Source organism: Nannocystis sp. RBIL2 (assembly GCF_026626745.1).
Lineage (GTDB): Bacteria > Myxococcota_A > Polyangia > Nannocystales > Nannocystaceae > Nannocystis.
In genome coordinates this window covers 6,154,224-6,211,894 of the sequence record NZ_JAPNJW010000001.1, presented here as the reverse complement: position 1 = coordinate 6,211,894, position 57,671 = coordinate 6,154,224, and the positions used below count along the sequence as shown (strand labels likewise).

Genomic DNA, 57,671 nt, shown 5'->3' with positions numbered 1-57,671 from the left:
GCAGCGCCGACCCCGACGACGTCGGCCTCTACCGCTCGTTCCGCCCGGCCCCGCAGGTCGAGGTGTTCATGCTCGACGTCCGCAGCTTCCGCGACCTGCCCGGCCCCGGCAAGACCATGCTCGGCGAGGCGCAGAAGGAGTGGCTCGTCACCTCGCTGAAGACGTCGACCGCGCGCACCAAGCTGGTGGTCTCCAGCGTGCCGATGTTCGTCCCGTTCGGCAAGGACAGCTGGCACGCCTACCCCGAAGAGCGCGACGAGCTGCGCACCGTGTTCGCCAGCGAACCCCCGGGCACGGTGATCGTCCTGTCCGGCGACTACCACCTCGCGTGGCACATCGTCGACCGCGAGACGGGGATCCACGAGCTCGTCGCCGGCCCGCTCGACGCCTGGGTGTTCGAGGACATGCTGCCCCAGCACGTGCCCGACGTGGCCAAGCACGGCGGCTTCGCCATCATCGACGGCCCCAACTACGGGGTGCTGGAGGTCAAGCAGGACGGCTCGGTCGTGGCCCGCTACCACGACGACAAGGGCAAGCAGAAGTACCGCACGGTCCTGACCGACCCGGCGGAGGTGCCCGGGCCCAACGCGGCGAAGCAGCCCTCCGCCGCGCCCGAGCCGACCGTCACCGGGTCTTCTTCAGCTTCGGCAAGCACTGCCCCGCGACGCTGACGAGGCCCTCGGCGCAGCGCGAGGCCTTGGCCGCCACCGCGGTCGCCGGCTTGATCAGCTTGCGCAGCGCGTTGCTGCGCTGCATCGTCGGCTTGATGAGCGGCGTCAGCTTCTTGACGTCGGTCTGCTTGGGCGCGACCCAGTTGTCGGCGACGACGTCCTGGCGGTTGACGAGGTCGAGCTGGATCGATCGCAGGTCGATCGACTGGCAGCCGATCATCGGCGTGTCGTTGCCGGAGCTCGAGTCGACCGTGCACTTCATCGAGGTCAGCACGCCGCGCGAGTTCTTGTTGAACGTCTCGGTGCGCGGGTCCTCGCCGGTCTTGCCGCTGAGCATGCCGTGGTACTTGATGTTCTGGAGCCCCGCGACGCAGTCGTCGTAGGCCTTCTTGTTGAGCACCTTCAGCGGCGCGCAGACCGCCGCGACGTCGGGGGAGACGAAGGCCGCCTTCACGCCGGTGCCCGCGTACGAGCACTGGGCCAGCGTCTCACCCGGCGTCGGCGCCGCCAGGTCGAACACCGGCGTCTTCAGCGTGGTCTCGAAGGTGGTGTGGTCGGCCTTCGACTCCTCCATCCGGATCTTCAGCGTCGACAGCAGCTTGCGCACGTCGAGCGGGTCGCCGCCCGTGTGGTCGGACTTGAACGTCAGGTTGGCGCTGAAGTTGACCGGCCCGCCGCCCATCTCGCGGTCGCCCTTGGTGTTGCTGAACTGGCCCGTGGTGGTCGCCAGCGCCTGGCTCAGCTTGCTGCGGATCCCGTCGCTGGCGTCGCGCGCCGCGTAGCACTCCGACACGTAGCGCATCGGGAATTGATCGTACTCGGCGACCACGAAGTCCTCGAAGTCCTTCCACGTGTTGTACAGCGACTCGCAGGCCGGCTTGCCCGCCCAGTCGACGTCGCAGTCGCGCGCCCGGTTGCGCATGTCGGCGAGCTGGGCCTGGTAGAAGGTCCGCCGCGACTTGATGTAGGCGATCCGAGCTTCGCGCTTGGCCGGCGTGGTCCCGAGCGCGAACAGCTTGGCGTTCTGGACCATGAAGTCCGAGTCGTCGATCAGCGCGGTCAGCCCCCACGCCGCCTCGGCCAGCTTCGTCAGCTTCTGCTCGGAGGTCAGCGGCGCCAGCGGATTGCCCACCGGCCAGTTGGCGACGATGTCCTCATACGGCACCGCCATCAGCTTGAACGTCTGCTTGGCCCCGTTCTGGCCGGGGAACGCCTGCACCTGCTGCAAGAACTGGTCGACCGACAGGCTGGCGCTGCTCGTCCCGCTCGAGGTGACGTGGATCTCGAGGTCCTGGGTGTTGCTGGCCTGCTTGAGCTTGTTGATCGTGCTGACGCCGACCTCGGCGTTCATGGTCGCGTACTCGACCCCGATCACCCCGCTGGCCGCCAGCTTGCTCTCCGTCAGGGTGTCGCGCACCGACAGCTGGACCGTGCCGAAGAACCACCGGCCCTTCTGCTCGCCGATCACGATGTAGTCGCCGCACTGCTGGCGGAACGCCGGCGTGCCGACCATCGCCAGGTACTCGGGCTTGAGGTTGATGTCGCCCGCGACGAACTTCATCGGCTCGACGTTGTGGTACTTGGCGAGGATCGTGTGCGTATTGAAGTTGGTCTTGGTCGTCTGGAAGAAGTCGACCTTCGAGCTGGCGTTGGCGCTGACGAGCCCCATCGACGCCGAGAACTTGGTATTGACCGCCAGGTTCATCTCGTCGGCCAGCTGCGAATTGGACACGATCGAGCTGAACTTGAACTCGTCGCCGCTCGCGCCCGAGCCGTCGAGCAGGCCCGCGCCGAACTGCACACACTGGCGCAGCACGTATTCGCGGCTGATGCTGTTGTAGCCGTATCCGCGGCCCGTGAGCGTCTTCGGCGGCTCGAGCTCGAGGTACTGATCGGCCGCGAGGACCGTCTGCGCCACGCCGAGGGTCAGAAGACCGCAAGTCACACCCGCCAGCCGCTGCCTGGTTCCACTTCGCATCGTCCACTCCTTGCGCGCTCCGGCAAGCGACCGCGCCCGAGGGCCAGTGCCCCCGGCGTTCGCAATCGGCTGGGAACGCGTCGACACAAAGTGAAAGTCGAGGTGAAAACAATTGCGACGATCTGCACGAGCGAGCTCGCCCGCGCGAGCGTGATACGATCGCCCGCGTGCGAACACGATGCGCGAGCTCGGGGTGGTTCGTCGCGGTCGCGCTCACGAGCGCGTGCGGTGGCGGTGGCGGTGGCAGCGACAGCGACGATCCGTCGAGCACGGGCGCGGCGACGACCGCGTCGACCTCCGCGACGACGAGCGACAGCGACCCACCGACCACGACCGTGGACCCGTCGGGCGTCGCCACCACCGACGGCCCCGCGACCTCGACCGGCGACGACACCGGCACCACCGGCGCGCCGCCGACCGCGTGCGCCGACGACTGTCATTATATCCGCGCCGGCGCGACCGGCAGCGGCGCCGACTGGGACGACGCCCTGGCCGAGCTGCCGGCCGAGCTCGTGCGCGGCCACGTCTACTTCATCGCGACCGGCACCTACCCCGCCTACCAGTTCGACGACCCCGAAAGCGGTGACGCAGTCATCCGCGTGGTGCGGGCCGGCGCCGACGACCACGGCACGGAGGTCGGCTGGGACCCGGCGTTTGCCGCCGGCGAGGCAGTGTTCGGCGAGCTGCGCTTCGCCAGCGGGCGCTACGAGTTCGACGGCCGCGACGCCACGCGCGTCGTCGGCGGCTTCGAGAGCACCGTCGTCGACATCGCCGCGCCCGCGATCCACTTCATGCGCAGCGACGTCGACGGCGCCTTCGCCGAGCGCGGCGGCAAGCACGTCGGCGGCGCCTGCACTGCCATGAGCATCAGCGGCGACGACGTCGTGGTCGCCGGCAACCAGATCCACGACGCCGCCGACGATGGTGTCGTGGCCGCCGGCCTCGTCAACCTCTCCTTCACCGGCAACGTCGTGCACGCGCTCCACGGCTGCGGCACCGACGGTGACTGCGGCCCCTGCTACAACGGCCACAGCGACGGCCTCGAGCTGTTCGCGGTCAAGGACAGCGAGATCGTCGGCAACATGATCTACGACGTCGCCAGCACCGCCGCGGTGTTCTTCGGCAACTGGGCCGACGAGCTCGGCATGGGCGCGAGCGAGTACTGCGAGAACCTGCTCCTCGCCAACAACATCCTCTACAGCCCCGAGACCGGGTTCGTCGCCTACATCGAGGACGCGCGCGAGGTCCGGGTGCTGAACAACGTGATCTGGGGCCTGCACCAGGGCGCGTACGGCGGCCTGTCGATCGGCGTCAACGTCAGCGGCCTCGACCTTTACAACAACGTCGTCCTCAGCATCAACTACACGCACATCGGCGGCGAGTACGACCCGGCCGAGCACCGCGGCGACTACAACCTGTTCGGTTATTCCCTGGGACAGTGGCAGGACGGCCCGCACGACCTCGTCGCCGAGGACCCCCGATTCGCCGCGATCGCCGGCGGCGAGGGACCCGCGAGCGACGACCCGCCCGCCGACGCGTTCGCGCCCGCCGCCGGCAGTCCGCTCGTCGACGCCGGCTGGCCCGGCGACGCCGACATCGTCATCCCCGCCCACGACTTCTTCGGCCAGCCGCGCGGCGACGCGCCGAACATCGGCGCGATCGAGTGACGGGCGCGCCGGCAAAACGTCATGCGCGCGTGGTAGCGTCGCGCCATGGTCGACCCGCATCGCATCACCTTCGAGTCCCACGGCGCGCCGATCGTCGGCCACTTGTTCGTCCCGGCGCGTGAGGGTCGACTGCCGGCGGTCGTGGTCGACGGGCCGCTCACCTCGGTGAAGGAGCAGGCCCAGGGCAACCACGCCCGCGCGCTCGCCGAGCGGGGCTTCATCGCCCTCGCGTTCGACCACCGCTTCTTCGGCGAGAGCGGCGGCCAGCCGCGCCAGTACGAGTCGCCGCCGCAGAAGATCGAGGACCTGCGCGCCGCGGTCGACTTCCTCGCGGCGCACGAGCGCGTCGACGACAGGCGGATCGGCGCAGTGGGCGTGTGCGCGGGCGCGGGCTACGTCGCCAGCGCGGTCGCCGAGGACCCCCGGATCCGCGCGTTCGCGGCCGTCGCCGGGTTCTTCCACGACGTGGCGATGCAGCTCAAATGGATGGGCCCGGCCGGCTTCGAGGCCACGATCGCCAGCGGCCGGGCCGCGCGCGAGCGCTGGGAGGCCACCGGCCAGGTCGACACCATCCCCGCCGTCGGCGAGGGCGAGGTCGCCATGCCGCTCGCCGAGGCGTTTAATTATTATGGCACCCCGCGCGGCGCGGTCGCCAACTACGTCAACGCCTTCGCGGTGATGTCGCGCGAGCACACGATCCCCTACGACGCCCAGGCCGCGGCGCCGCGGATCCGCGTGCCCACTGCGATCGTCCACTCGGAAAAGGCGCTCGCCCCGGCCCTGGCCCGCAGCTTCCACGCCGCGCTCGGCGGCCCCAAGGCGATCCACTGGCTCACCTCGCAGGGCCAGGTCGACTTCTACGACGACCCCCAGCTGATCGCCGCCGCCGCCGACATCGTCGCAGTGCACCTGCGCGCCGCACTCGGCTGAGACATTTTTAAGAAGAGAATAAAGATGTCCCGGAGGACAGGCGCATGAAGCGAGACGTACCACGCCTGCTCGTCGGCCCGGGCCTCGTCGTCGTGCTCGCGCTCGCGTGTGATCGCCAGAGCCCGCCGTACTGCGACAACCTGGAGGGCCTCGCGCGCCGCCTGCCCGAGCCCGGCGCGACCGAGGTGCCGGCCAACGCCCGGCTGTGGAGCAACCTCCCCGGGCTGGACTTTGAGGACATCGAGACCCTCGAGCTCGTCGGTCCGAACGGTCCCGTCGAGCTCATGCGCTCGATCGTCGACACGAACTTCGTCTGGAACGATTATCGCAAGGTCCCAGGCCTCGATCTGTGGATCTTCACGCCCGTCGAGCCGCTGGCGCCCGGCCTTCACGAGGTCGTCGGCGGTCACAGCGATTGGAGCTTCACCGTCGCCGACGCGGTCGACGACGAGCCGCCGCCGATCCCGGAGGTCGAGAGCATCGGTTACACCAGCGAGCGCGACGAGGGCGAGGCCTCCATCGCCCTCACCATGCCGCAGCCGCTCGTGGTCCTCGAGCAGGAGGGCCAGGCCGGGCTCGATCCGCTGCTGCTGTCCGGCGAGATCGGCGAGGTCTGGTCCGGCGACTGGCTGAGGCTCGGCCGCGGCCTCTGCCTCAACAACTGGGCCGCGCAGGCCGGGTCGCACACGCGGGTCCGCCTCAGCGCGTTCGATGTCGCCGGCAACCACTCCGGCTTCGGCGAGTGGATCGACCTCGACGTCCCCGACGCCTGCTCGGTGTCCTCGTCGCGCCCTCCCCCGCTGCTGCTCCTGCTGCTCGCGCTGTTCGGCAGGCGCCGCAAGGCTCGCCACACGAGCCGCGAATGACCGGTCATTCACAAGACAAATGCATGACATCGAAGTCATGATGACTCGCCCACTCGCATGACTCGCCCGCTCCCACCGGCGCGAGGTCATGCGTGGTCTCTCCCGTGAAGCGAGGCCGCCGACCTCGCGCTCGCTGAGCCCGCCGTGGCGCGGCGATGGTAGCCTGCGCGCGTGCCCGGCCTCCTGACCGCCCTCGCGCTGCTCACCGCCCTCGCGGTCGCGGCGCTCCTGCGCGATCGCCTCGGCACCGCGGCGGCGCTCGGCGTCGCCCTCGCCGGCACCTTCCTCGTCGCCAGCGCGGTCGGCCTGCTCCTCCTCGACCTCGGCCGGCTGCAGCCGTGGCCTCTGCGCCTCGGTCTGCTCGGCGCATTCGCAGCATTCGTACTCCTCGCATTCGTCGCGCGTCGGCGACTGCCTCCCGTCACTCCCATCCTTGCGCTCCACGCTCGCCCGCTCGCGCTCGGCCTCGGCGTCCTGCTCGTCGCCGGCGTCGGCCTGCGCCTGTGCCCGTCGCCCTATCTGCAGGGCGGCCAGGATCAGGGCATCTACGTCAACGTCGGTCATCACATCGCCCGCACCGGCGGGCTGCGTCCGGTCGATCGATTGCTGCGCGGGGCGGTCCGCGGCGTCCCGCAGGCCGACGTCCTGGCCGCCTACCGCGTCCAGCCGCAGCCCGAGGATTCGCCGCTCGTGGGCGTGCGCGAGGGTCGCTGGACCGCGGGGCTCCACATCGAGGACGCCCGCGCGGGTCGCCTGGTCCCCGCCTTTTTTCACCTGATGCCGGTGTGGTTCGCCATGTGCGAGCTCGACTGGGGCTTCGCGCGCTCGACCTGGCCGCTCGTGCCGTTCTGGGCCCTCTCGGCGCTCGCGCTGTTCGGCCTCGCGCGCCGCCTCGCCCTGGACAGCGGCAATCCGCTGGTCCGCCGCCGCGCCGGCGCGATCGGCCTCGTCGCCCTCGCCGGCCTCGCCCTGCATCCGCTCGACCTGTGGATCTCCAGCTTCACCGTCACCGAGAACCTCGCCCGCGCCTGCCTGCTCGCGGCCGCCTGGCTGGCCCTCGAGGCAGGTGCCGCCGAGCGCGACGATCGCCCCGGCGCGCGGCTGCTCGCAGTCCTCGGCGGCCTCTGCTTCGCCGCCGGCGCCTTCACCCGCGGCAGCTTCGTCGCCCACGCGATCGCCCTCGCCCTCGCCCTGCTGCTCGCGCGCGACGAGGCCTCGCGCAGCCGCCGGGTCCTGTTCGCAGCGCTGGTCGGCGGCACCACTCTCGCGGTCGTGCAGGCCGTCCTGCACTCGTGGCCTTACTTCTTCTCCGCCGCCGCCAACCACTTCCACGTTCCGCGGCTCACCCCGCGCCCCGCAGTCGCAGTCGCCTGGACGATCGCCGCCGGGGCCGCGCTGCTCCTCGTCGATCTCGGCCTGCGCCGCCTCTCCGCGCCGGCCCGCACCGTGGCGCGGCGAGTGCTGCGAATCGGCGCCGGCCTGGCCCTCGCCCTCGCCGCGTTCGTGCTCGTGCAGCGCGCCTGGCTCGGCGGCAGCGAAACCGGCCCCGACCAGCAGGTGCTCGCGGTGCTCCTGCGCCACGGCGGACCGCTGCCGCTGCTGCTCGGCCTCGCCGGAGTGGGCCTCGCAGTCCGCCGCGCCGACGCGCAGCGCCTGCCCTGGGTCGCCCTCGCCGCGGCGATCGTCCTGACCGCCGCGCTCAAGTCGGGCGTTCGCTACGAGTTCTACTACGCCCGCTACTTCGTGGCCGACGTCGTGCCGGTGCTGACCGTCGCCTCTGCCTGTCTCTTGGGACATCTCATTGCCCGCGCCGAGCGCCGCCAGGGCCCGCACCGCGCCGCCCTCGCTTTCGCCGTCCTGCTGCTGGCCTGGCTGCTCCCGCCGCTGCGGCTGCTCCCGCGCGAGGTCTACTGGACCCGCGACCTCGCCGACGACCCCGCGGAGCTGGCCGGCATTTTTGAACATGTCCCCGAGGACAGCCTGCTCTTGTTCGACGACCGCGCCCCCGGCCGCTGGCGCGGACTCCTGGCCGCCCCGGCCCTGCTGTCGTTCGGCCGCAGCGCGCTCGCAGTGCCGCCCGGCGGCCACATCGTCGAGGGCGCGCTCAAGGCCGGCACCCCGGTGTTCCTGCTCTCGGGCGGCTGGGAGCCCGCCGATCGCCAGCTCTGGCCCTCGCCCGCCCACGGCCCCTGGCGCACCCGCGTCGTCGCCCGCGGCATCTACCACGCCCCGCGGGCCGAGACCGTCGAGGGCGGCGTGCCGGCGCGCCTGGTCGACGGCGGCGGCCCGTGGGAGCTGCAGCAGCTCGACAGATCGATCTGGCGCAGCTCCGGCGCCTTCAGCCTCTACCCCGACAGCATGTACGTCGCCGCGAGGCCGGCCGGCTTCGTCACCGAGCCGCTGCCGCTGCCCGCCGGCGCCCGCATTGAACTTCGGCTGCCCGCCGGCGCCCCCGACTGCGAAATCACTGCCGCCCTGCACGCCGACACCGGCCCGCTCGCGCTCGCCTCGCTGCCGCGCGAGCCCGACGGGCCGCTGCTGTGGGCCTTGCCCGCCTCGCCGCCCGCGACCGCTGCCCTGGTGATCGCTGCGGAGTGCGGCAGCACGTTCGCGTGGCGCTGGCTGAGCGTACGCGCGGCGCCATGATATGTCCGAATGGACATATCGTAAGAGACACGTCCCGAAGAGCCGGCCCCGCCGCTGTCGACGGCGGCATCTGGGCCGTCGACGGTAGCGGCCGTCTGCTCCGCCGCGAGCCCCCCGCGGCGGGCATGACTGACCCATGCGCCATGTCCCTCAAGACATGGCGCATGAGACACTTCGATCACCCGCCGATCGGGATCTCGATCTCGAGCATCTCCGGGAACATCAGCGGCACGCTGACCGTCAGCTCCTCCGACAGGATGATGCCCCCGTCCACCGTGCAGTGGCCGTTGGGGCTGGGCGAAGCGCAATCGCAGGTGCCGACGCACTGCTGGGCGGCCTTGACCGTGATCTCGTACGTGCCTGCCGGCCGCTCGCGGGCCGCCACGCACTCGCCCGCGCAGCCGGGCCCCGGCGCGCACTCGGCCGTCATCTCCATGAATTCGACGTCGGCCCCGGCCCACAGGATCGAGAAGCTGGCCCCGGGGTCGAGCCGCAGGCCGGCCGGGACGACGCAATCGTCGCAGCCGAGGATGCACTCGCCCGCCATCAGGAGCTCGCAGGGCGCGGGGGAGCAGGGTTCGAACACGAAGAAGTGGTTTTGTCCGTCGCCGTCGAGGATGTCCAGGTCCGGCAACCCGCTGCAGCCCACGGCCCCGAGCCAGAGCGGCCCCGCGCTGGCGTTGGTGAGCGTGATCGTGGTCTGCTCGGCGGTGGTCTCGTCGGGCAGGAACGCCTCGCAGGACGCCGGCGTGCCGGTCGTCGTCGAGGTCGGGCTCGTCTCTGTCGACGTCGGCGTCGTCGTCGTCGTCGTCCCGTCGCTCGTCGCCGTGCTCGTCGTCTCGAGCGTGGTCGTCGGTTCGGATTCGGTGGTCGTGGTCTTGCCCGGCCCGCACGCGGTGCAGGCGAGGGCGACGCTCATGGCGATGCTAAGTCTCAAGTCAACCTCGTGCGCCGACGGTAGCGGCGACCGCGACGACGCGTCCAGCGAAACCTCCCCGGCTCGCACACCGCCCGCTGCACGCATCGCCCTCGCGCCGACGTGAGGTCGTCGCGCGACGTGCTTCCTCACCACCGCGCACGCCCTGCGCCTCGCGGACCCCGCGCCGTGCATCCCTGTGCGCGCGTGCTAGGCTGCCCGGGTGCGCCTGATCCTCAACGTGCTGTGGTTCCTCGTCGCCGGCCTGCCGTTGTTCCTCGGCTACTTCGCCGCCGGCATCGTGCTGTGTCTGACGATCGTCGGCCTGCCGTTCGGGGTCCAGGCGTTCAAGCTCGCGCTGTTCGCCGCCTGGCCTTTCGGTCGGGTCGTCGTCACCGTCCCGGGCGACGGCGGCGCGCTGTCGGCGGTGGGCAACCTGCTGTGGCTCGTCTTCGCCGGCATCTGGCTCGCCATCGGGCACCTGCTCGCCGGCCTCATCCTCTGCCTGACGATCATCGGCATCCCGTTCGGCGTCGCGTGCATGAAGCTCGCCGGCCTCGCGTTGACGCCGTTCGGCAAGACGATCCTCAGCGTCGAGGAGGAGCGCCGGATGCACCAGCCGCACAACGTCGTAGTGTCGGGCCTGTAGCTGCCGAGGCCTTGACGGACCCGGCGGGCTCGGCAAGGCTCGCCGCCATGTCGAACAACCCCCGCACGTTCTATTACGGGTCCGGCTCGCCTTACGCGTGGAAGGTCTGGCTCGCGCTCGAGTTCAAGCAACTGCCCTACGAGTTCAAGCTGCTGTCGTTCGACAAGGGCGACACGCGAGCGCCGGAGTTCCTGGCCCTCAATCCCCGCGGCAAGGTGCCGGTGCTGGTCGACGAGGGCCACGCGCTGTACGAGTCGAGCGCGATCGTCGAGTACCTCGAGGACAGGTACCCCGAGCGGCCGCTGCTCGCCCGCGACCCGCTGACCCGCGCCCTGGCGCGGCGGATCTCCGCCGAGGTCGACGTCTACTTCAACACCGCCACCCGGCCGCTCGCGCTGATGGTCTTCGGCCGCGAGAAGTCCACCCCCGAATCGCTGGCGGCCGCGCGCGAGGGCGTCGTCGCCGAGCTGCAGCGCTTCTCCGGCTACCTCGGCGACCGCGAGTACTTCGCCGGCTACCTCGGCCTCGCCGACTTCAGCTTCTACCCGCACTACCGCCTGGTGCAGCGCTTCGACCTGCGCCTGCCCGACCTCCGCCTCGCCGACGCGCTGCCGGCCAACCTGCGCGCCTGGCAGGAGCGCCTGACCGCGCTGCCTTACCACGACCGCACGATCCCGCCGCACTGGAAGGCGTGACCGCCGAGCGACCTACTCGGTCGCTCGCACCAGCCGGATCTCCACTGGCGCCGGGGCCCGCAGGTCGACGGGCACCGGCGTCTCCGCAGTGAACAGCAGCTTGTCGTCGACGTCGCGCAGGCTCGCGCTCACCCCGTACTGTTTGTTCGGCTCGATCTTCGCGCCCTTCACCTCGAGCTCGAACGGGATGGGCACCAGCGTCGCATTGAAGTTGTCGGCGGCGACCACCCCGAGCGTCGCGTCGGCGTGCTGCAGGTCGACCACCTTCACGTGCAGCATCGCCCCAGGCGGCAGCGCGATCCTCTCGCGGTAGAACGCCTTCCCCTCCACAGTCACCGTCTTCACCGACGAGCTCGTCTCGCCGTTCTTGTCGGCGCCCTGGCACGCGGCCAGCGGCAGGGTCAGGGCGGCACACACGGCCAGGCACGAACGGCGCATCGAGCTCTCCTCGGACGTGGGAAGGAAATCGCGCGACAGCATGACCGAGGTGACGCCGCGGCCGCGCTGCCTCGCGCGATGGGGCGAGCGCGGTCGAAATCCGGAGAATCACAGCACCCCGCGCCGGCGACGCATTCGAGGGGCGCAATTGCGCAGGAGGCGCTCGACGAGCCGCACGAGCGGGCGGCCGCGCTGACTTGTGCTCGGCGCGGCCATCGCCCATCCTCCGCGCCGTGACGCGCCCGCTCGCTTACGCCTCCCTCGCCCTGCTGCTGGCCGCCTGCGGCTCCGGCGAGGACGAGCCCAACACCACCGACGACGCCACCTCGACAACCACCGGCCCCGCGGAGGAAGAGCCGTTCGGCTTCGTCTGCGCGAGCATCCGGAGGGCCCAGAGCGTCGAGGCCGACCCATTCGTGGGCACCGCCCAGATCCGCCTCACCCTCAAGTACGATCAATGCCTGATCGACTATTATGACAAGCGGCACCCCGAGCATCGCTTCGACGCCGCCGAGGGCGCGGCGATCGTCGAGGAATGGCGCGAGCGGCTGTGCAGCGAATCCGTCGACGACCCCCTGGTCGGCTGCGAGGTCGCTGCCTCGGCCCAGACCTTCGACGAGGACGCCTCGAAGTTCGAGATGGCCATCATCTATCGAATCGCCGACCCCACCCAGATCGACGGCCGCGTCCTGCTGTGGGGCCCCGGACCGGTCGACGCCACCGCCGAATGCGAGGCCGGCCAGCTGCCCTCGGCGCGCATGACCTTGCCGACCGACCTCGTCGGTCTCGACGCCGGCGGCGCCCCGCTGTGGAACGCGCAGAGCTGGTCGATGCCGCAGAGCGTGTTCAAAAGTGACGCGCTCGGCTGCATCGAAGTCGACGCCGGCCCGGTATGATGGACGCGCCGGCCTGAAGTGCTGTTCGGGAGTCGACGTCGACCGCGGCGCGAGCCCGCGTCCTGCGCATCTTGCCCGTATCGGCGCCTGGGCAGATCATCGAGCCCATGCCGAGCCGCGAGCCCCGCATTGCGCGCTGTTTCCTCGTCATCGCGGTGATTGCGTGCGGCCCCGAGAGCCCGGGGCAAACTGCGACCACCGAGGCGCCCAGCGCGACCACCACGACATCGGCCACGACCACCGGCGCTGCGACGACAACGTCATCGACCACCACGACGAGCGCTGCGTCCACTGACGCCCCCACCGGTCCGGCCACCACCACGGGCTCCCAGGACTTCGTGATGATGCCCGACCTGCCGCCGCCGGTCGCATGCGACCCGTGGAACGACACATGTCCCCGGGGACAGAAGTGCAAGCCCAACGACAAGGACGGATGGCAGGCCGTATGCGCCGACATCGACGACGATCCCGCCGGCGTCGGCGAGGCGTGCGAGTCGGACGAGCTCGCGTCCTTCGACGATTGCCCCGACGGCACCATGTGCTTCGGCTTTCACAAGGGCCCGGACAGTCTGCGCTGCACTCCCATGTGTGAGGGCACGCCCGAAGCCCCGTCTTGCGCCGATGTCTGCAGCGGCTGCTTGAAGTTCGAAGACGGGTTCTTCGGAGTTTGCCCGGTCCGCTGCAACCCGCTCGCCGACGACTGTCCCGCAGGCCTCGGCTGCGTGACGTACGTCTTCGAACCGCGGTTCTTCTGCTTCCTGCCCTCGCAGAGCGTCAGCGGAGCCGGCGAGCCGTGCCTGAACCCGCTCTCTTGCGAGGCCGGCACGGCCTGCCTCCCCGCCAACATGCTCCCGTCCTGCGCCGGCGAGTCGTGCTGCACTCCCGTCTGCGACCTGACCCAACCCGACCCCTGCGACGCCGCCTACCCCGGCACCGTATGCGCGGCGTGGCCCACCGTGAACCCGGATTTCCACGCCGAGTGTCTCCCGCCGGAGCAGGGCCTCTGTATGGCTGCACCGTGAGCCGGCCAGCAGGCGCATGGCGCTTGTTTGCCCACAAGCTACCACGACGTGCATGTCGCGCTCGCCAGGTTCGGGCGCGCCCGCGGCTCGTGCGCCGCGCGGAGTTTCGTAATTGCCCCGCCTCGACGTGGCCCGCATCGCTAGCTCGCGGGCCGGCGCGAGCGAACCCGATCTCCGCGTCATGCTCGCCGCGACGTCGCAGGGTCGACGATCGCCGATCGATCCCGGCCTCCCTGCGATCCGTTACCCTCGGCCGATGCACCGCTCCTTGAACGTATTCGGCGACGCGCGCCTCGTCGTCGCGCTCGCCTCGCTCGGCCTGGCCGCCTGCGGCGACAACGGCACCGCCACCGACAGCGCCGCGAACTCGACGACCACCGCTCCTGTCACCGCCACCGACGGCACCGCCAGCACCACCACGACGGACGTGCCCACCGGCACCGGTTCGACCGCCACCGAGGGCTCCGGCTCGATGAGCGAGACCGTGAGCCCGACGGAGCCGCCGACCGGCACGAGCACCACCGACACCGCCACCACCGACACCAGCGGCCCGGTCAGCGCCACCGACACCACCACCGGGACCACCGGGCCGAGCTGTCAGGGGGCGGAGTGCTGCGAGATGGGCCAGATCTTCTGCGGCGAGGAGTGCTGCAGCGTCGGCGAGGTCTGCAACTTCACCAAGTGCGAGCTGCCCGGCGCCGATTGCAAGGAGAAGGCCGACTGCGCCGAGACCGAGTATTGTGATTACTCCCTCGGCGAGCCCGACGTGAAGCCGCCCGACCCCATGTGCATGGGCGGCGTCGCCGAGCCGACCGGCAAGTGTCTGACCAAGCCCCCGCTGTGCGGGCCCAACGATCCGCCGCAAGATCCGAACGACCCCGAGTGTCTGCAGAGCTGCGAGTACGCCACCGGCGGCGAGTTCACCCCGACCCTCAAGTTCGCCTGGGGCGGCGTCGTCGACCCCCCGTACAGCAGCGACATCATGATGACCCCGATCGTCGTCCAGCTCGACGACGACGACTGCGACGGCAAGATCAGCGAGCGCGACATCCCCGAGATCGTCTTCTCCACCTTCACCAGCGGCCAGTACGGCGTCAACGGCTCCCTGCACGCGATCTCGATCGAGGACGGCCTCGTCGTCGACAAGTGGAACGTCCTCGCCGGCACCGTCAACCCGACCAAGCAGCTCGCTGGCGGCGACTTCGACGGCCAGCCTGGCACCGAGGTCGTCGCCTGCGGCAAGGGCGGCGAGGTGTTCGCGGTCAAGGGCGAGGACGGCTCGTTGCTGTGGACCGTCAACCAGACCTGCTTCATGCCGGCGATCGCCGACCTCGAGGGTGACGGCAGCGCCGAGGTCATCGTCGAGGGCGCGATCCTCGACGGCGCCACCGGTGCGGTCAAGGCCACCTTCGACCCGCCCCTCAACAGCTCGTTCGTCGTCAGCGACCTCGACGACGACGGCGTCCTCGACATCATCACCTCGAGCCGCGGCTACCACGCCGACGGCAGCGTGTTCGTCGACACCATGCTCGCCGATCAGAGCCAGTTCTACGCCACCCAGGACTGGAAGAGCCCGTGGCCGGCCGTCGCCGACTTCGACCTCGACGGCGTCCCCGAGGTCGTCGTCATCGACAACATCAATCACGCTCTCTCGATCTGGCGCCACGATCCCAACGCCCCGAACGGCTTCGCAGTCGTCCGCGGCCCCGTCGACATCAACGGCACCCTCGACCCCGCCTCGTGCGCCCCGGGTTCGTGGGGACGCACCCACGGCGGCGGTCCGCCGACGGTCGCCGACTTCGACGGCGACGGCGTCCCCGACGTCGGCACCGCTGGCGGCATCGGCTACGCCGTGTTCAGCGGCGCCGCGCTCGTCGATCCCGGCGTCGCCGGCCCGGACACCTTCCTGTGGGTCAAGAAGACCGTCGACTGCTCCTCGGCCTCGACCGGCAGCTCGGTGTTCGACTTCGACGGCGACGGCAAGGCCGAGGTCGTCTACTCCGACCAGAACCGCCTGCGGATCTACGAGGGCCCGACCGGCGACGTCCTGCTCGAGCGCTGCAACACCACCGCGACGCTGATCGAGTACCCGGTGATCGCCGACGTCGACAACGACGGCCAGGCCGACATCGTCGTCGTCTCCAACGCCTACGGCAAGGCCGACCCGAACATCACCTGCGTCGAGGACGGCGTCAACGGCCAGTCCGGCGTGCGCGTGTTCGGCACCGCCGGCGGCAAGTGGGTGCGCACGCGCCGGGTCTGGAATCAGCACACCTATCATATTACCAACATCAACGAGGACGGCTCGCTCCCCGTCGGCGAGGAGCCCAACTGGACCGCCGCCGGCCTCAACAACTTCCGCCAGAACAAGCAGCCCGACAGCGAGCGCGGCGCCCCGGACGCCATCGTCGCCATCGCCCCGCTGTGCGAGGACGACGATTACTCCCTGGTCGCCACCGTCCGCAACGTCGGCGAGGCCGCCCTGCCCGCCGGCGTCGTCGTCGGCTTCTACACCGGCGAGCCCGACACCGGCATGAAGATCGGCGAGCTCACCACCACCAAGGCCCTCTACCCGCTCGAGTCCGAGGCCCTCACGCTCCCGTTCAACGACGCCCCCGCGGACGTCAAGAACGGCGTCGTCGACATCTACGCGATCGTCGACGACACCATGGTCCCGCACCCCGAATGGCAGGAGTGCCGCGTCGACAACAATACCGGCACCAGCACCGGCAAGTGCCTCATCGCCGGGTGACGCCCGACGCGACGGGCCCGCTCGCTCGTGACCTCCGCCTGCGGCCTCTCGGTGGGTCGCAGGCTCGTCTCGCTCGCGGCGTCGAGCCCCGGCCCCTCACGGCATCGGCAGGTCGCACAGGTCGGGGTCGTCGGCGCACGCGTCGACTTTATTGTCGGAGATGCAGAACAACCCGGTCTCCAGCTGGAAGTCCGGCACCGCTCGCGCGGCGCAGGTCGGCAGCGCGGCGTTCTGCCCGATCCACAACAACTCGGTGGCCTCCAGCGCCCCGCCGGCGCCGAACTGGATCGCCATCACCGACGTCAACGCCGGATTCCTCTCGATCTTCACCTCCGTCGCGTTCGCCAGTTGCTCGAGCCCGTCGAGGCTCGCAAGCTGGAGGTTGTCGCTGATCCTCAGGATCGCGCTCGTCGTCAGCGACGCCAGCCCGGACAGGTCGGTCAACCCGAGCTCCCACAGCAGCACCTCCGTGGCCGTCTCGACGTGCGCCAGGCCGCTCAGCGTCGTCAGCTCGGGGCTGGTGAAGACCCACAGCTTGTCGACCTTCGTCAGCGATCCGAAGCCGGTGACCGCTGTCAGCGACGGGTTCTCCTGGATCAGCAGATCGCCGGTGCTGACGAGCGCCTCGAGCCCGTCGAGCTCGGCGAGCGCGTCGTTGCGCGTGACGCGGACGCTCGACACCGACTCGACGGCGTGGAGGCCGTTCACCGCCACGAGCGCGGGGTTGTCGCGGATCTCCAGCGCCGCGCCGATGGTCGTGAGCGCGTCGAGGCCCGCGAGGTCGACCAGAGCGTCGTTGTCGACGATCTGGAGGTCGCCGCCGATCGAGCTCAGCGCCAGCGCCGGCAGGCTCGGCAGCGCGGGGTTGTCGAACAGCTCGAATTCGCCCGCGACCTCCTCCAGCGCGCCGAGGCCCGCGAGATCGACGAGGTTCGGATTGCCGCGGACATGCACGCTGTGACCGACGCTGATGAGGTTGTCGAGCCCGGCGAGCGCGGTCAATTGATCGTTGGACTCGATGCTGAGCGAGCTGCTGGTCGACGCGAGCGCGTCCAGCCCCGCGAGCGACGACAGCGCGGTGTCGCGGATCGACACGCTCTCGACCTGGTTGAATTGGAACGCCGGCAGGCTCGTGAGCGGCAGCTCGCGGAGCGACAGGCCGCCCCCCGCGAGCTCGAGCTCCGCCAGCGCCTCGATGTCCACGAGTTTCGGGTCACTCCGTAACGTCAGGCCCCTGACGCGCTCGAGGTTCTCGAGCCCGGCGAAGGACACGAAGGTGCTGTCGCGGACCACGAGCTCCTCGCCGATCTGGCGCAGCGATTCGAGGCCCTGCATGTCCGCGCGATCGACCTCCTCGAACACGAGCGACCCCGTGATGCACTCGACCCCTGCGAGCGCGGCGATCGCCGCCTCGGTGTCCATCTGGGTGATCTCGACGTCGCCCTCGACGCAGTCTGCCGGCAGCCCCGTGGTGCCCGTCGTCATCGGCACCTCGCTCGTCGTCGGCCCTGTGGTCGGGACGACCTCCGTCGTGCTCGACGTGGTCGTCGTGGGCTCGACACCGGTGGTCCCCGTCGTGCCCTCGCTCGTGCTGGTGTCGCCGCTCGAGCCGGCCGTATCACTCGTCTCCCCTGGCGTAGGGCCGCACCCCGCCGCGAGACACACCACCAACACCGACACCGAGCGCAAGACCCTGACCATGCCCATCATGCTCCCACGCCCCCCAGGCAGACACCAGTCGCAGCGCCTCCGCGCGCGGGTGACCGAGCACGCGCCACTGCAGCGACGGAATCCTCGAGGCTCGGCCAAGCGCGCCCGACCCTCCGAACCACCGCACGGTACGGGACCCGATCCCTCGGATAAGCCCGCTGGTCCCCCACCTCGAATGGCAGGAGTGCCGAGCTCGACCCGCCTGCAGTTCACTCGCTGGCCGGGCAGCCAGGCACGCTCAACCGGGCCCGCGCCTGCTCCTCCAGCCGTCGCATCGCGTCGTGCAGGAGATCCTCGGCCGCGAGCGACGTGCCGCGTGGGATCACCCGCGACACCTCGGCGCCGTTGCTCGCGGCCACCGGGAACGCGCCCTCGAGCACCGGCTGGTCGGCGAAGCGATAGACCAACGCCCAGCCCTCCCAGCGGGCGTCACGCACGATCGCTTGCACGCCGGGTTCGGGGCTGTCCCCCAGCTCGCCCGGCTCGATGCGGCTCGACCTGAAGACCACGAGGGTGTCCACGGGCGCGAGCGTCTCCGCGGCCACGCGCAGGCCCGCGGCCTCGCTCGTCGGGGCCGACGACTTGTCGAGCGTATTCTGCGCGTCGGCCTTGTTCCACATGCGCTGGAAGCCTTCTTCCGTCAGGTTCATGCGCTCCCACTGCTCGACCTGGGTGGGCTTCTCGAGTAGGTACTCCAGCTGCGCAAAGTGAATGGTCGCGAGCTTGCTCGTCGCCACGCGGGGAGCACACGCCACGCTCGTCTCGCTCCCCGGCGCTGGCAGAGCAGCCTCGACCGCAGCCAGCTTGCTCCGGATCGGTCCGAGGGACTCGTACGCGGACCAGAACGCCTGCGCCTCCTCGGCTGATGGGCCCGATCCGCAGGCGGCAAGGAGCGCGACGAAGGGGATGGCGAACCGGCGATGCATCGGCGGCACGTATAACCTCGACGAGATGTTGATCGCAACACCTGGCGACGGCTCGTCGGCGGACAAGGAGCGCAGGCCGGCGTCGTCGCCCCGGTCCGCAGGCCGAACCGGCTCCCCCTCTGCAGGGAGCTCGACTGGACCGCCACCGGCCTCGACAACTTCCGCCAGAGTAGCCCGACAGCGAACGCGGCGCCCCGGACGCGAGCGTCGCCATCGTCCCGCCATGCGAGGACAACGACTGCTCTCGAGGACGTCGAGAACCACGTCGTCAACATCGACGCGATCGTCGACGACACCCTGAATGGCAGGAGTGCCGCCTCGACAACAATACCGGCACCAGCACCGGCAAGCCCCTCATCGCCGGCTAGCCGCGACACGCTCTCAGCCTGCGACCCTGCGACCCTCTCGAGGGTCGCGGGGTCGACTCCGCACCCTCGCGGCCGCGCTACGATCTCCGACCTCGACAAGAAACTTCGCAGCAGCGGCCTCATTCCGCGAGTCGCAGCGGCACATCTTCGACGCGATAGCCCCGAGAGAACAGCAAATACCGGCGCGAGCGCAGCAGCATCGGGCGGGCGAGCGCCTGATCGTCGCGCAGCGGGACCTCGAGCTGGTAGATCACAGTCGCGGTGTTGTTCTGGGCGAGATCGCGGACCTCCTGACCGGCGACCGTGGCCCGCTCGGGGAGCAGCGCGATCTCGCGGCCGCCGGCGAGCACCAGGCGTAGATTCGCGGGGATCATCGCCCCGCCATCGGAGCGGCTGGTGATGTCGACGGTGAGCCGACACGCGGTCTCGCCGCTCGGCTCGGCCGCGCAGCGATAGTCCGTGGCGCCGATCTGCAGCTCGCCGAGCCTGCGGGAACGAGAGCGCCCGGCCCATCGCGCCACCTCGGGCGCCGCCGCGCGCTCGAAGCACAGCTGCGCCGCGAGCAGGCGGTTCGTCCGCTCGCGCACCTCCGGCGCGTCCCAGCCGCGCAGCGACGCCGCCCGCTCCAGCGCCGCCTGCATGTCCGTCATGCCGCTGCCCGCGAGGCCGAAGTCCCAGTCGCGGGGCTCGAGCTGCGGGGCCCAACGCTGCAGGCTCGCGTCGAGCTGCCTCAGCGCATCGACGTAGGCCGACTGCACCGCGAACGCGTCGAGGTGCTCACAGCGGACGTCGATGGTCCCGCGCCACATCGCCCCGCTGGTCCCGGTGAGCGCGGCCCCCGACCGGTAGGGCAGCGTGAAGGCGATCAGCGGGTCGTCGGTGAACGAACTGCCGCCCCAGTGCACGTCGCGGTCGACCACTGCCATGCGCAACGCATCCCCCGGCGCGAACTCGGTGACGCCGTCGAGCACGAACATCTGCGGCACGCCGTCGGGCCCGTGCACCCGCTGCGGCGGCGTCTTGCCGGGCACCTCGTACACCGTGGTGAGCTCGACCTCGGTCAGCGGATCTGCGGCGAACAATCCGCGCCGACGAGTACGATCATAAGTCAGCCGGCACAGCAGCGGGGTGTTCGCGCCGCCGCTCGCGGGCCACAGCTCCCAGTAGCGGAACGACGGATCGAACGGAAAGACGCGCGACTGGCCGACGACCCACGGAGGCGCGGCCGCATGGTTACGCGCGGCCCGCCCGCGCAACTCGCCCGCATCGGACGGACCGGCATACCCCAGCGCAGCAGCTGGATCGACCTCGGCTGCGCGATCACAGGTCCGGTGAGCCGCCTCGAAGCGTGCAGCGGCGCAACCGGAGGCGAGCGTCGCAAGCGAGCAAACCGCGACGAGCAACCGAGCCCCAGGACAGTTTCTTTTTCTTTTAAAGAATATCGGCATGCACGGCTGCTCGCGGAGATCGTACAAAAATCCGCGCATCTGTGGGCTCTCGCGCGATGGTTCCCCGGTTCACGGCGACACCAGCTGCGCGCGCATGAACTGCCCCGAGACCGACAGCGACTCCATCGTCCACGGCCCGCCCGCGTCCTCCTCGGTCGCGCACGTGCCGGGGAGCAGCATCGCCGAGCTCTCGCGGTCGTCCGTGAACGACCACCCGACGAAGCTCACGCGCTGCGCGGGTCCGTCGAGCGCCGCGACGAACAGCGCGCTCTTCTCGTAGTCGTCGGGCGAATCGCCGTCGTAGCTCGCCGCCCCCCACTCCGTCACGAAGATGGGGATCCGGTCGAGGTACGGCACGATCTGCCCCAGCTCCATCGACGCCGCGTAGAAGTGGAACGTGTAGAGCACGTTCGCCGCGTTCGCGCCCGTGAGCGGCGCGTCGGCGACGTCCGCGAGCTCGCCCGAGTCGTCCGGCGTACCGACGATGATAGGCGCCAGCGGATCGTGCATGCGCAAGCTCGGGATCAGCGCGTCGGCGTAGGCCGCGATGCGCGACCATCCGACGCCGGACGGCTCGTTGGCGATCTCGTAGAGCACGTTCGGATGCCCCGCGTAGGTGGCCCCGAAGTAGCGAAAGAACTCCTTCGCCTCGTCGAGGCGATCGTTCGGGTCGAAGGACGTGACGTGCCAGTCGACGATCACGTACAGGCCGCGCGCGATCGCGTGGTCGATCATCTCGAGCGCGGCCGCGGCCATGCCCCTCGGGTCGTCCAGATAGCCGCCCTCCTCGACGTACACCGGCACGCGCAGCACGTCGATCGCCATGCCCTCGGGCGCCGCGAGGAAGTCGAGCGAGGCGTCCGTGATGCACGTGCCGAACGGGAACCACTGGATCCCCTGGTCGGAGACGCCGCGGAGCCGCACTGCCTCACCGTGCTCGTCCGTGAGCTGCAGGCCCTCGACGTGTAGCCGCCCGTGAAGGGCCACCGGCGAGCCCGGCGGCGGCGTCGCGGGTGCGCGCGGCTCGGGCTCGCCGAGCTCCTCGATGCCGCACGCGAGCCCGCTCGCCACCACGAGGAGCCCTGCGAGCAGCCGCCGACGAGACATACCGCAGCGTAACAAAGTGCGAGTGCTTCACGCACATGGACGCGGGCGAACTCGACGTTCGTGAAGCACACTGCGGACAGAAACAGACACGGCAGCGAGTGGGGCGCGCCGGCGCTAGACAACTCCGATGCGACGTGGCATTTTCGCGCAGGTGACCAGCAGACCCGCCGCAGCGCCGAATCTGCAGGAGCTCGTGAAGCTGCGCCGCGTCCGCGACCGCATGGACCGCGAGTACGCGAAGCCGCTGGACGTCGAGGCGCTGGCCCGCGGCGTCAACATGTCGGCCGGGCACCTCAGCCGTCAGTTCAAGCTCGCCTACGGCGAGTCGCCCTACTCCTACTTGATGACGCGGCGCATCGAGCGCGCGATGGCCCTGCTGCGTCGCGGCGACCTCAGCGTCACCGAGGTCTGCTTCGAGGTCGGTTGCTCCTCGCTGGGCACCTTCAGCACGCGCTTCACCGAGCTCGTCGGCGTCCCGCCCAGCGTCTACCGCCGCGAGGCGGCGCAGGCCACGGAGGGCATGCCGTCCTGCCTGGCGAAGCAAGTCACGCGACCGGTCAGGAATCGAGAAGCGCCGGCCGCGAGCCGCACCTAGCATGACGGCCATGGACATCACCATTCACGCCAGCTTCCTCCCGCACACCGATCCGGCCGCTTCCCTGGCCTTCTACCGCGACCTCCTCGGCTTCGAGGTCCGCAAGGACGTCGGCTACAACGGGCTGCGCTGGATCACCGTCGGCCCTCCCGGTCAGTCCGCCACCTCGATCGTCCTGCACCCGCCGGCCGCCGACCCCGGCGTCACCGAAGACGAGCGCCGCACCATCACCGAGATGATGGCCAAGGGCACCTACGCCAGCCTCCTGCTGGCCACCCCCGACCTCGACGGCGTGTTCGCGCGGCTGCAGGCCAGCACCGCGGAGATCGTGCAGGAGCCGACCGATCAGCCCTACGGCGTGCGCGACTGCGCCGTCCGCGATCCCGCGGGCAACATGATCCGCATCCAGGAGCAGGGTCGGGCCCCCCGGCGCACGCCGTCGTGACCGCCCTGGGCGCCGCTCCGTAGACTGCGGACCGTCGCCGAAGACGGACCGCTCAAACGCCGACAGATCGAGCCAGGGGCGCCGGCGGAGCGACGGCGGGCCCGCCCAACCGAGGGAGACACGATGAGCAAGGCCACCAGGACGGACACGCAGTCGCCTGCGCTGCACGCCGCCGACAACCACGATCGGATCCGCGTGCAGGGCGCGCGCGTCAACAACCTCAAGGACGTCAGCCTCGAGATCCCGAAGCGTCGCCTGACCGTGTTCACCGGCGTGTCCGGCTCGGGCAAGAGCTCGCTCGTGTTCGGCACGATCGCCGCCGAGTCGCAGCGGCTGATCAACGAGACCTACAGCGCCTTCGTCCAGGGCTTCATGCCGTCGATGGCGCGGCCCGAGGTCGACGTGCTCGACGGCCTGACGACCGCGATCATCGTCGACCAGGAGCGCATGGGCGCCGACCCGCGGTCCACCGTCGGCACCGCCACCGACGCCAACGCGATGCTGCGGATCCTCTTCAGCCGGCTGGGCAAGCCGCACATCGGCTCGGCGCAGGCGTTCTCGTTCAACGTCGCCTCGATCTCGGGCGCCGGCGCCGTCACCGTCGAGCGCGGCGGCACCACCACCAAAGAGAAGCGCAGCTTCAGCATCACCGGCGGCATGTGCCCGCGCTGCGAGGGCCGGGGCAACGTCAACGACTTCGACCTGTCCGCGCTGTACGACGACAGCAAGTCGCTCAACGAGGGCGCGGTCACGATCCCCGGCTACAGCATGGAGGGCTGGTACGGCCGCATCTTCCGCGGCTGCGGCTTCTTCGACGCGGACAAGCCGATCCGCAAGTTCTCCAAGAAAGAGCTCAACGACCTGCTCTACAAGGAGCCGACCAAGATCAAGGTCGACGGCATCAACCTGACCTACGCGGGGCTGATCCCGACGATCCAGAAGTCGTTCCTGTCGAAGGACGTCGACGGCATGCAGCCGCACATCCGCGCCTTCGTCGAGCGGGTGGTCACCTTCTCGGTCTGCCCCGACTGCAACGGCACCCGCCTCAGCGAGGCGGCCCGGTCGTCGAAGATCGAGGGCATCAACATCGCCGACGCCTGCGCGATGCAGATCAGCGACCTCGCCGAGTGGGTGCGCGGCCTCGACGAGCCGTCGGTCGCGCCGCTGCTGGGCAAGCTGCAGCACACCCTCGACTCGTTCGTGGCGATCGGCCTCGGCTACCTCAGCCTCTCGCGCCCGTCGGGCACGCTGTCGGGCGGCGAGGCGCAGCGCACCAAGATGATCCGCCACCTCGGCTCGTCGCTCACCGACGTCACCTACGTCTTCGACGAGCCGACGATCGGCCTGCACCCGCACGACATCCAGCGGATGAACAACTTGTTGCTGCAGCTGCGCGACAAGGGCAACACGGTGCTCGTCGTCGAGCACAAGCCGGAGGCGATCGCGATCGCCGACCACGTCGTCGACCTCGGCCCCGGCGCCGGCACTGCGGGCGGCACGATCTGCTTCGAAGGCACCATCGAGGGCCTGCGCAAGAGCGGCACCCTCACCGGCCGCCACCTCGACGACCGGGCCGCGCTCAAGAAGAAGGTGCGCAAGCCGACCGGCAAGCTGAAGATCCGCGGCGCCAAGGCCCACAACCTGAAGAACGTCGACGTCGACATCCCGCTCGGCGTCCTCGTCGTCGTCACCGGCGTCGCCGGCTCGGGCAAGAGCTCGCTCGTGCACGGCTCGCTCCCCGCAGGCGCGGGCGTGGTGGCGGTCGATCAGGGGGCGATCCGCGGCTCGCGGCGCAGCAACCCTGCCACCTACACCGACCTGCTCGAGCCGATCCGCAAGGCCTTCGCCAAGGCCAACGGCGTCAAGCCGGCCCTGTTCAGCGCCAACTCCGAGGGCGCCTGCCCGGCCTGCAACGGCGCCGGGGTCATCTACACCGACCTGGCGATGATGGCCGGCGTCGCCACCCCCTGCGAGGAGTGCGAGGGCAAGCGGTTCCAGGCCTCGGTGCTCGAGTACCGCTTCGGCGGCCGCGACATCAGCGAGGTGCTGGCGATGTCGGTGGCCGAGGCCAAGGCCTTCTTCGGCGCCGGCAAGGCGCGCACCCCGGCCGCGCACGCGATCCTCGAGCGCCTCGCCGACGTCGGCCTCGGCTACCTCAGCCTCGGCCAGCCGCTCACCACGCTGTCCGGCGGCGAGCGCCAGCGGCTCAAGCTGGCCACGCACATGGCCGACGAGGGCGGCATCTACGTCCTCGACGAGCCGACCACCGGCCTCCACCTCGCCGACGTCGAGCAGCTGCTCGCCCTGCTCGACCGCCTCGTCGAGTCCGGCAAGTCGGTCATCGTCATCGAGCACCACCAGGCAGTGATGGCCCACGCCGACTGGATCATCGACCTCGGCCCCGGCGCCGGCCACGAAGGCGGCCGGGTCGTCTTCGAGGGCCCCCCCGCCGACCTCGTCGCCGCCCGCTCCACCCTCACCGGCAAACACCTCGCGGACTACGTCGGCGCCTGACCGCAGCCGCGAGGGCGCTCGGTCAGCTTCACCTGACATGAATCGATGATTCGCTTCGAGGGTCCCCGCGGCGCCGACCCTTCGCGAACTGCGCGAGGCCTCGGCCGCATCGTCGCCGCCAGCGAAACGGACGAGTCACGCGCGATCGTCGAGAACGTCGAGTTCGTCCCCTCCGCGGCGAGCGGCGAACATCATCGCCGCCGCGCGGGCGCTCGCGGGTCGACGCGCTCGATGGTGTCGGGGCCGTCCCAGATGTCGGCGTCGGAATTGTCCTGCGCGGGGACCGGCGGGACGACCGAGGTCGTCCGTCCGTGACGGACCTGCGCCTCGGAGGCTTCGGCGTCGCCGGCCGGGGCAGGCGCAGGGGGCACTGAGGCCGCGCTCGCATCGCTCGCGGCCGCCGAATCGGCAGGCGTCCGCGCGGAGGGTCGCGTGGCCGCCGGACCCGCGCAGGCGACGAGGTTCGCCAGCAGCGTGACGGCGAAGGGCAGGCGGTGCGAGGGCCGGCGCGGCATCACCACGACAGTGCCATCGGAGCCGGCGTCCGGCAACGCGCGGCTGCGCGATCGCTCGTGACGGGGTGGTGCGTTTTTCGACCGTAGCTCGCTTCCCGTATCGGGGCGTCGCCCGTATCGAACGTCCGCGGCGCCGCTGTCGCGCGCCGCCCGATCCCTCGCTCGCTCTCGCTGCCTTGACGGCTTTCGGGCCGGCGCCGACCGTAGGTGTGAATGGCAATGCCCGGGCCAGCACTCCGGGTGCGGGTGGGCGTCGGCGAAGCGGGCACAGAGGGGGACCGAATGTACAAACCATTGATGAAGGTGCAACCGAACTCGAAGCCGGCACGACGGCCCGTGGAGGAGCGGGTGGTGGGAAGGCCCAGACCCGGGTGGAAGAGCTTCAACGAGTTGTTCAGTGAGTTCGACCCGGCGGTCACCCTCCGGCCCGACCACGCCCGGGCGCTGGCGGCGAGTCTCGTGGATGCCATGCAGCTCGAGGACGCCCGCGCCAAGGGCGCCGATGTGGCCAGGTCGCTGGCGATCCTCGGTGAGCTGCCGCTGATGCATCGCGTGCTCGGCGAGTTGGAAACGGCTTTCACCATCCGTAACGCGGTGGGCGGTCCTCCGGAGTCTCCGACGGACGAAATGTCGCTCCTCCGCGGCGCCGAGCAGATGGCGCGTGAGGGCCAACATCGGTCCGCGCAGCGGATGCTCAAGCTCGCGTTCATGCGCGCACAGGTCAACCTGCAGGCCTTCTCACGACAGCGGTCGCAGCGGGTCGAGGGAGGAACGCAGCCGCCGGCGGAGGGGGCGACGCAGGAGTTCAACGGAACGCGGCCGGAGGACGTCATGCGCGCCATTGTCTCGATGTATCGACGACTCGAGCGCGAAGCGCGAGCTGAAGGCCAACTCGAGCGGGCGGCTCAGATGGCCCGGCAGTCCGCGCTGCTTCTCACCGACCTCCCCAAGATCGCCGAAGACATCCCCAATCTGGCAGAACCCGGCCGGACCGCACGGGTGATCACGGCCGAATTGCAGCAGTCCGTCAACGAGCGGGGACAGGTCGGATACATGATCTCCGGCAGCGGATGCATCGGCTCGACCATCGGGTCCGGGTCTGGGAGGCGCTCTATCCCGCGCTGGCGGAGGAGGGTTCGGACCCGCTGCAGGCCCTGCTGGGGCTCATGGAGCAGGGGCTGCGCGTGTTCACCAAGCACTCCGAGTTCAACATTCGCGACTTCGGAATCAACTACCTCGATTCGGAGATGCCGCGAGACTATATCGGTCGAGTCGTCCAGGACTGCGGAGTCTATGCGCTCAACGTCGCCTACGAGCTCTCGCGGGTGATCCGGCGCGCCAAGCTGCGGGTCGAGATGCGCCTCGTCACGGCCATCGATCACGCGATGCTGGTGATCCACGATATCGAGAGAAAGCAGTTCTACGTGTTGAGCAATGACGTCGTGGAGGGGCCGTTCCCGTTCCAGGACGGCGAACCGCGGACCCGCGCGACTGCTCCTGCGCGCGAGTTCATGCGCAGCTACGCGAAAATCACCGGCACGAGGTTCGGATTCGGAAGGTTCCTCGAAGTCCCGCTCGCGGACCCGACCCTGGGCAAGAATCGCGAGGACGCGAGCTTCAAGGACTCGATGTGGGAGCGGTACGAGCTGGCCGCGGATTGGGGCTTCGTACGGACTCCGGGCGTGCCAGAGCCCGAGAAGGAGTACAGCGCGGACATCCGGGACTTCGACCTCGCCTCGAAGATCCTGTATGCCGAGTTGATGGCGATTGCGAGCCGGAGCGGCGCCCTGGACCCGCAGCAAGAGGAGCGGTTGGTCGAGCTCGGACGCTTCGCCCTGGGGCTGGCGCTGCGCAATCAAGCTCGTCCGGTCGCCGGCGGTTCGCGTCGTACTGTCGCCCGCCAAAAAGCCGTCGGCGCGAGGCTCCACTTTGTGTCCTCGCGCCCCGAGGAAGGGCACCCGCTGTCGATGCTGGCCAAAGTGCTCGCGTCCAGCGCCAATCCGTCTCCCGCGGCGACCGAGTTCTTGCGCCGGATCCGTGGTACTCCTTTCGCAGGCCGTTGAAGCCGCGCACCACGGGAGGCAGACGCTCCCTCCGCCGAGCCGAACGTCCGGTGCCTCGCGAGACTTTCGTAGACCCCGCGCTGACGGTTCTCCGGGATCCGGCCGAGGTCGTAGCCCTCGGCCTCGGAGAGCGCCCCGTCCTCGAGCTGCTGCTGCAGATCGCCCTTCTCGAGGGGGAAGAGAAAGCCGCCGAGCGTCGCGAACGCGATAGGGCGAGGCGGCGCACCGCACCAGCATAACAAGTTCACGCCAACATCGCCCAAGTCGACGGCCCGCGCCGTCGGCTACCATGACTCCATGGGACATGGCTCAGCCCAGGCTCTCGGACGGACCGCGCGCGGGCGCTCGCGGGAGGACGGCCCGCGCATCGAGCACTGGCGCCCCGAGGGCATCGACGGGCTCCGGATGTACCGCGTCGAGGACGTCGCGAGCCCGCTGTCCGTATACTCCGACCAATACGGCGTCATGGTGATTTTGCAGGGCGCCTTCGAAGGCTGGTATCGAGGCGTGGTGCGCACCGTCGCGGCCGGCGGCCTCAAGCTCAAGGAGCCCGGCGAGGTCTACCGTGACGTGCGCATCCACGCTCCCGTCACGCTTCAGGGCGCAGGCTTCGCCTCCGACCTGGTGGAGGAGGCCGCGCGCACCCTCGGCATCCCGCGCCCGGTGCACTTCGTGAATCTCGAGCCTGGCCGCGCCCCGCGGGCTATTGCGCTCGCCACCGCCATGCACGAGGCGCTCGCCGAACGCGGCCCCGCCACGCACGAGCTGCAGGCGCTGGTGACCGAGACGCTCACCGAAGTGCTCGCCACCTGCACCGAGCGAGGCGAGCTGCCCGTGCGCGACAAGGCCCCGCGGGCGGTCCGCCGGGCCCGCGATTACTTGCGCGCCCACCTCTCCGAGCCCGTCACCCTCGACGCGCTCGCCGCCCACGCCGGCGCCGACAAGTTCCACCTCATCCGGGCCTTCCGCGCCGAGATCGGCATGCCGCCGTACGAGTACCTGACGCGCCTGCGCGTGGCCAAAGCCGCCGAATTGCTCGCCGCCGGCATGACCGGCGCCCAGGTCGCCCACACCGTCGGCCTCTTCGACGAGAGCCAGCTCCACCGCCATTTTCGCCGGATCTTCGGCGTCACGCCCGGCAGGTTCGCGCGCTCCATGCAGCGCCAACATCGTCCAAGTTACGCCCGCGCCGCCCGGCTAGCTTGCCCGCCATGAGCGTCGACCTCTCGCACGAGCACCACGACTTCGCCGCCTCCCCGGCCACCATTCGCCTCGGCGATCTCACCGTCACGCGCCTCGGCTACGGCGCCATGCGCTTGCCCGGCAAGGACGTCTGGGGCGAGCCCGACGATCCCGCCCACGCGCGTGCAGTCCTGCGGCGGGCGATCGAGCTGGGCATCGACTTCATCGACACCGCCTGGTTCTACGGCCCGCACGTGGCAAACCAGCTCATCGCCGAGGCGCTGCATCCGTATCCGAAGGATCTCGTCATCGCCACCAAGCTCGGCGGCAAGCGCCTGCCCGACAAGTCGTGGGCCGCGTTCGCGCGGCCCGAGGAGCTGCGGCAGGGCTGCGAGGAGGACCTGCGCACCCTGCGGCTGGAGCGCTGCGACGTCACGCACCTCCGCTACATGCCCGGCTCCGGCGTGCCCTTCCGCGAGTCCCTCGACGCGATGATCGAGCTGCAGAAGGAGGGCAAGATCCGCCACCTCGCGCTCAGCAACGTCGGCACCGCGGAGCTCCTGGACGCGCTCGCCCGGACGCCGATCGTGGCGGTGCAGAACCTCTACAACACTGCGGGCGGGCGCGGGCCGCTGGCCCGGGCCACGCACGCCGAGGTGGATTCGCCCGACGCGGTGCTCGCCACCTGCGAGGCCCGCGGCATCGCCTACCTGCCCTTCTTCCCGCTGGCGAGCGGCAACCTCGGCGAGTCGCAACCTGTCCGCGACGAGGTCGCGCAGCGGCACGGCGCGACGCCGGCCCAGCTCGCGCTCGCCTGGCTGCTCGCGCGCTCGCCCGTGATGCTCCCGATCCCCGGCACCGGCTCCCTCGCGCACCTCGAGGAGAACTGGGCGGCGCGAACGATCGCGCTGACGCGGGACGAGGTGGAGGCGATCGCCCGCGAGGCGCAGGCGGCCGGTTGAGCCGGATCGGCGAGGCCCGCGATCATCGGGGCGCGCCCGCGGCGATCCAGTCGTACACCAGCTGGGCCTCGGCCTCCTCGAGGCCCATCGTCCCCAGCGGCATCTTCGCCGCGCACATGTCACCGGCGTCGAGCGCGGCCGGTCGGACGCGGCGCCAAAGCACGCTCTCCTCCGGCGCGCCGGGGACCACCCGCACGCTCAGGTCGCACGAGGCCTCCGTCGCTGCGCTCCCGACCAGATTGGCGTACGCGACGGCCTCGTCCGACATGACGAGTTCGGTCTGTGTCCCGCCGTGGCAATAATTGGAGAGGCACCCGCGCTGCATGAAGACCGACTCGTAGACCTCGGCGAAAGACGGCGCCGCCGCCCCGGTCTCCGTGGTCTCGCTCGCAGTGGTCGACGTCGGCGCTCCGGTCCCCGTCGTCCCCTCGCTCGACCCGTCGGTCCCCGTCGTGCCATCGCTCGCGCCCGGCCCGCTGGCATCACCAGTCGAGGAGCTCGGGCCCGTCGACGCCTCGGTCTCGTTCACCGTCGAACTCTCGGTCGTGGTGCTGGAGGGCTCTGGACTGCCGCAGGCGAGCAGCCCCGCGACTGCGACTGCGTGAGACACACGAAGACGAACACGCTCGAAATACATGGGTAGGCTCCGTCCGATCATCGTAGAGACCCCCCAGCCTGCCGACTATCGGCATTTCTTTCACGGCGCTGTATCGCCCGGCTTCACAATGCCCACTTGCCGGCACCGGCCCTTCGTCGGCCGGCTTCGTCGACCGGTCCACCGGAGCTCGAACAGGAGCGCCATCTCGGCGCCCTCGCCAGTCCCGCCGCGTGTTAGGGCGGCCGTGAGCGTGCCTCGCGCGCCTGTCGTACCGACCTCGAGGTGATGCTCGTCGACCGGAGAGAACTCGCTAAACGCCGGCGAGCCGCTCAGTCGCGCGGCGCGAGCGTATCCGGCGAAGGGAAGATCCACTGATTCGACGGATCGGCCGTGTCGAGCAATTGGACCAGGACTTCGAGCACTTCCAGCTGCGCCTCCGCGCTGTTCGACTATACTTTGGCACGACGAATTCATACTACGAGGCTGTGAGCGGGGCCATCGAGTGGTTGAAGGAATATATGTATGAGCTCGCCGACAATGGTCAAACCGGTGCCATCACAACTTGAGCTCCGAAGTCGATGCGGCGAGCGCCTACCAGGCCCTCTACGGTGTCGGCTCGGGCGCGTGGTTCGTGTGCCTCGGCAGCGAAAGCGGCAGGCCGAGCCCTCCGCAATCCGTACTCGATGATCGGATGCTGTCTCGGTTGTCTCACCGCCCCTCGCGGCCATGCGCTAGCCCTCCGCGAGCCGCTGCTCGATCGCCGCCAGAGTGAACCCCTGCGCGAGCAGCTTGCGGATCTTCTTCGCCCGCGCGAGCGCCTCCGGGCTCCAGCGGGCCGGCCGTCCGCGGCGGCTCTCGAGCGGCGGCGGCAGCAGCCCGCGGTCGATGTAGCGATAGAGCGTGGCGCGGCCGCAGTCGAGCGCTGCCAGCAGCTTCTCCACGGTGATGTCCGCCGAATCGGCCGCGCGCTGAGACATGTGAGACACCATCAGGTCGACCAGCCGGCGCAGGAACGCCTCGTCGATCGGCGTCTGTTCGAAGAAGAGCCACCAGTTGAGCGCCGCGCCGAGCACCTCGAACAGCAGCGCCGGGTCGGCCCCTGCGCCGATCTCCCCGCGCGCTCGCGCGGCCGTGAGCACCGCGCGGGGCACCGGCTCGAACGCCTCGCGCAGCGATCGCACGATCGCCAGCAGCTCCGCGTCCTCGCCCTCGGCGACGAAGATCCGGAACAGCCCGCGGTACTCGGGGCGGGCGGCCAGCGCGGCGTTGCGGCGCACGTACGCCAGCAGATCGGCGCGCAGCGAGCCCGTGCGGGGGGACGTGAACACCTCGCTGGTGATCGACAGCAGCGCCTCGCGCAGCAGCGCCTGCTTGGTCGGCCAGCGGCGGTACACCGTCGTCTTGTTGACCCCTGCTCGCGCCGCGACCTCTTCGATCCGCAGCCCGTGGTAGCCCGCGCGCCCGGCCTCGCTCAGCGCGGCCGCGAGCACCTTGCGGACCACCGCCTCGCCCCGCGCCTCCGACCCTCGCCGCCCCTGGCCCTTCGTGCTCATCCCGGCTCGTGTGCGAGCGTACCGCGGCCGGCGGCCGTTTCGCAACATCTTGTTGCGATCTACAGAGCCATATGCCAGGCTGCGCCGGCAACCAACCGTCGCGCTCGAACGCTGTCCCATGGCCCTGCCGCGGCCAGGAGCTCCGAACCACATGCATCGTCGCGCCCCGCCGAAGGCCGAAGCAGTCCATTCTCTCCTCCAGCTCGCCCGGGTCCCGCGGAGTTGACGATGCAGACGCCCGGACCTGGATTTTTGAAGTTCCTCCACGGAGTGCGCACGCGCGGCCTCCTCGACTTCGTCGGCAAGCAGTGGCGCGAGCACGGCGACGTGTTTCAGGTGCGGATCGGTCGGCGCAGGTTGCTGTTCGCCATGCACCCTGACGCGGTCGAGCACGTCAGCGTCTCGCACCGGCAGAACTACGACAAGCGCGACAGCTACGACTCGGTGCGCAAGTACCTGATCGGCGACGGCCTCGTCACCAGCAGCGGCGAGCTGTGGCGACGCCAGCGCAAGCTGATGGCGCCGTTCTTCACGCCGAAGGGCGTGCAGACCTACGCGAACCTGTTCATCCGCGACGGGGCGCGCCTCGTCGCGCGCTGGGACGAGCTGGCGGCCCGGAGCGCCGAGGTGGAGATCGCCGAGGAGATGACCTACATCACCGCCTCGATCATCCTCAAGGCGATGTTCAGCACCGAGACGATGGAGTCGATCCATCAGATGAAGGACGCGGTCGGGACGATGATCGCGTTCGCCGACACCGCGATGACGGGCTTCTACCTGCCGCTGTGGGTGCCGACGACGAAGAACCGCGATTATCTCGCCGCGCGCGAGACGGTGCATCGATCGATCGCCGCGGTCATCGCCCAGCGGCGCGCCAGCGACGAGTCGACCTGGCCCGACGACCTGCTGTCGCGCCTGATGAAGACGCGCGACGAGGAGACCGGCCAGCCGATGTCCGAGGCCCTGCTGCGCGACGAGTCGATCACGACCTTCTTCGCCGGCCACGAGACCACCGCGCGCACCATGACCTTCGCCTGGTACGCCCTGGCCAGCAATCCTGCGGTCACCGAGCGCCTGCACGAGGAGCTCGACCGCGTGCTCGGCGGGCGCCCGCCCACCGCCGACGACCTGCGGCAGCTCCCCTACGCCCTGCAGATCGTCAAGGAGGTGCTGCGCCTCTACCCGGCCGCCCCGTTCTACGTGCGCGACGCCGTCGCCGCCGACAAGCTCGCCGGCTTCGACGTCCCCGCCGGCACCGCGGTGATGCTGTCGCCGTACTACACGCACCGGCACCCGCAGTTCTGGGACGACCCCGAGAGGTTCGATCCCGACCGCTGGACCCGCGAGCGCGAGGCGGCCCGCCACGGCCACGCCTATCACCCGTTCGCCGCCGGCCCGCGGATCTGCATCGGCAACAACTTCTCCCTGCTCGAGAGCCACGTGCTCCTGGTCATGCTCGCGCAGCGCTTCACGCCGAAGCTGCGCCCCGGCTATGAGCCGCAGTGGGTCATGCAGGGCACTCTGGGCCTCGCCAACGGCCTGCCGATGACGATCGTCGCGCGCTGACGTCATCGCATCTTCGTCAGTCGCGGCGCGCGAGCGGCTATCCTCGGAGGACCCGCCATGAGCCAGTTCCATCCCGACCTCGCCTTCATCGCGCGACTCATCCCTCGCTTCGCCTTCGGCCCGCGCCTGGTCAAGTTCATGCGCCGGATCGCCCCGAGCGGCGGCGTCCCGCGCAGCACGCCCGGCGTCAGCGCCTCGCTGCGATCGATCCCGGGCGCAGGCACCGCTCGCGTCTTCACGCCCACCGACGTCAGCGGGCCCACGCCGGTGATGCTGTGGATCCACGGCGGCGGCTTCATCGTCGGCTCCCCCGCGCAGGACGACGCGCTGGCGAGCCTGTATGCGCGCGAGCTCGGCATCACCGTCGTCGCGCCGACCTACCGCCTCGCCCCCGAGCACCCCTTCCCCACGGCGATGGACGACCTCTACGCCGCCCTCACGTGGATTCACGCCAGCGCCGGCGCCCTGCGCGTGCGCCCCGATCGCATCATCGTCGCTGGCGCCAGCGCCGGGGGCGGCCTCGCGGCCGGGCTCACCCTGCTCGCCCGCGACCGCCAGGAGGTCCCGGTGGCCTTCCAGCTGCTCGTGTACCCCATGCTCGACGATCGCACCGTCGGCAGAAACATCGACGGCGAAAATCACCGGATCTGGAACGCCGCGAGCAACCGCTTCGGCTGGACCTCGTACCTCGCGCGCGAGCCCGGCGGCGCCGACGTCCCGATCTACGCCGCCCCCGCGCGCGCCGAGTCTCTCGCCGGCCTGCCGCCCACGTGGATCGGCGTCGGCACCTTCGACCTGTTCCACGACGAGGACCTCGAGTACGCGCGCCGCCTCGTCGCCGCCGGCGTCCCCGTCGAGCTCGAGGTCGTCCCGGGCGTGTTCCACGGCTTCGACAATTTTCGCAACAAGAGCATTTCAAAGGCGTTCGTTGCCAGCCAGCTCGCCGCCCTGCGCCGCGCCCTCGCTTGACCGCGTTCGCGTCCGCGCGAGCGGGTCCTGCTTCGCACCTCGGCCTGGCCTATACTGATGCCCGGCGCCGGCGATCGGGATGCACCGACCCTCTCGCCGACGCCCGCCTCATGACGACGCTACGAATCAGCCGCTCGATCTCGATCGCAGTCGCGCTGTTGCTCGCGGCCTGCGCCCGGCCCGAGCCGCCGTTCCTGCTGTCCTCGCAGGCGCGCGACGCCGAGGCTTGCGGTCAGGCAGTGAGCGCCTATTTACCGGCCCGCGAAGCCCTCGGATTCTGCGAGCAGGACAGCGATTGCGTCGAGATCGTGCCGGAGCCGTGCCTGTCTTCATATTACGCGAATGTCGCCACCGCCGAGCGTTCGCTCGCGTCTCTCGAGCAAGGCCTCGCCGCGCAATGCGGCGTGCCCGCATCGGACTGCGTCCATACCCCACTCGGCTGGCCGCGCTGCCACCGGGGCCGCTGCCGCCGCGGCGGTCGCGTGCCGCGCCTGCGCGGTATGTCGTGCTGGGCCGAGCGGTGGCAGCTCGTCACCCTCGATCGCCCGCACGTCCTCCACGCCTGGCACAGCCCGCCCGATCTGGCGCCCGAGAACGCCCGCCTCACTGTGGAGGCACCGGGGCACCTGACCGTGCGCGTCGACTGGGGCGACTGCACCGGCGACAACGAGCTTCAGATCTACGAGCTCCAGCAACAGCCGCCCGAGCGACAGCGCCTCGGCGATCTCGAGATCCTCCGATTCCCCGTCTCGCCCGGCGACTACACCTTCCGCCTCAGGCCTGCCTCGATGAATTGCGAGTTCGCCACTCTCACCGCCCACCTCGACCGCGCCGACGGTGTGCCGGCCTCAGGTCGGTTCCACGGCCTCGAGTACCAGCGCCTCTGCGAGGATTGAACCGGCTCACCACTTCGGCGAGCTGAGCGCCACCGGCAGCACCATCACGCGCCGCAGCGACTCGCCGACCTCCCACACCCGCGCCACGATCTTCGCCTCGGCGTCCTCGACAGTCACCCAGTGCAGCTTCTGCCCGTGCGTGAACGCCAGCGCCGGCAGCGGCAGCGAGAACGGCAGGCCGCACTGGTGATCGCGCAGCAGGAACGAGTCGGGCCACGAGCGGTCCGCCTTCGCCACCAGCTCGGTCGCCGACCCGTCGGCCTGCTCGCGCAGCACCGACCAGCGCGCCGCCTTGACCTTGCGCCCGTGCTCGGCAGCGTGCAGCACGTGCAGCGGCGCCTCGCTCGCGTCATTTTCAATTTTAGTGAAATCGACCCGCACCGCCCGCCAGCGCTGCTTGCCGAGCCCCGCGATCTGTCTTTCGAATTGCCCGTCGATCGGCGCCGCCGGGTCCGCCACCGGAATCATCGCACCCGGCTCGTCGAAGTCCTTCTCGGGATCTTGGCACACCGCGTGGACCCGCACCGCGAAGCTCATCCGCACCGGCGTCGGCGGCGTGTGGCGGCGATGGAACGCGAACACGAAGTCGAGCGGCGGACCGGGATCGACCGTGTACGGCTTGGCTGCTCCGTTGCCGAGCGGCTCGTCGCAGCGCAGCGGCGCCTCCGTCACCAGAGTCACCGCCTTCACGCACGTCTCCTCGCCCTCGCTCGACTTCGCCGCGCTCGACTGCGCGATGCCTGCTCCGCAGTACTCGAACGACTTGCCCGCCGCCGCGCGCACCAGCCCGCCGGCGTTCGTCATCACCCACAGCGGCTCGCCCTCGCCCCAGCTCTCGACCGCGCCCCCGACCACGAAGGGCCCCGCCTCCGCGTCATCCTGCCGGCAGCGACCGAACGCCAGCACCGACGGCTCGAACGCCACCTGCTCCGCCGGATCGGGCGGCACCACGGGAGCCGCGACCACCGGCGCCGGCTCCACCGCCTTCACCACGGGCTGTGGCTCGGGCGCGGGTGTCGGCGACGCCGCACGCGGCCCGCACGACGCCAGCACCGCGCTCAGGACGCCCGCGACCCACCGTCGCGCGCTCGCTACGGCGCTCGCGCTCACCCGCCCAGTCATTCGCCGCGTCGTGCCTCGCATGCGCAGGCAGGTCTATCAACTCCCCGCGGGCCTGTCCACGCGCCACGCGTCACCGCTTCGCGGTGATCGGGAACATCTGATTGACGCACGGCGCCCCCAGCATCCCGTTGAAGCACGAGCACTGATTGCCCGTGAACGTCAGCCGGTACGTGCCCGACCACGTGTCCTTGTCGACGAAGTCGCCCTCGAGCGCGTACGTCTCCGTGCAGCCGCCCGCGATCGAGCCCTCGTTGGCGAAGTCGCCGTCGGGGCACATCGTCGCATCGCCCGTCATGCCGATCGGGTTCGACGGGCTCGACACGATCGTCGCCCCGTCGCCCGAGAACGTGAACGCAGTGATGTTGACCGACACCAGCGCGTTGCAGCACGAGTAGGCGATCGGCGCCCCCTCGATCGTGTACAGCCCGTCGGGGTCGCACGCCTCGACCTGGCACTCCGCGTCGCAGCCGTCGCCCGCATCGACGTTGCCGTCGTCGCACCCCTCGCCCGCGTCCACGTTGCCGTCGCCGCACGCGCTGCAATTCTGCGTGTCGAACTCGCACGTATCGAGGCACCCGAGCTCGCCGCCGTCGAAGCCCTGCGACTCGCACGATTCACCGCCGAGCTGGTCGCCGTCGCACAGCTCGCCGGGGTCGAGGATCCCGTCGCCGCACGCAGTCATCGGCCGCCCCGTCGTCGTGCTCGTGCTGTCCACCCCCGTGGTCGTCGTGCTCGTCGTCGTCGTCGTCGTCCCCGGCTCCCCCGTCGTCGTCGGATTCGTCGTCGTCGTGACCGGCTCACCGGTCGTCGTCGTCGTCGTCGTCCCCGGCTCCCCCGTCGTCGGCGTGTCCGTCGTCTCGCCCGTGCTCGTGCTCGTGCTCGTACCCGTCGACGTCCCGCTGTCGGTCGTCGCGCCCGGGTCGTCCCCGCTGCAGCCGATCAGCACCAGCACCGCCATCCACCCCGCCCGTCCAAGACCTCGCGCAAGCTCGTTCATCCCCCGATGAGACGCTGGAACACCGGTCCTGGCAAGCCCGCCTGCGCGTTCGCGGGCGCGCGCGCGAGGACGACGTCCGCGGTGCGCTCGCGCCCTGGCCTCGGGCGAGGCCCTTCTACTTGCGCCGCCCTCGACCCGCGCGCCCCGGCTCCGACTTCGCCGCCGGCCCCGAGTAGCCGGCCACCCGCAGCCCGAGGTGCATCGCCAGCAGCACCGCCGACTCCACCGGCACGATCGCCTCGCGGGCCTCGTTCGCGGCCGGGTCGACGAACACCCCCGTCGCCCCCGAGAAGTCGGTCTTGCGCAGCTTGCAGCCGCGGAACACGCTGCCGGTCAGCGAGCTGCCGCGGAAGTCCGCCTCGCCGAGATCGACCTCGAAGAAGTTGGCCTCGGTGATCGTGCAGTCGACGAACTGCGTGCGGCACAGGCTCAGGCGCAGGAACGACGCGAACTGCAGCGTGCACTCGGAGAAGCCCAGGTTGACGAAGCGGCCGAGCTCCGTCCACTCGACGCCCATCAGCTTGCAGCCGCGGAACTGCAGCTTGCCGGCCACCATCCCCGCCGGTCGCGCCTGCGTCAGGTCGCAGCGGTCGAACACGCAGTCCTCGAGCCGGCAGCCGCGCCAGCGGGTCTCCTGCGCCTTGCAGCCGACGAACGTGCAGCCCGCGAACTCCTTGCCCGCGAGGTCGGCCTCCTGCATCTCGAGCCCGGTGAACGTCCGGTCCTCGAACGACCTGCCGCGCAGCAGGCTCTCGAGGTCGGACCCGTCGTCTTCGTCCGGCGGCGCCATGATCGCCGCGAAGCTTTCACCGACGCTCCGTCGTGGTCAAGTCGATCGCCTGTCCCCGAGGACATGTTCCCCAAAGGACAGGTCCCGTCCTTCGCCGCTTGACTCTCGCCCGCAATTCGTGACCGTCCCATCCCTGCCGCGCTGGCGCCGGCCGCGGGCCTGCGATAGCCTCCGGCTCGTGCCGCGACACCCCGCCCTGTTCGCCTTCGAGGGCGACTTCCAGACCGACCTCCGCTGCATCCCGATGGCCGTGCGGCACCAGCTCGACCTGTGCGGGATCAAGCTCTCGCTCAAGGAGTGGGTCAAGCTCGGCCCCGAGCAGCGCAGCGCCGTCGTCGCCCTGCTCGATGGCCCCGACCCCGCCGGCGTCGACGGCGTGCGCCGGTTCGACGCCGCAGTCGTCGACATGGTGGAGAAGCGCATGGGCGAGCCCCCCGCGCGCTGCGCCGTCGAGCCCGCGCCCGCGTGGGCCGACCCCACCCGCGTGCCCGACGAGGTCGTCGCCAAGGCCGCGGCCGAGGGCGTCACGCTGGTCCCCGCGCAGTGGGCGGCGCTCGCCCCGCTGCAGCGCTTCGCCCTCTACAAGCTCAGTCGCTCGAGCCACAAGAACGAGAACTTCGTGCCCGCCTGCCGCGAGTTCGGCATCCTCTCTGCGTGACCTCGCCCGACCCGCGCACGCGTCCGGTGGCCGCGGTCCTCCACCGCGGCGGTGAGGTCAGCGCTCGCCGCGATCTGCTGGCCGTCGAAGATCCGCTGGAGATCCGCATCGTCACCGCGGACGACCCCGAGCCGCGCCGGCTGGCGATGACGATGCGCACCCCCGGCGACGACGCCGACCTCGCCGCCGGCTTCCTCTTCACCGAGGGCATCGTCCGCAGCCGCGAGCAGATCGCCGGCATCACCTGCTCGGAAGACCATGTCCGCGTCGACCTCGCCGCCGGCGTGCGCCTCCCCGAAGCTGTCCCGAAGCGCAGCTTCGTCATGACCTCCGCCTGCGGCGTGTGCGGCCGGGCCTCGCTCGACAACCTGCGCGCGCAGCCCCCGGGCCCGCTGACCCCGGGTCTCCCCCAGCTCGCCGCCACGGTGGTCCCCGGCCTGCCCGGCGCCCTGCTGCGGGCGCAGGCGACCTTCGTCGCGACCGGAGGGATCCACGCGGCCGGCCTGTTCGACCTCCGTGGTGAGCTTCGTCTCCTGCGTGAAGATGTCGGCCGTCACAACGCCGTCGACAAGCTCGTGGGCGCCCTCCTGCTCGCGGGCCAGCTGCCCGCGACCGACGCCGTCCTGCTGGTCAGCGCGCGCGCCAGCTTCGAGCTGGTCCAAAAGGCCCTGATGGCCCAGATCCCGATCTTCGCCGCCGTCGGCGCACCGTCGAGCCTTGCGGTCGAGCTCGCGGTCGAGGCCGACATGACCTTGCTCGGCTTCGTACGCGAAGGCCGTTTCACCGTGTACAGCGGCGGCATCCGGATCACTCGCTGAGGCGGCAGCGATCACTCCGCGTTTGGGGCCCGGCCCGGAACTCGGTAGATTGGCCGCCATGAGCTCCGACGCGATCGACCAGGCGCTGGCCGCCAGCGGGCACCTGCCCGGCGGTTTGTTGCAGGTCCTGCACGGCATCGCCGACCGCCTCGGCCACATCCCGGCCGAGGCCATCGGTCGCGTCGCCGCCGCCCTCAACCTCTCGCGCGCCGAGGTCCACGGCGTCGTCAGCTTCTACCACGACTTCCGCAGCGAGCCCCCGGGGCGCCACATCCTCAAGCTGTGCCGCGCCGAGGCCTGCCAGGCCATGGGCAGCGAGGCCCTCGCGGGCGCGCTCGAGCGGCGCCTCGGCTGCAAGTTCGGCGAGACCTCGGCGGACCGCGCAGTCACTCTCGAGCCGGTCTACTGCCTCGGCAACTGCGCCGCCGCGCCCTCGCTCCTGCTCGACGGTCAGCTGCGCGGCCGCCTCACCGGCGAGCGCCTCGACCGCCTGGTCGACACGCTCGTCGCCCCCGCGGAGGAGCGCGCGTGACTCACATCGTCTACGTCCCGATCGACGCCACCGCGCGGTCCGTCGGCGCCGACGACGTCGCCGCAGCGATCGCCCGCGAGGCCGCCGCGCGCGGCGAGCCGGTGCAGATCGTCCGCAACGGCACGCGCGGCCTGTGCTGGCTGGAGCCGCTCGTCGAGGTCGTCACCCCCGCCGGCCGCGTCGCCTACGGCCCGGTCGACGTCGCCGACGTCGCCTCGCTGTTCGCCGCCGACTTCCTGCGCGGCGGCGCCCACCCGCTCGCGCACGGCCGCACCGACGACATCACCTGGCTCAAGGGCCAGGAGCGCCTCACCTTCGCCCGCGTCGGCCTCACCGACCCGCTGAGCCTCGCCGACTACAAGGAGCACGGCGGCCTCCGGGGCCTGCGCGCCGCCCTGTCCGCAAAGACAGGTAGTGACATCGTCGAGGAGCTCGTGCGCAGCGGCCTGCGAGGTCGCGGCGGCGCCGCCTTCCCGGCCGGCATCAAGTGGCGAACCGTCGCCGGCGCCCCCGGCCCGCAGAAGTACGTCTGCTGCAACGCCGACGAGGGCGACAGCGGCACCTTCAGCGACCGCATGTTGATGGAGGGCGATCCCTACGTCCTGCTCGAGGGCATGACGATCGCCGGCCTCGCCGTCGGCGCCGACCAGGGCTACATCTACCTCCGCTCCGAGTACCCCGACGCCGAGCGCACCTTGATGGCGGCGATCGAGGCCGCGCGGGCGGCCGGCTGGCTCGGGCGCGACGTCCTCGGCAGCGGCCGCGCCTTCGACATCGAGCTGCGCCGCGGCGCTGGCGCGTACATCTGCGGCGAGGAGACCGCCATGCTCGAGAGCCTCGAGGGCAAGCGCGGCATGGTCCGGCCCAAGCCCCCGCTGCCGGCGATCTCCGGCCTCTTCGGCAAGCCGACCGTCATCAACAACGTCATCACCCTCGCCAGCGTCCCGATCATCCTCGACCGCGGCGCGCAGTTCTACGCCGACTACGGCATGGGTCGCTCGCGCGGCACCTTGCCGTTCCAGCTGGCCGGCAACATCAAGCGCGGCGGCCTGGTCGAGAAAGCCTTCGGCCTCACCCTGCGCGAGCTCGTCTACGACTACGGCGGCGGCACTGCCAGCGGCCGGCCCGTGCGCGCGGTCCAGGTCGGCGGCCCGCTCGGCCCGTACTTGCCCGAGTCGAAGTTCGACGTCCCGCTCGACTACGAGGTCTTCGCCGCCGCCGGCGGCATGATCGGCCACGGCGGCCTCGTCGTCTTCGACGACACCGTCGACATGGCGCTCATGGCTCGCTACGCCATGGAGTTCTGCGCCATCGAGTCGTGCGGCAAGTGCACCCCGTGCCGGATCGGCAGCACCCGCGGCGTCGAGGTCATCGATCGCATCCGCAACAATGAGCGGCGCGGCCCCAACCTCGCCCTCCTGCGCGACCTCTGCGACACCATGACCCACGGCTCGCTGTGCGCCATGGGCGGCCTCACCCCCGCCCCGGTGCTCAGCGCGCTCGAGCACTTCCCCGAGGACTTCCAGCGCTGACGCGCCGCAGGAGGAATCAGCCATGTACTCCGTCAAAGAGCCCGACGCGGGCACCCCCGAGCGGAAGAGCAGCGAGCAGGTCACCCTCGAGATCGACGGCCACGCGGTCACGGTCCCGGCCGGCACCTCGGTGATGCGGGCCGCCGCCGACGCTGGCGTGCGCGTGCCCAAGCTGTGCGCCACCGAGTCGCTCGAGGCGTTCGGCTCGTGCCGCCTGTGCCTCGTGCAGATCGAAGGTCGCCGCGGCTACCCGGCCTCGTGCACCACGATCGCCGAGCCCGGCATGAAGGTGCGGACCCAGTCCGACCCGCTGGCCAAGCTGCGGCGCGGCGTCATGGAGATGTACATCTCCGATCACCCGCTCGACTGCCTCACCTGCCCGACCAACGGCAACTGCGAGCTGCAGGAGCAGGCCGGCGTCGTCGGCCTGCGCGAGGTCCGGTACGGCGAAGGCGGCGCCAACCACTTCAAAAAGGCCGAGAAGGACACCTCGAACCCTTACTTCGACTTCGACCCCGCCAAGTGCATCGCCTGCTCGCGCTGCGTCCGCGCCTGCGAGGAGGTCCAGGGCACCTTCGCGCTCACGCTGCAGGGCCGCGGCTTCGAGTCGAAGATCGCCAGCGGCAACACCGACTTCAAGAGCAGCGAGTGCGTCTCCTGCGGCGCCTGCGTCCAGGCCTGCCCGACCGCCACCCTCGTCGAAAAATCGATCGTCGAGCGCGGCCAGCCCGACCACAGCGTCGTCACCACCTGCGCCTACTGCGGCGTCGGTTGCTCCTTCCGCGCCGAGGTCAAGGGCAGCGAGGTCGTGCGCATGGTCCCCAACAAGGACGGCCACGCCAACCACGGCCACTCGTGCGTCAAGGGCCGGTTCGCCTGGGGTTACGCCACCCACAAGGACCGCATCACCAAGCCCATGATCCGCAGCTCGATCCGCGACCCGTGGCGCGAGGTCTCGTGGGACGAGGCGATCGCCTACGCCGCCTCCGAGTTCAAGCGGATCCAGGCCGAGCACGGCCGCGGCGCCGTCGGCGGCATCACCTCCTCGCGCTGCACCAACGAGGAGACCTACCTCGTGCAGAAGCTCGTGCGCGCCGCCTTCGGCAACAACAACGTCGACACCTGCGCCCGCGTCTGCCACTCGCCCACCGGCTACGGCCTCAAGACCACCCTCGGCGAGTCGGCCGCACCCAGAACTTCGACTCCGTCGAGCACGCCGACGTCATCGTCGTCATCGGCGCCAACCCGACGGACGCCCACCCCGTGTTCGCCTCGCAGATGAAGCGACGCCTGCGCGCCGGCGCCAGGCTCATCGTCATCGACCCGCGCGGCATCGACCTCGTGCGCTCGGCCCACATCGAGGCCGCGCATCACCTGCAGCTGCGGCCCGGCACCAACGTCGCCGTCATCAACGCCCTCGCCCACGTCGTCGTCACCGAGGGCCTGTACGCCGAGTCGTTCGTGCGCACCCGCTGCGAGCAGCCCGCCTTCGACAAGTGGAAGGCCTTCATCAGCGACCCGCGCCACGCGCCCGAGGTCACCGAGGAGGTCACCGGCGTGCCCGCGGCCGAGCTCCGCGCCGCCGCCCGCCTCTACGCCACCGGCGGCAACGCGGCGATCTACTACGGCCTCGGCGTCACCGAGCACAGCCAGGGCTCGACCATGGTCATGGGCATCGCCAACCTCGCCATGGTCACCGGCAACATCGGCCGGCCCGGCGTCGGCGTGAACCCGCTGCGCGGCCAGAACAACGTGCAGGGCAGCTGCGACATGGGCAGCTTCCCGCACGAGCTGCCCGGCTACCGCCACGTCAGCGACCCCGCGGTGCGGGCCCTGTTCGGCGCCGCCTGGGGCGTCGACATCGACTCCGAGCCGGGCCTGCGGATCCCCAACATGTTCGACGCCGCCATCGGCGGCTCGTTCAAGGGCCTCTACGTCCAGGGCGAGGACATCGCCCAGTCCGACCCCAACACCCAGCACGTCTTCGCCGCCCTCGAGTCGCTCGAGTGCCTGGTCGTGCAGGACCTCTTCATCAACGAGACCGCCAAGTTCGCCCACGTGTTCTTGCCCGGCTCGTCGTTCCTCGAGAAGGACGGCACCTTCACCAACGCGGAGCGACGGATCTCCCGCGTCCGCAAGGTGACCCCGCCGCTCGCCGGCAAGGCCGATTGGGAGACCACGCTCGCGCTGGCCGAGGCGCTCGGCTACCCGATGCACTACACCCACCCGTCGCAGATCATGGACGAGATCGCCCGGCTCACGCCGACCTTCACCGGCGTCAGCTACGCCCGGCTCGACGAGCTCGGCAGCATCCAGTGGCCGTGCAACGACAAGGCGCCGGTCGGCACCCCGGTGATGCACATCGACGAGTTCGTGCGCGGCAAGGGCAAGTTCGTCATCACCGAGTACGTCGCCACCGAGGAGCGGGTCAACCGCAAGTTCCCGCTGATCTTGACGACCGGGCGGATCCTCAGCCAGTACAACGTCGGTGCGCAGACCCGGCGCACCGCCAACAACACCTGGCACGACGAGGACCGCCTCGAGCTCCACCCGCACGACGCCGAGCAGCGCGGGATCAAGGACGGCGAGTGGTGCAAGATCGTCAGCCGCGCCGGCGAGACCATCTTGCGCGCGACGATCAGCGAGCGCATGCAGCCCGGCGTGGTCTATACGACCTTCCACTTCCCCGGCTCGGGCGCCAACGTCATCACCACCGAGAACTCCGACTGGGCCACCAACTGCCCCGAGTACAAGGTCACCGCGGTGCAGGTCAGCCCGACGACCGAGCCGGCGTCGAAGTGGCAGCGCCGCTTCGGCGAGTTCAGCGAGCAGCAGGACGCCCTGCTGCCGCAGTCCGATCCCCGCTGACGGAGGCGACCCCATGGACGCGCACAAGCTGGTCCAGATGGCCAACCAGATCGCCACCTTCTTCGAGTCCGACCCGGACCCCGCCGCCATCAACGACGGCATCGCCGGCCACATCCGCCGCTTCTGGGACCCACGCATGCGCCGGGCCCTGCTGCAGCACATCGACGAGCACGCCGGCGAGGGCTGCCGCCCGGCGGTGCTCGCCGCGATCGCAGCCAACCGCGACAACCTCACGCCGGCGCGCTGACATTCCCTTCGGAGATGCCTTCGAGGACCCAAGAGGTCGTCGCGCGACGGACTGTCTCGAAGCCGGTGCGGTACCACGTCCTGCAGATTCCGCGCCGGAACGACTAGTCTCCGCTAGCCTTCAGGACTTCGAAAGCCATGTAGCTCTACTGCGAAAATACACGAATGGTCTTGGCACCTGTGAGATACACATTTAATCTCGCAAAACAGATAGGTCACCGATTTCCAAATCTGCGAAGAAGTTCGGAGTGAGGCACACCATTACGCGTAGCCGCATGGATAATCTCTTGAAACCTCGATGCATATCGAATATCGATACTATTAATCAAATCCAGCATTCCTCCTTCAGGCTCCGCCTTTTCTAGAAGTTTGCGCGCTCGCTCCTGCAACTCCCTTACAGCCTCCGCGACTGAAGAAGCATGCTGAACGTCCGACTTGCCCGTTAACTCGGGATGGCGATAATCACTCATTGCTTCATCTGTAAGGCGCTCTAACTTTGTAAGCAGTTCCTCGGCAGTCCGATCAAATTTTCCAAATCCAATAAGCGCCCGTGGATCGCTTTCCTCAAGGAGCCTTTCCAGCGGAAGCAGCGTGATTCGTGGGGAAGCTTCATCAGCCAAGCCTACTGCCGACGCAGTAAAATCGGATGATGAAACTAGGATTCCCGACGCAGCCCGGGCGAACCGGACAGATGCCATAAGCTGGCGGACGTGGTCTACTGATATTAAACGTTGACGCACCCCCTTCTTCACCTGAACAGCAACACGCCCGGGGACGCCTGAAAGTTCTAAGATAAAGTCGAAGCCGAGATCATCCCTCTCAGAGGGAGCTTGCACACTGAAGCCTTTCGAGCGAAAAACATCAGTCACCAACGTTTCAAATCTACGAATTTCCAAAGTTTCAAAGTATGAAGGATCGGAGAAAACTGTGCTCAATTCGTCATGAGACGATGAGAACTCAAACCGCTCCCGAGATGGCTTCTTCCGGGTTCGTGCAAGCACTCTATGTACTGCCTCTACAAGATCTTCCTGGGACTCAGGCGTTATTCGAACGCAAGGAAGAGTTCCAAGTTCGGTCGGAATCACCTCTGCAAGACTTGTCGCAATCAGTACACTCCGACCAGCTCCGACCGCAAATCCAAGTTCAAACATCACATTCGGCGAATCCTCGCAGAGGATTGCGATAATCAGATCGCCCCTCCTAATCTCCAGAGCGATCTGACTGGCCCGATCTACACCAGCGGTCACACTGCGGGCTTCGCAGACAGTCATGCCTTCACCAGTGAGACGATCGCCAATGAGCTTAGCGACGGTCGCATCCCGTCCCGAATAAGAAATGAAGATTCGGGGAGTCATTGGCCAACTCCGATCGCCCGTGTCAAAGCCCAGTGCTCATAGAGCAGTCGCTGCCGTTCCGCCCCTTCGTCCTCGGTCTCTGCACCGTATCGAGTAAGACTTTCAAGGGCAGCCACACACCGAAAAAGTCGCTCAGTCATCAAATGCCTGATAGTTTTCGCGGTGGATGAGATTGCGGCATTGCGACGAGCATGCAATTCGCTGCTCGGGAGGTCGAGATGATTGCGACGAACTTGTGCACTCCACGCCCCCGTACTTCGGTGGCTCCAGTGCGCGACTTCAGGCGAATATTCGCGTACCTCCAAGGCCGCGAACAAAGCCTGGAGAATTACCGAAACCTCTGTTTGGGACCATGGAACAGCTCCCAATTCCGGGGGATCCAGCCGTTCCATGTCGTAAATAAAAAGGCACCCTTGAGGTGCAAGCCGTGAAATGCAATCGACAAGTAGTTGCGCTAACTTGTCTGGTGCAACTTCGTGAACTGTGTTTGTAAAGCTGATAAAGTCAAAATCGATATTCGACTCGTAGAGCTTGGGGAAATTGATGAGATCGCCGACCTCGACTTGGTACCCCGAAAATCCCAGGGCCGACGCCAGTTTCTCAGTGGCCCGCGCGAACTCCTGAGCACCATCGTAGCCGTGGTAAACGATCTTGTTCCTCGCTAGGGCGGACAAATTTCGCTCCAGCGCTGCGAGCACTTGACCTCTACCGCACGCAAGATCGAGCCAGCGGAGCTTGAGGACCTTGGGATCTGCTAGCAAGGCCTGAAGCAGAGTTAGCGCCGCCTGATGGTGGGGCAAAATCCGGGCTCGATCGAGATATGCGGTTGAGTCGGCGATTATCGACATACCCCGGGGACGCCTTGACGAATGAACAGTGTATTAGGCCCGCAGGCGCGCCGAGAGCGCTAGTTCCCCGGGGTGTGACTTACCTGGGCCGTCTCTGAGTGCGCGTCGAGCTGCAAGGAGGGACGGTCTCCTCATTCGCCCGCGAGTCTAGCATGCGCGACTATGAACGCCACCCAGCACCGCGCCCGCCAGTATTAAGTCATCGGGAAACGGGCCGGGGGGAAAAAGCCCCAATGGTTTCGTGCAACACGACCAAGACGGATAACCACGTTCTCCGGCTTAGCCCCAATGCCTCGCACGTGCCGGCTCCGCGTCCTGCCTGCGATAGATCGCTGCTCCTCAGGGAGAGAATAGCAAGCGGCCATACAGGCTGCCGACCGAGCAACAAACCATTCGTTCCGACCCCTGCGCATTCCTTGCGCTCGTGGGCGCAGCCTTTGCACACCGCCCACATTCCCAGCGAGAACAGCGCTCTTCCTCTGCGAAGGCTTTCTGCGACCTGATCCTTGCTTCGAGCCCGATCGCGAGGTTGCCTTCATCCACCTGTCTCACCAGATGCCCGTCTCGCTGTCGCCCAGGATGCCGCCCGGGCCGCGTCACTCGAGCGACGCGGTAGCGAGCGCGCCGAAGATCGCCGCGATCGCCACGGCCCCCGGGTCGGGCACGCCCCGCAACGCGCTCTCGGGCACATAGCTCGCGCGACCCGCGTGCGTCCGGATCATCGTCCGCGTCGCCTCCGCGCCCCGCTGCGCCCCCGCGGCGGCCCCTGCCAGCCCCTCGCCGGCCTCGAGCGCCGCGATCGCCGGCAGCAGCGCGTCGAGCAGCGTGCGATCGCCCGCCTGGGCGCCGCCCACTTGCTGGATCCGCTCCAAGCCCGCGCGCAGAGCCGCCGGCCAGCCCTGCGACGCCCTCGCCGCCACGCCCATCGCCGCCACCCCGATCGACAGCAAGATCCCGCTCGAGCCGCCCATCGCGCTCGACAGGCACCCGGCGATCGCGGCACACAGCGCGCCCGCGTCGGCGAACGGCAGGCGATCGAGCTCGGCGAGCACGGCGCGCGCCGCAGTCGCGAACGTCGTGCCGGTGTCGCCGTCGCCGACCTTCGCATCGAGCGCGTTGAGCTCGGCCTCGCGGGCCATCAATTCTTCACACACGACCTCGACCACGCGTCGGCGCACGGCGTGGACCGACGGCGAAGGCGGCTCGGGCCGCAGGCCCGCGGGCAACGGGACCGGCGCGACGCGGGCGATCCGACGCCCGGGCACCCACGCCGCCGGACCCACCGGAGACAGCAGCGCGCGCTCGAGCTCCGGGTCGAGCGCCAGCGCCGACAACGACAGGCCCTTCATGTCGAGCGACGTCATCAGCCGCGCCGGTCCGAAAACCAGGCCGACCTCGCGCCGCATCGACGCCAGCAGCGACCCCGTGGCGACCGCGATCTCGATCGGCGGCACCCCGCCGAGGTCATTTATTAAAAGCGCGACGGGCGAGCCCGCGTCGCCGAGATGCGCGTGAAGGCGCGACACGAGGACCTCGGCGAGCTCGCGCACCGGCGCGTAGCGGATCTTCTCCGCGCCCGGCTCGCCGTGGATCCCGAGGCCGAGCTCGACCTCGTCCGGGCCGAGCCGCGCTTCCGCCGGCTGGCCGGGGATCGTGCACGACGAGAACGACAGGCCGAGCGAGCACACCGCTCCGGCGACGCGCTCCGCGGCGCGCTTGACCTCCGCGAGCGACGCCCCTTCGCGGGCGAAGTGGCCGGCGACTTTGTGCACGAACAGAGTGCCGGCGACGCCGCGCGGGCGCGGTGCCTCGGGGAGCGCGATGTCGTCGCCGACGACCACCATCTCGACCTCGAGGCCGAGCGCGCGCGCCTTCTCGGCAGCGAGCCCGAAGTTGAGGCGATCGCCGGTGTAGTTCTTGACGACGAGCAAGCAGCCCGGCGTACCGGTGACCGCGAGGATCCCCGCGAGCACCGCGTCGACGCTCGGCGACGCGAAGATCTCCCCGCTGACCGCGGCGGTCAGCATGCCGTCGCCGACGAAGCCGACGTGCGCCGGCTCGTGCCCCGCCCCACCGCCCGAGATCACCGCCACCCGGCTGCGGTCCCAGTCGGTGCGCACCACGACCTTGATCGCGGGGTAGCCGTCGAGCCGGGCGAGCTTGCCCTCGCCGAGCATCACTGCCGCGTCGATCGCCTCGCGGACGACGTCCGTCCGCTCGTTGATGAAGTGCTTCACGCGGCGATGGTCGCACGAACGCCGGCAGCGTGCACATGAACAGGCACGCGCCGGCGGGCGCTCACAGGTGCGGGCAGGGCATCCCGCCGGCCGGGCGGTTCCGCAGCACCGTGTGGATCGCCGCGACGATCGTCGTGCGATACGGATTGCCGACGAGGTCCTCCATGCTGAAGATCCGGTCGGCGGCGAGGTTGATGAACTGCTGCTTCGCCGCCCCGCCGAGCATCGCGATGGTCGCGGCGATCGTGTCCGGCGCCAGCGCGATCTCGGCGGCGTTGCGGCTGGCGGTCGGCGTGTTCCACTGGACCGCGTAGTTGAACAGCGCCGCGTACCACGCCTCGGGGTTGGCGTAGACATCGGCGAGCGCATCGACGACCCCGCGCTCGGACGACCAGCTGACGCGGCCGCCGAACGGGTCGTCGAGGTAGGCCGCGTCGTTCGAGGCGATCAAGTCGGTGAGCGCGCGGTCGATGTAGCCGGCGAAGTCCGGGGTGGCGTTGTTCTCGTAGTCGAGGTCGTGCATGAACGCGAGGGTCGGCCCGCCCGCGGGGCTGACGTACGACCCGTTCGAGTAGCGGCCGTCGACGGCATCGAACACGTAGGACTTGAGGTGGAAGTACTTCGAGCCACCGCCGCCCACGCACGCGAGGTACGAGTCGTAGAGGTAGCTGCGCCACGACGACCCGAGCATGCCGTCGCTGACGAGCCCGCCGGAGAGCAGCGCGTCGAGGCCTGCGGGCGCGACCAGCGTATCGAGCCGCGTGTGCGGCAGCATCGTCGCCGAGCGCGAGCCCGAGCCGGTCCACACTGTCCTGGTGATCGCGTTCGCGGCCGGCCAGGTCGCGGTGTCGGCGTTGAAGGTGAAGGCGAAGTCGCAGCGATCGAGCGTCGCGCCGCTGAAGTCGGCGCCGTCGATGTCGGCGTACAGGAAGGGCGCGCGCCGGACCAGGCCCGAGAACACCGCCCCGTCGAGCTCGGTGCCGAAGAACCATCCGCCGTCGACCCCGCCGGCGAAGTGCACGTCGCGGAAGTCCTTCATCCCCACGTCCAGCGCGAACGGGAAGGTGATCGTCGCGCCGCGGACGTCGGTGTTGCTGGCGAGCGCGTTCTGCAGCTGCGCCGGCGTGGTGAAGACGAGCCCGCCGCCGCCGTCGCCCCCGCACGTGCCGCCCTGCGAGACCCAGCCGTCCTGCCCGCAGGCGTAATACTGAAAGTCCTCGCCGCAGACCTGCTGGCCGCACTCGGTCGCGTGCACCGGGTTGCCGAGATAGTCCGTGCCGCCGGGACAGTCACAGCCGTCGTCGCCGCCGCACACGCCGCCCTGTGAGACCCATCCGCTCTGCTCGCAGGCGTAGTATTGAAAATCCTCGCCGCAGACCTGCTGGCCGCACTCGGTCGCGTGCACCGTGTTGCCGAGGTAATCGGTGCCGCCCGGGCAGTCGCAGTCGTCGCCCCCGCCGCTGTCGTCGCCCCCGCAGACGCCGCCCTGCGAGACCCAGCCGCTCTGCTCGCAGGCGTAATATTGAAGATCTTCGCCGCAGACCTGCTGGCCGCACTCGGTCGCGTGCACCGTGTTGCCGAGGTAATCGGTGCCGCCGGGGCAGTCGCAGCCGTCGTCGCCGCCGCACACGCCGCCCTGCGCGACCCAGCCGCTCGGGCTGCAGGCGTAGTACTGGAAGTCTTCGCCGCACACCTGCTGGCCGCACACGTCGGTGTTCACGGGGTTGCCGAGGTAGTCAGTGCCGCCGGCGCACGGACACGCCCCGCCGTCGCGCAGCTCGAGCGCGGACACATCGCCGGCCGGTTCGTCGTCGCAGGCCAGCGGAGCGAGCACGGACGCGCCGAGCAGCAACGCAGGGCCGAGGCGCGACGCGGAGAGGAGGGAGCAGGAGATCGAAGCGTGAGGACGCGAGAACGTGGTGAACATCGGATGATCCTTGGTTGCCGCGCAGGCTCGCGACGCGGCGCAGGCGGAGCCCGACGCCGAGCACGACGCTCGCGTGGTCCGGCCTCCTGCGGGCATGACAGGCGGACAGATCGGATGTCGCAGCACGCGGACGAAAAATTCGATCGCGCGTCGGCACTCAGGTCCGGGGCGTGACGACGACAGTGGATCGCCCGATCGAGGAGCGACCGATCACCCTGCTGCACTCCGGCACTCTCGTGCGAGAGACCCATAACCGGCGATGCTCGAGCTACCGCTCGAGGTCTTCGCTCGCGATGCAGCAGCGATGAACGGCTGCAGTCGCCGCACATCGGTTCACTCGCCGATCACACCGCGACTGCCGATCGGCCTGAAGTTCGCAGCAGGGTTCGTACGCCAGGCGGGCAGCGCAAAAGCCCGCAGAAATGCACCGCAAACGAGCCGGCGCAACGCGTAACCAACCCTTGACACATGCGCGAAAACGCGTAACCTATCCTTTACACATGACCTGCACGCCTCCAGCGACCGCCGCCACGCTCGACGCCGTGTTCTTCGCGCTGTCGGATCGCACGCGCCGCGACTTGCTCGAGCGGCTGCGCGGGGCCGAGGAGACCGCGGGTGCGCTGGCGCGGGGGTTTGCGGTCACGCGCCCGGCGGTCTCGCGACACCTGCGGATCCTCCGCGAGGCGGAGCTGGTGGTCGAGCGCCGGCGCGGGCGGGAGCGGGTCTACACCCTCTCGCCTGCCCGCCTCGAGGCCGCCACCACCTGGCTCGACGCCTACCGCGTGTTCTGGACCGCGCGCCTGCGCGACCTCCGGGACCTCGTCGAATCCCTGCCCGACGACGACGACCCCCCCGCGCCGGCACGCACGCCGGCGCCGACGTCCCGCCCCAAGAGGAGAACCAGATGAGCGAGCATCCCCCCGTATTCGAGCACCGCGCCAGCTTCACGCTGCCTGTCCCTCCGCCGCGAGCCTTCCGCGCGCTCGTCGAGCCGTCCGAGCTGTCGCGGTGGTTCGCCGATCACGTCACCGTCGAGCCGCGCGTCGGTGGCAGCTTCGCGTTCCACGGCCGCGCCACCCTCGGCGCCCCGGGGGCTGGCGATGCGACAGGGCGTCTCGTCGCCTTCGAGTCCGGCGCAGCGCTCGCCTTCAGCTGGAAGATCCACGGCGTCGACACCGAGGTGCGCTGGTCGGTCGCCCCGACCGACGACCCCGCGACCAGCACCCTCGAGGTCGTCCACACGGTCCGCGGCGACCTCCCCTTCAAGCGGCCGCGCCACGTGCTCGACGATCTCTGGCGCCTGCACGCCGGCAACCTCGGCGATCACCTAGCCGGAAGGACAGACGGCGTGGTGTTGCCGGACTTCGCCGGCGGGCGCAACGAGGTGCGCGTGTCGATCGACATCAAGGCCCCGCCGGCCCGGGTGTTCCGCGCCCTGCTCGACCCGGCGCTGATGAACCGCTGGCTCGGCGGGGCCGCGCAGGTCGACCTCGAGAGGCGCACCTACACGTACGGCTGGCGCTACGACATCGAGGGCCGCAGCGTCGACGGCGGCCCGACGCGGATCGTCGAGCTCGTCGAGGACGAGAAGCTGGTCACCGACTGGACCGACTGGCGCGGCGAGCCCGACCAACCGCTCACGCGCGTGACCTGGCTTCTCGAGCCGCTGGCCGGCGGCACAGGCACCCGCCTGACGATCGTGCACGACGGCTTCGGCGCGCCGGTCGACCGCAGCGACTACCAGCAGGGCTGGTACGGCTTCGCCGAGCGGCTGCGCAAGCTGTTCGAGTGACGCGGGCGCGGGCGTCGGCGAGGCAGGCCATCACGGCCTGTCTCGATGCTCGGACAAAGGCACGTCGCAGGACGTGCCGGGCTCGAGCGACTCCCTCGTCGCCGCCTGTCCGCTCATTGTCGTCACCAGGCCTGACTCTGACTCAGGCGTGGACCGACGACGCGGTCCGCGACAGCTTCCACGCCCGCGAGGCGATCTTGACCGAGCTGTCGCACAAGCACCCGCTGGTGGCCCTCGCGCCTTTCTTTTCCCGAGCCATCGACGACGAACATCACCGTGATGCCCTCGGTCGCCGCTCCGCGGCGAGTCTGCTTTTATCTTCGCTCGCCGAACGATTGCAGCTCGCGGGCCCGCGGGCGCAGCGCCTGCCACACCGCCCACATCCCCGCCGGGAACAGCGCCTCTGCCTCCGCGAAGGCCTCCTGCGACCATTCGACCCAGAAATAACAAGACTCCCCGTCCGGCAGCCGCTCTGCGCGGCACGCAGTCGCCAGCTCGGCGCAGCGCGCCGCGATGTGCCGGCAAGCCAGCTCCGCGGTGTCATCCTCGCCCGCGAACTCTTCCGGCGCCCGCATGGCGACAGCCTCGAGCTGCGCCAGCAACGAGCCTCGCTCCGCCGCCGAGCTCGCGCAATACCGATAAAACGGCAACCAGCACGGCGTGTTCCACGGATGGTCGTCGGCGTACGCCTCCTGATACGTCGCGAACAGCGGCGGCCGCGGCTCCCAGAAGCGATACGCCAGCGCCCCGATCAGCAGCTCGGCGATCGGCCCCGCGACCACGGGCAAGCCCGCCGCGATCTGCCGCTGCAGCGCCGCCGGCTCGCTCGTGATCGGCTGTCCCACAGGACATGCCCCCATGGCCATGCTCCGATCGGCCAGCTCCGCCGGCAGCGGCGCCATCGGCCGCAGCGCCGGCAGGTGAATCCGCTCGACCAGCCCGCTGGCCCGACTCTCGCAGAGCAGCACCTCGTTCAGCACCGTCCACGCGAACCCGACGGCCCGCAGCTGCGGCGCGCCCTCCGGCCCCAGCCTGCAGACGATCGTGCGGTGTTTCTCCCGATAAACCATCACCACCGCATCGTCCCACCAGCGCAGGTGGCCGACCTCGCAGCCGAAGTACGGGTTGTACGTGTCGACCGTCCACTCGCGGACCTGCGTCGCGCCGACGCGCATGCGCAGGAAGTAATCGACGTCGACCCAGCCCCCGTCGTCCTTCTCCACCTTCTCGACCCACGCCACCCGCTCGCCCTCGACCGCCCCGCCGACGATCGCGTGGATGTAGTCGTCCTCGGCCAGCCATTCTCGCTCCACGCCGAGTCGCGCGCAGGCCGCCGCGATCGCCGCAGGCTGCTCCTCCCCGACCTCTTCCCACTCGGGAAACAACGCACCCACGTCCATCGTCCCGCGAGTTTACGCGAGCGACGCGCCCGGCGCCTCGCGTTCTCGCGGCGACGCAATCACCCGCGGACCGCTGCCGCGCGGGCGTGTCACGCCGGTGCGTCGACGCGACGCACCCGTCGCTCCTGGGGTGTGCCGCCGACGATCCGCCCCCCGCAGTCGCTCCCGGTCCCCGCGAACTTCGCTAACCTTCGGCCCATGCGCCCCGACCCCGACCTCGCGCGCCGGCTCGAGCTCGCCGAGCACATCCAGCTGCAGTGGTACCCGTCGTGGACCAGCGCCTGGCTCAAGGCGGTCGCGGCGAGCGACGTGCTCGAGCCGATCCACCGCGAAGCGCTGGCCGAGGCCGGCGTCGACCCGGCCGCGCTCGTGGCTGCCAGGCGCGCCATCGTCCAGACCTTCCTCGAGGATCACTTCAGCCTCTGCACCCCCGAGGACGCCCCCTACTGCACCTTCGTCGACGGCTCCTGGCGCGCGGTCGACCGCGCCGAGATGCTCGCCTGCGCCGACCGCCTCCTCGCCACCGCGCGCGCCCGGATCGCCGAGGTCGAGGCCGAGGAGGCCGCCGAGCGCGCCGAGGCCGAACAGGGCGGCTGGCTCGACGCCGTCAGCCCCTCCAGGCTGGCCGACCGGATGATCGACCTCGACGCCCTCCGCCGGTGGTTCACCGCCGAGCTGTGGGCCGACGCCGAGCCGACATGGTTCACCAACACCGGCCCCGGCATCACCGGCGAACCCGCCGTGGTCGGCATCGACGACCACGTCATCACGATCCTCTGGCTGCCCTGATCGATTACCCCATGGCGCGCCTGCAGGCGAACATGTTCGAATGGACATGTCACCAAGCACCGCATCGCCCGCCTCGGCGCAGCAAGCCCTTCCGCGGTGGCGCAGACGAAATGTCCGAATGGACATGTCACCAGCGCCGCATCGCCCGCATCGCCGCATCAGCCTCTTCCGCGGTCTCGCAGACGAACATGTCCGAATAGACATATCGCCGCGCACCGCTTCGCCCACTTCGCCGCATCAGCCCCGTCCGCGGTCTCCAGACGAACATGTTCGAATAGACATATCACCGCGCACCGCTTCGCCAACCTCGGCGCAGCAGGCCTTCCTCGGCGCATCAGTGCGAGTCTGTCTGAAAGAGCAGCTCATCTTCGGTCCACATTTGGGACGTCTCTGCGCACCGTACTGGTGGCCCCGCCATGCGAGCCGAATGTGTCCTCGGCGACGCCGTGGTCAGCGCGAGCCGTCCCCCGAGAGCCCGGCGTCCAGCGCCGCGAGCTCGGGGTGCTCCCGGATCTCGCGCCTCGTCGCCCGGGACCGCTCGCAGAGCAGCTCCCCCAGCGCCTCGCGGAGGCGCACCGCGTGGCCGTGCTCGGGGATGGTGAGGTCGTGGGGATCGACCGCCGCGAGCAGGCGGCGCAGCCGATCCGGTGGCAGCGGCAGAAGGCGGCGCAGGTCGATTCGCTCGCCGAGGACATCTTCGATGTAGGGGCGCTGGCAGAGCCAGATCGGCAGGAGCTCGTCGTCGGTCAGCGGCGGCATCGGGACGACCGGCCAGCGCGCGAGGTCCGGCGCCATCTCGCGCAGCCGTGCCCACGCTGCCTCGGTCGCGACGAGGATCAGCTGGAACGCGGCGTCCGAATCGAGGGCCATCTCCGCGGCGTAGCGGAGCAGCGCCGGGTCGTTCGGCACACGGGTCCACGCGCACACGAGGCCCGGAGCGATCGAGGCGGGGACGGCGTCGGGCCGAGCGCGGTACCGCGGATCGGGCGAGCCCCCGCCGTGCCAGTTGTCGACGTTCACCCCTCGGGCCTGCGGCAGGAGGCGGCGGAGCTGGCGGATCAGGGCGCGTCGCCCCGAACACGCCTCGCCGACGAGGGCGAACCCCGGCGCGTGGACGAGGCGCTCGCGCCAGACGGCGTCCGGCTCCCGCTCGAGCCAGGCCGGTTCCACGGCGAGGCCGACGTGCCCCCGCGCGCCGAGCTGATCGAACAGCGCGCAGTACGCCTCACGGGCCGTGATCAGCCCCTCGGCGTACCGCGGGTCGAGGGCGGACAGCGCCCATAGCGTGGGGTCCGGCAGGCTGCGGAGCAGCACCCCCGGATCCACGGACGCGCCGGCCGCCTCGCATGTCGCCCAGCGACGCCCCCAGCTATAGGCCAGCGGCAGGTCGCTCGCCTCGGCGATCCGCTGCCGCCAGATCGCGTGGGCGCGGTCCAGGGGCGCACCCGCGACGGTCGGACCGAGCAGCTCGGGATGCAACGCGACGATCGCACGGGCGAGGTCGCCGGGCTCGACGGCGCCCGCCCCGGGGTGGGGCCCGCTGAAGGGCGCCGCGGCGAGCGCCTCCTCCTGCGCCGCCCGCCAGCACGCGAGCGACACCGCAGCATCCCATAGCCGGTGCGCGTCCGATTCGCAGCGCGCCCGGATCTCGGGGACGGTGGGCGACGGGACGCCGAATGCAGGGTGGTGGACATGCATCGCCGGTCCCTATACCCCGCTCGCGCAACCTGGAGAACTTTGGGGCCGCCGTCCTAGCGCGCCCCCTCGTCATCCCCGTCTTGCGACCACCCGGCGAGCGCCCGCTCGGCCTCGGCGAGCGCTTCGCGCTGCTCCGCCTCGTCGCGCCACGGCAAGTCGGCGGCGGGCCGCTCGTGAAGATACCGTCGCACCAGCGCGCGCGTGAGCTGCGTCCGCGGTGCCGCCAGCAGTCGCCGCAGCAGCAGCCGCCGCACCGACACGCGACCTTCCTCCGGGTCTCGCACCACCCGCGCCGCCTCCGGATCGTCGCGCCAGCGCAGCGGGAAGCGCTCCAGCGGCCCGTGCATCTTCGCCCTGGAGACCCAGGGCGGCTCGTTGCGAACTTTTATCAAAAAGGGCCGCTCCTCGCCTTGTAGCTCCCGCGGCTCGCGCACGAACCGTGGCGACACTTCTGCATCGACTTGCGTGTGCCCGTGCAGGGCCGCCGTCACCACCAGATCGATCCACAGCGGCACCAGG

The 57,671-nt window shown here is 70.0% G+C and carries 47 protein-coding genes and 1 pseudogene (2 of these 48 cut by a window edge); 28 read left to right on the top strand and 20 right to left on the bottom strand.

The features are described 5' to 3' along the window. Window positions 1-671: the 3' portion of an alkaline phosphatase D family protein gene (locus OV090_RS24775; protein ID WP_267706898.1), read on the top strand. It extends 2,848 nt beyond the left edge of the window; only the last 671 of its 3,519 coding nucleotides appear in the window; the start codon falls outside the window, past its left edge; its stop codon occupies window positions 669-671. Here the strand turns inward: OV090_RS24775 and OV090_RS24770 are convergent. Continuing rightward, a complete protein-coding gene (locus tag OV090_RS24770) occupies window positions 625-2,649 on the bottom strand; it encodes a hypothetical protein (protein ID WP_267706896.1) in 2,025 nt (674 codons plus the stop codon). The two genes, OV090_RS24775 and OV090_RS24770, sit on opposite strands and share 47 nt — an antisense overlap. Before the next feature lie 167 nt (window positions 2,650-2,816). On the opposite strand from OV090_RS24770, the gene OV090_RS50885 reads away from it, so the two are divergent. From OV090_RS50885 to OV090_RS24750, 4 genes are all read left to right on the top strand, one after another. Beyond that, window positions 2,817-4,316: a right-handed parallel beta-helix repeat-containing protein gene (locus OV090_RS50885; RefSeq protein WP_267706893.1), complete on the top strand. Its 1,500-nt coding sequence runs from the start codon at window positions 2,817-2,819 to the stop codon at window positions 4,314-4,316. Window positions 4,317-4,361: 45 nt separating this feature from the next. After that, a complete protein-coding gene (locus OV090_RS24760; RefSeq protein WP_267706891.1) occupies window positions 4,362-5,246 on the top strand; it encodes an alpha/beta fold hydrolase in 885 nt (294 codons plus the stop codon). Between the two features lie 44 nt (window positions 5,247-5,290). Next, window positions 5,291-6,112, top strand: a complete 822-nt coding sequence (locus OV090_RS24755; protein ID WP_267706889.1) for a hypothetical protein — start codon at window positions 5,291-5,293, stop codon at window positions 6,110-6,112. 171 nt (window positions 6,113-6,283) lie between these two features. Next, the gene (locus OV090_RS24750) at window positions 6,284-8,758 is read left to right on the top strand and encodes a hypothetical protein (protein ID WP_267706888.1); all 2,475 of its coding nucleotides are present in this window, start codon (window positions 6,284-6,286) and stop codon (window positions 8,756-8,758) included. Between the two features lie 178 nt (window positions 8,759-8,936). On the opposite strand, the gene OV090_RS24745 is transcribed toward OV090_RS24750, so the two are convergent. Then, window positions 8,937-9,677: a hypothetical protein gene (locus OV090_RS24745; RefSeq protein ID WP_267706885.1), complete on the bottom strand. Its 741-nt coding sequence runs from the start codon at window positions 9,675-9,677 to the stop codon at window positions 8,937-8,939. A 220-nt stretch (window positions 9,678-9,897) separates the two neighbouring features. Here OV090_RS24745 and OV090_RS24740 point away from each other — a divergent pair, with 220 nt between their 5' ends. Then, window positions 9,898-10,323 (top strand): YccF domain-containing protein, encoded by a 426-nt coding sequence (locus OV090_RS24740; protein WP_267706883.1) that lies wholly within the window; start codon window positions 9,898-9,900, stop codon window positions 10,321-10,323. 47 nt (window positions 10,324-10,370) lie between these two features. After that, complete coding sequence (locus OV090_RS24735) at window positions 10,371-11,018, top strand: glutathione S-transferase family protein (protein ID WP_267706881.1); 648 nt, start codon at window positions 10,371-10,373, stop codon at window positions 11,016-11,018. A gap of 12 nt (window positions 11,019-11,030) precedes the next feature. On the opposite strand, the gene OV090_RS24730 is transcribed toward OV090_RS24735, so the two are convergent. Beyond that, the gene (locus OV090_RS24730; RefSeq protein ID WP_267706879.1) at window positions 11,031-11,456 is read right to left on the bottom strand and encodes a YbaY family lipoprotein; all 426 of its coding nucleotides are present in this window, start codon (window positions 11,454-11,456) and stop codon (window positions 11,031-11,033) included. 233 nt (window positions 11,457-11,689) lie between these two features. Between OV090_RS24730 and OV090_RS24725 the strand changes: the two genes are divergently transcribed. The 3 genes from OV090_RS24725 to OV090_RS24715 all read left to right on the top strand — a co-directional run bounded on the left by OV090_RS24725 (window position 11,690) and on the right by OV090_RS24715 (window position 16,126). Beyond that, the gene (locus OV090_RS24725) at window positions 11,690-12,352 is read left to right on the top strand and encodes a hypothetical protein (RefSeq protein ID WP_267706877.1); all 663 of its coding nucleotides are present in this window, start codon (window positions 11,690-11,692) and stop codon (window positions 12,350-12,352) included. Between the two features lie 107 nt (window positions 12,353-12,459). Beyond that, a complete protein-coding gene (locus OV090_RS24720) occupies window positions 12,460-13,374 on the top strand; it encodes a hypothetical protein (RefSeq protein ID WP_267706875.1) in 915 nt (304 codons plus the stop codon). Window positions 13,375-13,630: 256 nt separating this feature from the next. Continuing rightward, a complete protein-coding gene (locus OV090_RS24715) occupies window positions 13,631-16,126 on the top strand; it encodes a VCBS repeat-containing protein (RefSeq protein WP_267706873.1) in 2,496 nt (831 codons plus the stop codon). A gap of 96 nt (window positions 16,127-16,222) precedes the next feature. Here the strand turns inward: OV090_RS24715 and OV090_RS24710 are convergent, their stop codons facing one another. The 4 genes from OV090_RS24710 to OV090_RS24695 all read right to left on the bottom strand — a co-directional run bounded on the left by OV090_RS24710 (window position 16,223) and on the right by OV090_RS24695 (window position 21,685). Continuing rightward, window positions 16,223-17,827: a hypothetical protein gene (locus OV090_RS24710; RefSeq protein ID WP_267706871.1), complete on the bottom strand. Its 1,605-nt coding sequence runs from the start codon at window positions 17,825-17,827 to the stop codon at window positions 16,223-16,225. 218 nt (window positions 17,828-18,045) lie between these two features. Continuing rightward, window positions 18,046-18,828: a hypothetical protein gene (locus tag OV090_RS24705; protein ID WP_267706869.1), complete on the bottom strand. Its 783-nt coding sequence runs from the start codon at window positions 18,826-18,828 to the stop codon at window positions 18,046-18,048. Window positions 18,829-19,249: 421 nt separating this feature from the next. Continuing rightward, complete coding sequence (locus tag OV090_RS24700) at window positions 19,250-20,386, bottom strand: hypothetical protein (protein ID WP_267706868.1); 1,137 nt, start codon at window positions 20,384-20,386, stop codon at window positions 19,250-19,252. Window positions 20,387-20,647: 261 nt separating this feature from the next. Then, window positions 20,648-21,685 carry a glycoside hydrolase family 5 protein gene (locus OV090_RS24695; RefSeq protein ID WP_267706867.1) on the bottom strand — a complete coding sequence of 346 codons (1,038 nt, stop codon included), beginning with the start codon at window positions 21,683-21,685 and terminating at the stop codon, window positions 20,648-20,650. A gap of 151 nt (window positions 21,686-21,836) precedes the next feature. Here OV090_RS24695 and OV090_RS24690 point away from each other — a divergent pair, with 151 nt between their 5' ends. The 3 genes from OV090_RS24690 (at window position 21,837) to OV090_RS24680 (ending at window position 25,239) form a co-directional block, all read left to right on the top strand. Then, a complete protein-coding gene (locus OV090_RS24690; protein ID WP_346660400.1) occupies window positions 21,837-22,280 on the top strand; it encodes a helix-turn-helix transcriptional regulator in 444 nt (147 codons plus the stop codon). 1 nt (window position 22,281) lies between these two features. After that, on the top strand, window positions 22,282-22,725 hold the full coding sequence (locus OV090_RS24685) for a VOC family protein (protein ID WP_346660375.1): 444 nt from the start codon (window positions 22,282-22,284) through the stop codon (window positions 22,723-22,725). Between the two features lie 123 nt (window positions 22,726-22,848). After that, window positions 22,849-25,239 carry an excinuclease ABC subunit UvrA gene (locus OV090_RS24680; protein ID WP_267706862.1) on the top strand — a complete coding sequence of 797 codons (2,391 nt, stop codon included), beginning with the start codon at window positions 22,849-22,851 and terminating at the stop codon, window positions 25,237-25,239. Window positions 25,240-25,430: 191 nt separating this feature from the next. Here the strand turns inward: OV090_RS24680 and OV090_RS24675 are convergent, their stop codons facing one another. Next, window positions 25,431-25,760: a hypothetical protein gene (locus OV090_RS24675; RefSeq protein WP_267706860.1), complete on the bottom strand. Its 330-nt coding sequence runs from the start codon at window positions 25,758-25,760 to the stop codon at window positions 25,431-25,433. A gap of 1,064 nt (window positions 25,761-26,824) precedes the next feature. Between OV090_RS24675 and OV090_RS24670 the strand changes: the two genes are divergently transcribed. The 3 genes from OV090_RS24670 (at window position 26,825) to OV090_RS24660 (ending at window position 29,961) form a co-directional block, all read left to right on the top strand. Then, complete coding sequence (locus OV090_RS24670) at window positions 26,825-27,817, top strand: hypothetical protein (RefSeq protein ID WP_267706858.1); 993 nt, start codon at window positions 26,825-26,827, stop codon at window positions 27,815-27,817. A 297-nt stretch (window positions 27,818-28,114) separates the two neighbouring features. Further along, window positions 28,115-29,032 (top strand): AraC family transcriptional regulator, encoded by a 918-nt coding sequence (locus OV090_RS24665; RefSeq protein ID WP_267706856.1) that lies wholly within the window; start codon window positions 28,115-28,117, stop codon window positions 29,030-29,032. After that, window positions 29,029-29,961, top strand: a complete 933-nt coding sequence (locus tag OV090_RS24660; protein WP_267706854.1) for an aldo/keto reductase — start codon at window positions 29,029-29,031, stop codon at window positions 29,959-29,961. The genes OV090_RS24665 and OV090_RS24660 overlap by 4 nt, the downstream gene beginning before the upstream one ends. Before the next feature lie 22 nt (window positions 29,962-29,983). Here the strand turns inward: OV090_RS24660 and OV090_RS24655 are convergent, their stop codons facing one another. Together OV090_RS24655 and OV090_RS24650 are read right to left on the bottom strand one after the other, a co-directional pair. After that, window positions 29,984-30,571, bottom strand: coding sequence for a hypothetical protein (locus OV090_RS24655; protein ID WP_267706852.1), 588 nt, complete (start codon window positions 30,569-30,571; stop codon window positions 29,984-29,986). 719 nt (window positions 30,572-31,290) lie between these two features. Continuing rightward, entirely contained in the window at window positions 31,291-32,112 is an 822-nt protein-coding gene (locus OV090_RS24650) for a TetR/AcrR family transcriptional regulator C-terminal ligand-binding domain-containing protein (protein ID WP_267706851.1), read from the bottom strand. Between the two features lie 228 nt (window positions 32,113-32,340). Between OV090_RS24650 and OV090_RS24645 the strand changes: the two genes are divergently transcribed. The 3 genes from OV090_RS24645 (at window position 32,341) to OV090_RS24635 (ending at window position 35,543) form a co-directional block, all read left to right on the top strand. Beyond that, window positions 32,341-33,678, top strand: coding sequence for a cytochrome P450 (locus OV090_RS24645; protein ID WP_267706850.1), 1,338 nt, complete (start codon window positions 32,341-32,343; stop codon window positions 33,676-33,678). A 57-nt stretch (window positions 33,679-33,735) separates the two neighbouring features. After that, window positions 33,736-34,647: an alpha/beta hydrolase gene (locus OV090_RS24640; RefSeq protein ID WP_267706849.1), complete on the top strand. Its 912-nt coding sequence runs from the start codon at window positions 33,736-33,738 to the stop codon at window positions 34,645-34,647. Between the two features lie 110 nt (window positions 34,648-34,757). Further along, window positions 34,758-35,543: a hypothetical protein gene (locus tag OV090_RS24635; RefSeq protein ID WP_267706848.1), complete on the top strand. Its 786-nt coding sequence runs from the start codon at window positions 34,758-34,760 to the stop codon at window positions 35,541-35,543. 6 nt (window positions 35,544-35,549) lie between these two features. Here OV090_RS24635 and OV090_RS24630 read toward each other — a convergent pair whose 3' ends face one another. The 3 genes from OV090_RS24630 to OV090_RS24620 form a co-directional block, all read right to left on the bottom strand. Next, window positions 35,550-36,536, bottom strand: a complete 987-nt coding sequence (locus tag OV090_RS24630) for a hypothetical protein (protein WP_267706847.1) — start codon at window positions 36,534-36,536, stop codon at window positions 35,550-35,552. Between the two features lie 199 nt (window positions 36,537-36,735). Then, window positions 36,736-37,662: a hypothetical protein gene (locus tag OV090_RS24625; protein ID WP_267706845.1), complete on the bottom strand. Its 927-nt coding sequence runs from the start codon at window positions 37,660-37,662 to the stop codon at window positions 36,736-36,738. A 115-nt stretch (window positions 37,663-37,777) separates the two neighbouring features. Beyond that, window positions 37,778-38,452, bottom strand: coding sequence for a pentapeptide repeat-containing protein (locus OV090_RS24620; RefSeq protein WP_267706842.1), 675 nt, complete (start codon window positions 38,450-38,452; stop codon window positions 37,778-37,780). Between the two features lie 178 nt (window positions 38,453-38,630). On the opposite strand from OV090_RS24620, the gene OV090_RS24615 reads away from it, so the two are divergent. The 6 genes and pseudogenes from OV090_RS24615 (at window position 38,631) to OV090_RS24585 (ending at window position 45,107) form a co-directional block, all read left to right on the top strand. Continuing rightward, complete coding sequence (locus OV090_RS24615) at window positions 38,631-39,110, top strand: nitrate reductase associated protein (RefSeq protein WP_267706840.1); 480 nt, start codon at window positions 38,631-38,633, stop codon at window positions 39,108-39,110. Further along, complete coding sequence (fdhD, locus tag OV090_RS24610) at window positions 39,107-39,928, top strand: formate dehydrogenase accessory sulfurtransferase FdhD (RefSeq protein WP_267706838.1); 822 nt, start codon at window positions 39,107-39,109, stop codon at window positions 39,926-39,928. The genes OV090_RS24615 and fdhD overlap by 4 nt, the downstream gene beginning before the upstream one ends. A 58-nt stretch (window positions 39,929-39,986) precedes the next feature. Next, window positions 39,987-40,460, top strand: coding sequence for a formate dehydrogenase subunit gamma (locus tag OV090_RS24605; RefSeq protein ID WP_267706836.1), 474 nt, complete (start codon window positions 39,987-39,989; stop codon window positions 40,458-40,460). Then, entirely contained in the window at window positions 40,457-41,992 is a 1,536-nt protein-coding gene (locus OV090_RS24600) for a formate dehydrogenase beta subunit (RefSeq protein WP_267706834.1), read from the top strand. Before OV090_RS24605 ends, OV090_RS24600 begins: the two co-directional genes overlap by 4 nt. A gap of 22 nt (window positions 41,993-42,014) precedes the next feature. Continuing rightward, a pseudogene (fdhF, locus tag OV090_RS50880) lies at window positions 42,015-44,860 on the top strand (formate dehydrogenase subunit alpha). Between the two features lie 13 nt (window positions 44,861-44,873). Then, window positions 44,874-45,107 carry a formate dehydrogenase subunit delta gene (locus OV090_RS24585; protein WP_267706830.1) on the top strand — a complete coding sequence of 78 codons (234 nt, stop codon included), beginning with the start codon at window positions 44,874-44,876 and terminating at the stop codon, window positions 45,105-45,107. 214 nt (window positions 45,108-45,321) lie between these two features. On the opposite strand, the gene OV090_RS24580 is transcribed toward OV090_RS24585, so the two are convergent. From OV090_RS24580 to OV090_RS24565, 4 genes are all read right to left on the bottom strand, one after another. After that, the gene (locus tag OV090_RS24580; protein WP_267706828.1) at window positions 45,322-46,461 is read right to left on the bottom strand and encodes a restriction endonuclease; all 1,140 of its coding nucleotides are present in this window, start codon (window positions 46,459-46,461) and stop codon (window positions 45,322-45,324) included. Then, the gene (locus tag OV090_RS24575) at window positions 46,458-47,309 is read right to left on the bottom strand and encodes a class I SAM-dependent methyltransferase (RefSeq protein WP_267706826.1); all 852 of its coding nucleotides are present in this window, start codon (window positions 47,307-47,309) and stop codon (window positions 46,458-46,460) included. The genes OV090_RS24580 and OV090_RS24575 overlap by 4 nt, the downstream gene beginning before the upstream one ends. A 596-nt stretch (window positions 47,310-47,905) precedes the next feature. Then, the gene (locus OV090_RS24570) at window positions 47,906-49,546 is read right to left on the bottom strand and encodes a dihydroxyacetone kinase subunit DhaK (protein ID WP_267706824.1); all 1,641 of its coding nucleotides are present in this window, start codon (window positions 49,544-49,546) and stop codon (window positions 47,906-47,908) included. Window positions 49,547-49,607: 61 nt separating this feature from the next. Further along, window positions 49,608-51,473 (bottom strand): hypothetical protein, encoded by a 1,866-nt coding sequence (locus tag OV090_RS24565; RefSeq protein ID WP_267706822.1) that lies wholly within the window; start codon window positions 51,471-51,473, stop codon window positions 49,608-49,610. 500 nt (window positions 51,474-51,973) lie between these two features. Here OV090_RS24565 and OV090_RS24560 point away from each other — a divergent pair, with 500 nt between their 5' ends. Further along, entirely contained in the window at window positions 51,974-52,381 is a 408-nt protein-coding gene (locus tag OV090_RS24560) for a metalloregulator ArsR/SmtB family transcription factor (protein WP_267706820.1), read from the top strand. Further along, complete coding sequence (locus OV090_RS24555; protein WP_267706818.1) at window positions 52,378-53,265, top strand: SRPBCC family protein; 888 nt, start codon at window positions 52,378-52,380, stop codon at window positions 53,263-53,265. The genes OV090_RS24560 and OV090_RS24555 overlap by 4 nt, the downstream gene beginning before the upstream one ends. Window positions 53,266-53,579: 314 nt before the next feature. Here OV090_RS24555 and OV090_RS24550 read toward each other — a convergent pair whose 3' ends face one another. Continuing rightward, window positions 53,580-54,659, bottom strand: coding sequence for a hypothetical protein (locus OV090_RS24550; protein ID WP_267706816.1), 1,080 nt, complete (start codon window positions 54,657-54,659; stop codon window positions 53,580-53,582). A 204-nt stretch (window positions 54,660-54,863) separates the two neighbouring features. Between OV090_RS24550 and OV090_RS24545 the strand changes: the two genes are divergently transcribed. Continuing rightward, entirely contained in the window at window positions 54,864-55,454 is a 591-nt protein-coding gene (locus tag OV090_RS24545) for a hypothetical protein (protein ID WP_267706814.1), read from the top strand. A gap of 450 nt (window positions 55,455-55,904) precedes the next feature. On the opposite strand, the gene OV090_RS24540 is transcribed toward OV090_RS24545, so the two are convergent. Both OV090_RS24540 and OV090_RS24535 read right to left on the bottom strand, forming a co-directional pair. After that, window positions 55,905-57,152 carry a hypothetical protein gene (locus OV090_RS24540; RefSeq protein WP_267706812.1) on the bottom strand — a complete coding sequence of 416 codons (1,248 nt, stop codon included), beginning with the start codon at window positions 57,150-57,152 and terminating at the stop codon, window positions 55,905-55,907. 53 nt (window positions 57,153-57,205) lie between these two features. Further along, window positions 57,206-57,671: the 3' portion of a hypothetical protein gene (locus tag OV090_RS24535; protein WP_267706811.1), read on the bottom strand. Its footprint extends 242 nt past the window's final position; the window shows 466 of its 708 coding nt (coding positions 243-708); its start codon lies beyond the right edge, outside the window; it ends in the stop codon at window positions 57,206-57,208.

What these genes read in the sequence shown, in the direction of transcription:
- OV090_RS24770 (WP_267706896.1), bottom strand. Translation starts at nt 2,649, where the DNA reads ATGCGAAGTGGAACCAGGCAGCGGCTGGCGGGTGTGACTTGCGGTCTT.
- OV090_RS24760 (WP_267706891.1), top strand. Translation starts at nt 4,362, where the DNA reads ATGGTCGACCCGCATCGCATCACCTTCGAGTCCCACGGCGCGCCGATC.
- OV090_RS24755 (WP_267706889.1), top strand. Translation starts at nt 5,291, where the DNA reads ATGAAGCGAGACGTACCACGCCTGCTCGTCGGCCCGGGCCTCGTCGTC.
- OV090_RS24745 (WP_267706885.1), bottom strand. Translation starts at nt 9,677, where the DNA reads ATGAGCGTCGCCCTCGCCTGCACCGCGTGCGGGCCGGGCAAGACCACG.
- OV090_RS24735 (WP_267706881.1), top strand. Translation starts at nt 10,371, where the DNA reads ATGTCGAACAACCCCCGCACGTTCTATTACGGGTCCGGCTCGCCTTAC.
- OV090_RS24730 (WP_267706879.1), bottom strand. Translation starts at nt 11,456, where the DNA reads ATGCGCCGTTCGTGCCTGGCCGTGTGTGCCGCCCTGACCCTGCCGCTG.
- OV090_RS24720 (WP_267706875.1), top strand. Translation starts at nt 12,460, where the DNA reads ATGCCGAGCCGCGAGCCCCGCATTGCGCGCTGTTTCCTCGTCATCGCG.
- OV090_RS24715 (WP_267706873.1), top strand. Translation starts at nt 13,631, where the DNA reads ATGCACCGCTCCTTGAACGTATTCGGCGACGCGCGCCTCGTCGTCGCG.
- OV090_RS24710 (WP_267706871.1), bottom strand. Translation starts at nt 17,827, where the DNA reads ATGGTCAGGGTCTTGCGCTCGGTGTCGGTGTTGGTGGTGTGTCTCGCG.
- OV090_RS24695 (WP_267706867.1), bottom strand. Translation starts at nt 21,685, where the DNA reads ATGTCTCGTCGGCGGCTGCTCGCAGGGCTCCTCGTGGTGGCGAGCGGG.
- OV090_RS24685 (WP_346660375.1), top strand. Translation starts at nt 22,282, where the DNA reads ATGACGGCCATGGACATCACCATTCACGCCAGCTTCCTCCCGCACACC.
- OV090_RS24680 (WP_267706862.1), top strand. Translation starts at nt 22,849, where the DNA reads ATGAGCAAGGCCACCAGGACGGACACGCAGTCGCCTGCGCTGCACGCC.
- OV090_RS24670 (WP_267706858.1), top strand. Translation starts at nt 26,825, where the DNA reads ATGCATCGGCTCGACCATCGGGTCCGGGTCTGGGAGGCGCTCTATCCC.
- OV090_RS24665 (WP_267706856.1), top strand. Translation starts at nt 28,115, where the DNA reads ATGGGACATGGCTCAGCCCAGGCTCTCGGACGGACCGCGCGCGGGCGC.
- OV090_RS24660 (WP_267706854.1), top strand. Translation starts at nt 29,029, where the DNA reads ATGAGCGTCGACCTCTCGCACGAGCACCACGACTTCGCCGCCTCCCCG.
- OV090_RS24650 (WP_267706851.1), bottom strand. Translation starts at nt 32,112, where the DNA reads ATGAGCACGAAGGGCCAGGGGCGGCGAGGGTCGGAGGCGCGGGGCGAG.
- OV090_RS24645 (WP_267706850.1), top strand. Translation starts at nt 32,341, where the DNA reads ATGCAGACGCCCGGACCTGGATTTTTGAAGTTCCTCCACGGAGTGCGC.
- OV090_RS24640 (WP_267706849.1), top strand. Translation starts at nt 33,736, where the DNA reads ATGAGCCAGTTCCATCCCGACCTCGCCTTCATCGCGCGACTCATCCCT.
- OV090_RS24635 (WP_267706848.1), top strand. Translation starts at nt 34,758, where the DNA reads ATGACGACGCTACGAATCAGCCGCTCGATCTCGATCGCAGTCGCGCTG.
- OV090_RS24625 (WP_267706845.1), bottom strand. Translation starts at nt 37,662, where the DNA reads ATGAACGAGCTTGCGCGAGGTCTTGGACGGGCGGGGTGGATGGCGGTG.
- OV090_RS24620 (WP_267706842.1), bottom strand. Translation starts at nt 38,452, where the DNA reads ATGGCGCCGCCGGACGAAGACGACGGGTCCGACCTCGAGAGCCTGCTG.
- OV090_RS24605 (WP_267706836.1), top strand. Translation starts at nt 39,987, where the DNA reads ATGAGCTCCGACGCGATCGACCAGGCGCTGGCCGCCAGCGGGCACCTG.
- OV090_RS24585 (WP_267706830.1), top strand. Translation starts at nt 44,874, where the DNA reads ATGGACGCGCACAAGCTGGTCCAGATGGCCAACCAGATCGCCACCTTC.
- OV090_RS24580 (WP_267706828.1), bottom strand. Translation starts at nt 46,461, where the DNA reads ATGACTCCCCGAATCTTCATTTCTTATTCGGGACGGGATGCGACCGTC.
- OV090_RS24575 (WP_267706826.1), bottom strand. Translation starts at nt 47,309, where the DNA reads ATGTCGATAATCGCCGACTCAACCGCATATCTCGATCGAGCCCGGATT.
- OV090_RS24565 (WP_267706822.1), bottom strand. Translation starts at nt 51,473, where the DNA reads ATGTTCACCACGTTCTCGCGTCCTCACGCTTCGATCTCCTGCTCCCTC.
- OV090_RS24560 (WP_267706820.1), top strand. Translation starts at nt 51,974, where the DNA reads ATGACCTGCACGCCTCCAGCGACCGCCGCCACGCTCGACGCCGTGTTC.
- OV090_RS24555 (WP_267706818.1), top strand. Translation starts at nt 52,378, where the DNA reads ATGAGCGAGCATCCCCCCGTATTCGAGCACCGCGCCAGCTTCACGCTG.
- OV090_RS24545 (WP_267706814.1), top strand. Translation starts at nt 54,864, where the DNA reads ATGCGCCCCGACCCCGACCTCGCGCGCCGGCTCGAGCTCGCCGAGCAC.
- OV090_RS24540 (WP_267706812.1), bottom strand. Translation starts at nt 57,152, where the DNA reads ATGCATGTCCACCACCCTGCATTCGGCGTCCCGTCGCCCACCGTCCCC.